At 56.6% G+C, this 57671-nt stretch carries 53 protein-coding genes (2 of these 53 running past the window's edge); 34 read left to right on the top strand and 19 right to left on the bottom strand.

Going from position 1 to position 57671, the window contains the following annotated elements; all coding sequences use genetic code 11:
* Together ACP0GE_RS02620 and ACP0GE_RS02625 are read left to right on the top strand one after the other, a co-directional pair.
* A protein-coding gene (locus tag ACP0GE_RS02620) for an ABC transporter ATP-binding protein (RefSeq protein WP_424830443.1) crosses the window boundary here: on the top strand, nt 1-706 show its 3' portion. Its footprint begins 161 nt before the window's first position; 706 of the gene's 867 nt are visible here — the last part of the coding sequence; the start codon falls outside the window, past its left edge; it ends in the stop codon at nt 704-706.
* On the top strand, nt 703-1446 hold the full coding sequence (locus ACP0GE_RS02625; protein WP_424830444.1) for an ABC transporter ATP-binding protein: 744 nt from the start codon (nt 703-705) through the stop codon (nt 1444-1446). Before ACP0GE_RS02620 ends, ACP0GE_RS02625 begins: the two co-directional genes overlap by 4 nt.
* 127 nt (nt 1447-1573) lie before the next feature.
* On the opposite strand, the gene ACP0GE_RS02630 is transcribed toward ACP0GE_RS02625, so the two are convergent.
* The 4 genes from ACP0GE_RS02630 to ACP0GE_RS02645 are packed head-to-tail and all read right to left on the bottom strand — an operon-like array spanning nt 1574 to nt 5339.
* On the bottom strand, nt 1574-2362 hold the full coding sequence (locus tag ACP0GE_RS02630) for a heme ABC transporter ATP-binding protein (RefSeq protein ID WP_424830445.1): 789 nt from the start codon (nt 2360-2362) through the stop codon (nt 1574-1576).
* Nucleotides 2363-2365: 3 nt separating this feature from the next.
* On the bottom strand, nt 2366-3442 hold the full coding sequence (locus tag ACP0GE_RS02635; protein ID WP_424830446.1) for a FecCD family ABC transporter permease: 1077 nt from the start codon (nt 3440-3442) through the stop codon (nt 2366-2368).
* Nucleotides 3439-4290: a heme/hemin ABC transporter substrate-binding protein gene (locus ACP0GE_RS02640; RefSeq protein ID WP_424830447.1), complete on the bottom strand. Its 852-nt coding sequence runs from the start codon at nt 4288-4290 to the stop codon at nt 3439-3441. Before ACP0GE_RS02640 ends, ACP0GE_RS02635 begins: the two co-directional genes overlap by 4 nt.
* Nucleotides 4290-5339 (bottom strand): hemin-degrading factor, encoded by a 1050-nt coding sequence (locus tag ACP0GE_RS02645; RefSeq protein ID WP_424830448.1) that lies wholly within the window; start codon nt 5337-5339, stop codon nt 4290-4292. Before ACP0GE_RS02645 ends, ACP0GE_RS02640 begins: the two co-directional genes overlap by 1 nt.
* Nucleotides 5340-5578: 239 nt before the next feature.
* On the opposite strand from ACP0GE_RS02645, the gene ACP0GE_RS02650 reads away from it, so the two are divergent.
* The 6 genes from ACP0GE_RS02650 to ACP0GE_RS02675 are packed head-to-tail and all read left to right on the top strand — an operon-like array spanning nt 5579 to nt 10293.
* Complete coding sequence (locus ACP0GE_RS02650) at nt 5579-7618, top strand: TonB-dependent receptor domain-containing protein (RefSeq protein ID WP_424830449.1); 2040 nt, start codon at nt 5579-5581, stop codon at nt 7616-7618.
* A 23-nt stretch (nt 7619-7641) separates the two neighbouring features.
* The gene (locus ACP0GE_RS02655; RefSeq protein ID WP_424830450.1) at nt 7642-8088 is read left to right on the top strand and encodes a hypothetical protein; all 447 of its coding nucleotides are present in this window, start codon (nt 7642-7644) and stop codon (nt 8086-8088) included.
* A gap of 4 nt (nt 8089-8092) precedes the next feature.
* Nucleotides 8093-8758, top strand: coding sequence for a MotA/TolQ/ExbB proton channel family protein (locus ACP0GE_RS02660; protein WP_424830451.1), 666 nt, complete (start codon nt 8093-8095; stop codon nt 8756-8758).
* Complete coding sequence (locus tag ACP0GE_RS02665) at nt 8748-9119, top strand: ExbD/TolR family protein (protein ID WP_424830452.1); 372 nt, start codon at nt 8748-8750, stop codon at nt 9117-9119. Before ACP0GE_RS02660 ends, ACP0GE_RS02665 begins: the two co-directional genes overlap by 11 nt.
* On the top strand, nt 9119-9508 hold the full coding sequence (locus ACP0GE_RS02670) for an ExbD/TolR family protein (RefSeq protein WP_424830453.1): 390 nt from the start codon (nt 9119-9121) through the stop codon (nt 9506-9508). The genes ACP0GE_RS02665 and ACP0GE_RS02670 overlap by 1 nt, the downstream gene beginning before the upstream one ends.
* The gene (locus ACP0GE_RS02675; protein ID WP_424830454.1) at nt 9508-10293 is read left to right on the top strand and encodes a TonB family protein; all 786 of its coding nucleotides are present in this window, start codon (nt 9508-9510) and stop codon (nt 10291-10293) included. Before ACP0GE_RS02670 ends, ACP0GE_RS02675 begins: the two co-directional genes overlap by 1 nt.
* A gap of 144 nt (nt 10294-10437) precedes the next feature.
* On the opposite strand, the gene ACP0GE_RS02680 is transcribed toward ACP0GE_RS02675, so the two are convergent.
* The gene (locus tag ACP0GE_RS02680; protein WP_424830455.1) at nt 10438-11622 is read right to left on the bottom strand and encodes a M24 family metallopeptidase; all 1185 of its coding nucleotides are present in this window, start codon (nt 11620-11622) and stop codon (nt 10438-10440) included.
* A gap of 84 nt (nt 11623-11706) precedes the next feature.
* On the opposite strand from ACP0GE_RS02680, the gene ACP0GE_RS02685 reads away from it, so the two are divergent.
* The 8 genes from ACP0GE_RS02685 to ACP0GE_RS02720 all read left to right on the top strand — a co-directional run bounded on the left by ACP0GE_RS02685 (nt 11707) and on the right by ACP0GE_RS02720 (nt 20976).
* Entirely contained in the window at nt 11707-12750 is a 1044-nt protein-coding gene (locus tag ACP0GE_RS02685; RefSeq protein WP_424830456.1) for a pyridoxal-phosphate dependent enzyme, read from the top strand.
* Nucleotides 12747-13892, top strand: coding sequence for a M24 family metallopeptidase (locus ACP0GE_RS02690; RefSeq protein WP_424830457.1), 1146 nt, complete (start codon nt 12747-12749; stop codon nt 13890-13892). Before ACP0GE_RS02685 ends, ACP0GE_RS02690 begins: the two co-directional genes overlap by 4 nt.
* The gene (locus tag ACP0GE_RS02695; RefSeq protein WP_424830458.1) at nt 13889-14599 is read left to right on the top strand and encodes a maleate cis-trans isomerase family protein; all 711 of its coding nucleotides are present in this window, start codon (nt 13889-13891) and stop codon (nt 14597-14599) included. Before ACP0GE_RS02690 ends, ACP0GE_RS02695 begins: the two co-directional genes overlap by 4 nt.
* Nucleotides 14600-14735: 136 nt before the next feature.
* The gene (locus ACP0GE_RS02700; protein WP_424830459.1) at nt 14736-15836 is read left to right on the top strand and encodes an ABC transporter ATP-binding protein; all 1101 of its coding nucleotides are present in this window, start codon (nt 14736-14738) and stop codon (nt 15834-15836) included.
* Nucleotides 15837-15939: 103 nt separating this feature from the next.
* Nucleotides 15940-17031: an extracellular solute-binding protein gene (locus tag ACP0GE_RS02705; protein WP_424830460.1), complete on the top strand. Its 1092-nt coding sequence runs from the start codon at nt 15940-15942 to the stop codon at nt 17029-17031.
* A gap of 72 nt (nt 17032-17103) precedes the next feature.
* A complete protein-coding gene (locus ACP0GE_RS02710; RefSeq protein ID WP_424830461.1) occupies nt 17104-18378 on the top strand; it encodes an ABC transporter permease in 1275 nt (424 codons plus the stop codon).
* A gap of 5 nt (nt 18379-18383) precedes the next feature.
* Nucleotides 18384-19595 carry an ABC transporter permease gene (locus ACP0GE_RS02715; RefSeq protein WP_424830462.1) on the top strand — a complete coding sequence of 404 codons (1212 nt, stop codon included), beginning with the start codon at nt 18384-18386 and terminating at the stop codon, nt 19593-19595.
* A gap of 160 nt (nt 19596-19755) precedes the next feature.
* Nucleotides 19756-20976, top strand: a complete 1221-nt coding sequence (locus ACP0GE_RS02720) for an aminopeptidase P family protein (RefSeq protein WP_424830463.1) — start codon at nt 19756-19758, stop codon at nt 20974-20976.
* Between the two features lie 30 nt (nt 20977-21006).
* On the opposite strand, the gene speB is transcribed toward ACP0GE_RS02720, so the two are convergent.
* Complete coding sequence (gene speB / locus ACP0GE_RS02725; RefSeq protein ID WP_424830464.1) at nt 21007-21981, bottom strand: agmatinase; 975 nt, start codon at nt 21979-21981, stop codon at nt 21007-21009.
* A gap of 119 nt (nt 21982-22100) precedes the next feature.
* On the bottom strand, nt 22101-22874 hold the full coding sequence (locus tag ACP0GE_RS02730; RefSeq protein WP_424830465.1) for a pyrroline-5-carboxylate reductase family protein: 774 nt from the start codon (nt 22872-22874) through the stop codon (nt 22101-22103).
* A 128-nt stretch (nt 22875-23002) separates the two neighbouring features.
* Between ACP0GE_RS02730 and ACP0GE_RS02735 the strand changes: the two genes are divergently transcribed.
* On the top strand, nt 23003-24757 hold the full coding sequence (locus ACP0GE_RS02735) for a cobalamin B12-binding domain-containing protein (RefSeq protein ID WP_424830466.1): 1755 nt from the start codon (nt 23003-23005) through the stop codon (nt 24755-24757).
* A 21-nt stretch (nt 24758-24778) separates the two neighbouring features.
* Here the strand turns inward: ACP0GE_RS02735 and ACP0GE_RS02740 are convergent, their stop codons facing one another.
* Entirely contained in the window at nt 24779-25876 is a 1098-nt protein-coding gene (locus tag ACP0GE_RS02740; protein WP_424830467.1) for a M24 family metallopeptidase, read from the bottom strand.
* Between the two features lie 256 nt (nt 25877-26132).
* On the opposite strand from ACP0GE_RS02740, the gene ACP0GE_RS02745 reads away from it, so the two are divergent.
* Together ACP0GE_RS02745 and ACP0GE_RS02750 are read left to right on the top strand one after the other, a co-directional pair.
* A complete protein-coding gene (locus ACP0GE_RS02745; protein ID WP_424830468.1) occupies nt 26133-27734 on the top strand; it encodes a FumA C-terminus/TtdB family hydratase beta subunit in 1602 nt (533 codons plus the stop codon).
* Between the two features lie 8 nt (nt 27735-27742).
* Nucleotides 27743-28687 carry a LysR family transcriptional regulator gene (locus ACP0GE_RS02750; RefSeq protein ID WP_424830469.1) on the top strand — a complete coding sequence of 315 codons (945 nt, stop codon included), beginning with the start codon at nt 27743-27745 and terminating at the stop codon, nt 28685-28687.
* Here the strand turns inward: ACP0GE_RS02750 and ACP0GE_RS02755 are convergent.
* The 8 genes from ACP0GE_RS02755 to ACP0GE_RS02790 form a co-directional block, all read right to left on the bottom strand.
* Nucleotides 28662-29513, bottom strand: coding sequence for an HpcH/HpaI aldolase/citrate lyase family protein (locus ACP0GE_RS02755; RefSeq protein ID WP_424830470.1), 852 nt, complete (start codon nt 29511-29513; stop codon nt 28662-28664). The genes ACP0GE_RS02750 and ACP0GE_RS02755 overlap by 26 nt on opposite strands.
* Nucleotides 29510-30667 (bottom strand): CaiB/BaiF CoA transferase family protein, encoded by a 1158-nt coding sequence (locus ACP0GE_RS02760; protein WP_424830471.1) that lies wholly within the window; start codon nt 30665-30667, stop codon nt 29510-29512. The genes ACP0GE_RS02755 and ACP0GE_RS02760 overlap by 4 nt, the downstream gene beginning before the upstream one ends.
* Entirely contained in the window at nt 30664-31911 is a 1248-nt protein-coding gene (locus ACP0GE_RS02765; RefSeq protein ID WP_424830472.1) for a methylaspartate ammonia-lyase, read from the bottom strand. The genes ACP0GE_RS02760 and ACP0GE_RS02765 overlap by 4 nt, the downstream gene beginning before the upstream one ends.
* Before the next feature lie 15 nt (nt 31912-31926).
* Nucleotides 31927-33393: a methylaspartate mutase subunit E gene (locus tag ACP0GE_RS02770; RefSeq protein WP_424830473.1), complete on the bottom strand. Its 1467-nt coding sequence runs from the start codon at nt 33391-33393 to the stop codon at nt 31927-31929.
* Nucleotides 33394-33408: 15 nt separating this feature from the next.
* On the bottom strand, nt 33409-33900 hold the full coding sequence (glmS, locus tag ACP0GE_RS02775) for a methylaspartate mutase subunit S (RefSeq protein WP_424830474.1): 492 nt from the start codon (nt 33898-33900) through the stop codon (nt 33409-33411).
* A 258-nt stretch (nt 33901-34158) separates the two neighbouring features.
* A complete protein-coding gene (locus ACP0GE_RS02780; protein WP_424830475.1) occupies nt 34159-34905 on the bottom strand; it encodes an enoyl-CoA hydratase/isomerase family protein in 747 nt (248 codons plus the stop codon).
* Between the two features lie 2 nt (nt 34906-34907).
* Nucleotides 34908-36008, bottom strand: coding sequence for a CaiB/BaiF CoA transferase family protein (locus ACP0GE_RS02785; protein ID WP_424830476.1), 1101 nt, complete (start codon nt 36006-36008; stop codon nt 34908-34910).
* Nucleotides 36005-37525, bottom strand: coding sequence for a class I adenylate-forming enzyme family protein (locus tag ACP0GE_RS02790; RefSeq protein ID WP_424830477.1), 1521 nt, complete (start codon nt 37523-37525; stop codon nt 36005-36007). The genes ACP0GE_RS02785 and ACP0GE_RS02790 overlap by 4 nt, the downstream gene beginning before the upstream one ends.
* A gap of 298 nt (nt 37526-37823) precedes the next feature.
* Between ACP0GE_RS02790 and ACP0GE_RS02795 the strand changes: the two genes are divergently transcribed.
* From ACP0GE_RS02795 to ACP0GE_RS02830, 8 genes are all read left to right on the top strand, one after another.
* Nucleotides 37824-39512, top strand: a complete 1689-nt coding sequence (locus ACP0GE_RS02795; protein WP_424830478.1) for an alkaline phosphatase family protein — start codon at nt 37824-37826, stop codon at nt 39510-39512.
* Nucleotides 39509-41041: an AMP-binding protein gene (locus ACP0GE_RS02800; RefSeq protein WP_424830479.1), complete on the top strand. Its 1533-nt coding sequence runs from the start codon at nt 39509-39511 to the stop codon at nt 41039-41041. The genes ACP0GE_RS02795 and ACP0GE_RS02800 overlap by 4 nt, the downstream gene beginning before the upstream one ends.
* Complete coding sequence (locus ACP0GE_RS02805; RefSeq protein WP_424830480.1) at nt 41034-42167, top strand: acyl-CoA dehydrogenase family protein; 1134 nt, start codon at nt 41034-41036, stop codon at nt 42165-42167. Before ACP0GE_RS02800 ends, ACP0GE_RS02805 begins: the two co-directional genes overlap by 8 nt.
* A 30-nt stretch (nt 42168-42197) precedes the next feature.
* Nucleotides 42198-44297, top strand: a complete 2100-nt coding sequence (locus ACP0GE_RS02810) for a 3-hydroxyacyl-CoA dehydrogenase NAD-binding domain-containing protein (RefSeq protein WP_424830481.1) — start codon at nt 42198-42200, stop codon at nt 44295-44297.
* A gap of 284 nt (nt 44298-44581) precedes the next feature.
* Complete coding sequence (dctP, locus tag ACP0GE_RS02815; protein ID WP_424830482.1) at nt 44582-45607, top strand: TRAP transporter substrate-binding protein DctP; 1026 nt, start codon at nt 44582-44584, stop codon at nt 45605-45607.
* A gap of 88 nt (nt 45608-45695) precedes the next feature.
* On the top strand, nt 45696-46124 hold the full coding sequence (locus ACP0GE_RS02820) for a TRAP transporter small permease (RefSeq protein WP_424830483.1): 429 nt from the start codon (nt 45696-45698) through the stop codon (nt 46122-46124).
* An 18-nt stretch (nt 46125-46142) separates the two neighbouring features.
* A complete protein-coding gene (locus ACP0GE_RS02825) occupies nt 46143-47450 on the top strand; it encodes a TRAP transporter large permease (RefSeq protein WP_424830484.1) in 1308 nt (435 codons plus the stop codon).
* 55 nt (nt 47451-47505) lie between these two features.
* Complete coding sequence (locus ACP0GE_RS02830; RefSeq protein ID WP_424830485.1) at nt 47506-48462, top strand: NAD(P)H-dependent flavin oxidoreductase; 957 nt, start codon at nt 47506-47508, stop codon at nt 48460-48462.
* A gap of 119 nt (nt 48463-48581) precedes the next feature.
* On the opposite strand, the gene ACP0GE_RS02835 is transcribed toward ACP0GE_RS02830, so the two are convergent.
* Together ACP0GE_RS02835 and ACP0GE_RS02840 are read right to left on the bottom strand one after the other, a co-directional pair.
* The gene (locus ACP0GE_RS02835) at nt 48582-49382 is read right to left on the bottom strand and encodes an enoyl-CoA hydratase/isomerase family protein (protein ID WP_424830486.1); all 801 of its coding nucleotides are present in this window, start codon (nt 49380-49382) and stop codon (nt 48582-48584) included.
* 39 nt (nt 49383-49421) lie between these two features.
* Entirely contained in the window at nt 49422-50612 is a 1191-nt protein-coding gene (locus ACP0GE_RS02840; protein WP_424830487.1) for an FAD-dependent monooxygenase, read from the bottom strand.
* A 239-nt stretch (nt 50613-50851) separates the two neighbouring features.
* Here ACP0GE_RS02840 and ACP0GE_RS02845 point away from each other — a divergent pair, with 239 nt between their 5' ends.
* Nucleotides 50852-51178, top strand: a complete 327-nt coding sequence (locus tag ACP0GE_RS02845) for a Zn-ribbon domain-containing OB-fold protein (protein WP_424830488.1) — start codon at nt 50852-50854, stop codon at nt 51176-51178.
* Nucleotides 51171-52301: a thiolase family protein gene (locus ACP0GE_RS02850; RefSeq protein ID WP_424830489.1), complete on the top strand. Its 1131-nt coding sequence runs from the start codon at nt 51171-51173 to the stop codon at nt 52299-52301. Before ACP0GE_RS02845 ends, ACP0GE_RS02850 begins: the two co-directional genes overlap by 8 nt.
* A 62-nt stretch (nt 52302-52363) precedes the next feature.
* On the opposite strand, the gene ACP0GE_RS02855 is transcribed toward ACP0GE_RS02850, so the two are convergent.
* A complete protein-coding gene (locus ACP0GE_RS02855) occupies nt 52364-52948 on the bottom strand; it encodes a TetR/AcrR family transcriptional regulator (protein WP_424830490.1) in 585 nt (194 codons plus the stop codon).
* Nucleotides 52949-53390: 442 nt separating this feature from the next.
* Here ACP0GE_RS02855 and ACP0GE_RS02860 point away from each other — a divergent pair, with 442 nt between their 5' ends.
* From ACP0GE_RS02860 to ACP0GE_RS02880, 5 genes are all read left to right on the top strand, one after another.
* Nucleotides 53391-54584 carry a lipid-transfer protein gene (locus tag ACP0GE_RS02860; protein WP_424830491.1) on the top strand — a complete coding sequence of 398 codons (1194 nt, stop codon included), beginning with the start codon at nt 53391-53393 and terminating at the stop codon, nt 54582-54584.
* The gene (locus ACP0GE_RS02865; protein ID WP_424830492.1) at nt 54574-54978 is read left to right on the top strand and encodes an FAS1-like dehydratase domain-containing protein; all 405 of its coding nucleotides are present in this window, start codon (nt 54574-54576) and stop codon (nt 54976-54978) included. The genes ACP0GE_RS02860 and ACP0GE_RS02865 overlap by 11 nt, the downstream gene beginning before the upstream one ends.
* Entirely contained in the window at nt 54975-55337 is a 363-nt protein-coding gene (locus tag ACP0GE_RS02870) for a MaoC family dehydratase (protein WP_424830493.1), read from the top strand. Before ACP0GE_RS02865 ends, ACP0GE_RS02870 begins: the two co-directional genes overlap by 4 nt.
* 3 nt (nt 55338-55340) lie before the next feature.
* Nucleotides 55341-56171, top strand: a complete 831-nt coding sequence (locus ACP0GE_RS02875) for an SDR family NAD(P)-dependent oxidoreductase (RefSeq protein WP_424830494.1) — start codon at nt 55341-55343, stop codon at nt 56169-56171.
* 347 nt (nt 56172-56518) lie between these two features.
* Nucleotides 56519-57671: the 5' portion of a 4-hydroxyphenylacetate 3-hydroxylase N-terminal domain-containing protein gene (locus ACP0GE_RS02880; RefSeq protein ID WP_424830495.1), read on the top strand. It continues 260 nt past the right edge of the window; 1153 of the gene's 1413 nt are visible here — the first part of the coding sequence; it begins with the start codon at nt 56519-56521; its stop codon lies beyond the right edge, outside the window.

Here is a 57671-nt window from a genome sequence, read left to right on the forward strand (position 1 = left end):
CCTGCGCTTGGTGCGCGAACCGGGAATCGTTGAGGCAGATCATATCAACCTGCACGACGTTAACTTGCTTGATTTACCGGAACAGCAGATGCGCTCGGTCCGGGGGCGCAAAATCTCAATGGTCATGCAGGATCCGAAATTCAGTCTGAACCCGGTGATGACCATTGGTGCGCAGATGATCGAAGCTCACCGCCAATCCACCGGGGCAGGGCAATCAACCGCCCGTGCCCGCAGTTTAGAGATGTTGGATGCGGTGGCGATCCGAAACCCGCACAGGGTCCTTCGGGCCTATCCGCATGAGATGTCGGGGGGAATGGGTCAAAGGATCATGATTGCCATGATGCTGGCGGCGAACCCCGAAATCCTGATTGCCGACGAACCCACAAGCGCGCTGGATGTCTCGGTGCAGCGTCAGGTCCTGAATATCATGGACGATCTTGTGCGCGAGCGGGGGATGGGGTTGATATTCATCAGTCACGACCTGAATCTCGTATCCGAATTTTGCGACCGGGTTCTGATCATGTTTGCAGGACGGATTGTCGAGGTTTGCGACGCCGACAAACTGGCTGAGGCGAAACACCCCTATACTCAGGGCCTTCTGAATTCTTTGCCTCGTCTGGATGTTCCGCGCGACCGGCTTGCGGTTTTAAAACGGGACGATGCCTGGGCAGAGGCCCCGTCCGTCAGCGGGCAGATCAAGTCATGAGTATGGTTGAGATAACTGACCTGAACGTCTGGTTTGGAACCGGAAGAGACCGGGTGGATGCTGTGCGTGGTGCAACCCTGTCTGTGGATCAGGGGCAGAGCCTGGGTCTTGTGGGCGAAAGCGGTTCGGGAAAATCAACAATCCTGAGGGCGCTGTCAGGTCTGGTCTCTGACTGGTCCGGGCGCATGTCTGTCAACGGGGCTGAACTTGGTCGACATCGATCGCGGGAGTTTTATCAGACCGTACAGATGGTTTTCCAGGACCCTTACGCTTCGCTTCATCCCCGTCAGACGGTGGATCAGGTTTTGTCAGAGACTCTGCAATTGCACGGTATGCCGGATGTTGACCGCCGGATCGAGGACCTGTTGGCAAACGTCGATCTTGGTCACAGGTTCCGCTTTCGCTATCCGCATCAGCTGTCCGGAGGGCAGCGTCAGCGGGTTGCAATCGCCAGGGCACTGGCGACCGAGCCGGACGTGTTGTTGCTGGACGAACCGACCAGTGCTCTGGATGTTTCCATTCAGGCAGAGATACTCAATTTGCTGAAGGACATTCGGACCGAACGTTCATTGACTTACTTGATGGTAAGCCATGATCTCGCGGTAGTTGGACATTTGTGTGACCAGATCGCCGTTATGAATTCCGGAGAGATTGTGGAACGGTTGAATGTCGATCAGTTGCGCAGCAGGACAGCAGAACATGAGTACACCAGGCAGCTGATTTCCAATTCTCATGTTTAGTCCTGCGGCGTTAGAAGGCAGAGAGCTTGTTTCCGCTGGTCTGCAAGCCATTGAGAGAATTATTCAAGTGGACATATCTCACTAGTCAAATTGCCCGGATTGCGCAGTTAACCCGGAACCACGCACTCTATGAGTTCGGCGCTTGGACCATCGCTTGCGGTAGAACAAACGGGATTTCGGTTCCGGGTAATGTACTGATTGGCAGATCAATGCCGTAGACCTGTTTCATCGTATTATTATTCAACACGTCCGAGACAGTGCCCGACGCCCAGATATGACCTTCCGACATGACATGAACAGAGTCGGCAAACATCGCCGTCAGGTTAAGATCGTGCATGACGACAACAACGCCACCACCCTGGTTCGCAAAATCCCGTGCGATGTTCAGAACCGTGAACTGATGAGCGATATCCAGACTGGCGACGGGTTCGTCCAGCAGCAGCCAGCGGGGTTGATCCTGCTCTCGTGCTTCCCAGACCTGAGTCAGAACCCGGGCCAGTTGAACGCGTTGCTGCTCCCCTCCTGAAAGATTTTGATAGGATCGGTTTTCGAACCCGGCAAGATCGACATGGGCCAAGGCATGCGCGGGCAGGCTGTCATTGGCTGCCGCCAAGCCGCTTGCAAGTCCCAGTCTGACGATCTCAAGCACGGTAAACGGAAAGGCAACGGTCGATTGCTGTGGCAGCACACCCCGCATCGCTGCCAGTTCCCATGGCTTGAGCGTCGCGATGTCGTGGCCGTTCAGCGTTATGCTCCCAGAGGCTTGGATTTCTCCGGACAGTGCCTTTAGCAGGGTGGATTTGCCCGAACCGTTGGGGCCGATGATGGCTGTGACCTCTCCGGGCGTTGCCCTAAAACTCACACCATGCAGGATTTCTTTGCGCCCCATGTGAACGTGGATGTTCTCAGCTTTCATAAGTTACATTCCCATTGATCCGTGACGTCGCAGCAGTATCCAGAAAAACACCGGCGCGCCGAGGATTGCGGTGACAATCCCGATGGGCAGTTCAGCCGGGGCTACGATGATGCGGCTGATCATGTCAGAGCAAAGCAGCAGGGTTGCGCCCAGCAGCGCCGAGTTCATCAACAACCGATGATGATCCGGCCCTGTGCTGAGCCGCAGAAGATGGGGCACGACGATGCCGATGAAACCGATCCCCCCGGAAACGGCCACAGCGGCGCCGGTTGCCCCGGCTACTGTCATGATCGCGATGTTTTTACTGCGTTGCACAGGGATACCCATGTGATGAGCAATGGCCTCTCCCATCGCTAGGCCGTTCAGTGATCGGGCCAGGAACTGCGTACAGATGATCGAAACCAGAATGATCGGCGCTGCGGTGGTCACCTTGGTCCAGGTCGCACCAGCCAGCGACCCCATGCCCCAGAAGGTGAGATCCCTCAATTGCTGGTCATCGGCCATGTAGACCATGATGCCAGACACAGCTCCGGACAGAGCCCCCAACGCGATACCAGCCAGCAGCATGGTCGCTACGGATGTCTGCCCCTGGCGTGTTGAGACGCGGTAAAGGATCATGACCGAGGCCCAGCCCCCCAGAAAGGCGGCAATCGCAATCAGACCGTCACCGACCCAAGCCATTACTGCGGCAGGCAGAGAACCCCCGAAGACGATGGCAGTGATTGCGCCCAGCCCGGCACCGGCACTGACGCCCACAATACCGGGATCGGCCAGCGGATTACGAAACAGCCCTTGCATGACGACTCCTGAAACCGCCAATGCTGCGCCGACCAGAATCCCCATCGCCAGCCGAGGCAGTCTAATGTCGATAAGAACGATCCGATTAAGGTCCGAAATATTCCGACCCTGGATCAAATCCGTAACGGCTGCTGTCAGCGACGCTTCGGATGCGCCGATGGAAACACTTGCTATGCTGGTTACGACAAGCGCAACCAGCAGGGCCAGAGTCGCACGTCGTGCTGTCACCCTGCGGTCCTGCACTGCCGTCCGAGCTTCGCCATGATCAAGTATCAGCGTCATGACTCGTTGATGTCCTGCAGCGCCACAGACAGGTCCAGGATCGCATCGGCCGTGCGTGGGCCAAAGCCCAGAAGGTATGCGCCCGGCATCCGGATAAGCGCCTTGTTGCGCCCTGCCGGCGTCAGTTGAATAGCGGGCAGCGCAAACAGGTCTTCGTCCGACGTCGCCTGATTTCCCCGCCGATTCATCATCAGAATGACGTCGGGCGCATTGACGGCCAGCGCCTCGGAGGTCATCGTTTTGAAACCCGGCACATTGGCCGCCGCGTTTACCCCACCCGCCATTTGGATGATACGATCCGCCTGCGTATCGGCACCGCCAACGGTGATTTCACCGTCTCGGGCTGACAGAACGAACAGAACGCGCAGTGGTTCCGCACCGGCCAATTTCAGGGCGCTTTCCTGCGCATGATCCATTTTTCGCGCGACCTGTTTCGCCAAGTCTTCCGCCTCAGCCTCGATGCCAAGAGCCGCACCAACGGCTCGGATTTTGGCGACAACCCCATCGCGTGAGAATTCGTCCGGGACGGACACATATTCCACCCCGGCTTCTTTCAGCACCGCAACGGTTTCTGGCGGACCCGAGCCATCGAGCGCCAGAATCATGTCAGGTGCAACCGACAGAACACCTTCGGGCGAAAGCGCCCGCAAGTAGCCGACATCAGGCAGGTCCAATGCCTCAGCCGGATAACTCGATGTGCGGTCGCGGCCAACAAGACGGTCTTGTTCGCCCAAGGCATAGATGATTTCGGTTACTGAACTACCAAGGGCAACGATGCGCTTTGCTTCGGCATCTGCCGTGACTGCCGAGGTCAAAAGAACGGCGCAAAACGCTAAGATATTGCGCATCAGGCCACCTCGTTTTCTGCGGATGCCAAGCCAGCCACTATTGCATCCCACGCCGGACGGTGATCAACCTCACCGGCGCGACGGCCAAACACTTGGAAGATCAGTCCGCCTTCGGCGTCAAACGCCTCGACCGACACTGCCGGTCCCCGCTGCGTGGGTTTGGTGACGGCCCAGACCTCGGCGATTTGGTCGGTGCGCAGGTGCAGATTGAACCGCGAATCCAGTACGTTGAACCAAGGTCCCATCTGTTTCAGTACCTGCACCGGACCGCCATGGATTTCGATACAGCCGCGATTGCCGACAAACACCATAACCTCAAGCCTCTGGTCACGCACCTGTTCGAACAATCCCGGTACGACTTCAGGCTGCAGCAAGCGCGCCAAAGGTTCTCCGGCAATACGATAAGCCCCAAGGCGATTCATCTTGAGCTTCGAGGTCAGGCGCATGAACTGATGCGTATCGGTCATCTTAGCCCACTCGCTGCGCAGGGTTTCGACCCGTTCGATATTGGCCTTGGGCGCCTCGGTGGGTTTGCGTGATGTGGTGGCGATGGTCTGGGACTGATCATCCGACGCCAACATCTGAATCAGATGGTTCCAATGATCCAGATCAGACGCGTCGCGCAGAAAAACCTTGTGAACCGCATCACCCGCCGCATCAAACACCTGAATCGAGCGGCGCACGCCGGTTTCGATCTTACGTTCGACGGCGAAGGCATGAACCCAGTGACTGGGGAACATACGCAGATCAATCTCTTCGGTCAGGACCATCGCGGCATGGGCTCCGGGATGGTAATTGTCGTATTGCCCAACTTTTTCGATCACGCAGGCTGGGTTGCGTGTCAGCGCCATGACCTCACCCAAGCCATTCAACTGACCAAAAAGATCATCCAAATTTGATGTCAGCCGTGTCACGCCGTGCCCGGTGAACGCTGCGACAAGCTGACCTTCTGTCAGCCCAAGCGATTCCGCCAGTTCGCGATCCCGTTTACCCGCCTTGTTTGCAAAGGCATCACGAATCTCCTGAGGGGCCAAAAGCACCTGTTCCATAGTGGGTTTCCCATATTCATGTTGTTCTGAGAGATGCTGGCCCGGACGCCGATGGTATCGGTGACCCGCTGGCAAAGACTGATGATACAGCCAAGAAATTTTGTTGACTGTTTTAGTAAGCTTTATTAACGAGCACAAGTCGCCGTTAAAAGGCGATTCCAAAAAACAACAAAAAGACTGACCCAAGCCAGCGCTCCGCAAGCATATCCGGTCCTCACAAATGTTTAGAAGGGACAGAAATGCGTGCGCGAATTCAAAAGGCGTGCCTGCTTGGCACCGCCTCTTGCCTCAGTTTGATTACGGCCACTGCCATGGCGCAGGAACAGGAAGATGGCTTTCTGGGCACACTGGAACTGGGCGAAAGCAAACGGGAAATCCAGACCGATACCGCGGTGCCAATCACGAATATCGACCAGGAAGAGATCGATGACCGTCAGGCAAACACGGTTGCAGAACTAATCGACTCGGTGCCGGGGGTGACGTTGGTGAACGGGTCCACACCACAAGGTTCAGGGATCAATATTCGGGGTTTCGGGGCCAACGGTACCTTTGGAACCGACCAGAAGGTTCTGATACTGATTGATGGTGCAACCACCGGTGCGGAAGAATTATATCGGATCGGCAATCAACTTTTCACAGATCCGCAACTTTACAAAAGCGTTTCGGTGATCCGCGGCACCGTCGGGTCATTTGAGTATGGCTCGGGCGTTGTGGGCGGTGTGGTTCAACTGGAAACCAAGGACGCATCCGACTTTACAGGAGGGGAGCCGGGCTTCCGTTTCCGTCAAACGCTGGAAGGTTATTCGAATGGTAGCGGTTTCGCGTCGTCGTCGATTTTGGCATGGCAGCCTAATCAGCAGACTGAGTTCCTGTTCAATTACACCTATCGCGATCAGGATGATCAAGAAGACGGGGACGGCGAAACAATCGGTAACAGCGCCTTCAGCCTTCCGTCGCTGTTGGCAAAGGGTAAGTACAGCTTTGGTGACAACCTTGAACACTCGATAACTGCGTCTTGGAACCAGTCCACCTCGGAAGAACGTGATGTACCATACGATTCCTTTGGCACTTCTGCAGATGCGTTCGGAAATGTGGACCGCGACATCGAAACGCGCATCGGTATTCTGCGGTATCAATACCAGCCAGTCGGCAACGACCTGATCGATCTGGACGTCAACCTGAGCTATTCAGAGCAGTCCATCGACAGCAGCTACGTCCCTGGATCGTCAAGCCTTGAGGGCACACCGTTTTTCCCTGGCATTCAGGCGCTGGCTGATGCATCGCATAACTACGAAACAACCAAGCTGACTATCAAAAATGCGGCCTATTTTCAAACCGGTCTTGCCTCGCACGACTTGCGGGCCGGTATCGAATTCATCGACCGCAAACGCCTCGATGCTCCATCGGCGCCGGGTGGTACTGATCGCCGGATCGCTGTTTTTGCGGTGGACGACATACAGATCGGCGACCAGCTGACGATCACGCCAGCCCTGCGCTATGAGACGCAGGATGTCGAAGGCGATGGCAGTTCTGCTCCGTTCAACGCCAGCTACGACAATGACGCGCTGATGGGCGGCTTGTCGGCCCGTTATGAATTTGCCAACGGTTTTGCCATCTTTGGCGGCGGGGCGTACACCGAAAGCCTGCCGATCATCGACGACTTGGGTAATCCTTTATTCATGACACGGCCCGAGAAGTCGCGTACGTGGGAGACGGGTTTCTCATTTAATCGCGGAGATATCTTCGCCGAGGGCGACGTCATCCGTGCCAAGGTGAACTTCTACGACACCAATTTGCGTGATGTGACTTCGTACAGCCAGTCCAACCGGCTCACCGGAACCACTATTCTTCTGGACGAAGTTGAAACCCGTGGCGCGGAAATCGAAGCATCCTATGCAAATGCAAATGGTTTCTACGTCGACTTCAACGCCAATTTCGTCAGCGGCACAGAAACGAATGAGGCAGGTGTTGAAACGCGCTGGCGCAACGAGCCGTCTGACTCTGCACGCATCACCCTCGGCAAGCGCTTCGGCGAAACGCTTGACATCAGTTGGGAGCTTTTCGGGGCCAAATCCGGATTTAATTCTTCGGGCGACAGAGTTGCTGGCTACGGCGTGAACACTCTGCGTGCGACCTATCTGCCGCAAGAGGGTGCATTGGAAGGTTTCGAAATCCGGGCCGGTGTCGAGAATATTCTCGACAAAAACTACCTGACCAGTCTCTCCACCCGAAACGCCCCGGGTCGGAATTTCAAACTGACAATCGCCAAAACCTTCTGATCTGAAACGCGAAAGGACCAGTCATGCGAATAGCATCAACAAGAAATGCTCTGGCGGTCCTGCTGGCCCTGCTCCCAATTCTGGGGGCAGGGATGGCCAGTGCGGATGACGAGAAGGCCGCCGGTGGTGTGTCGATCGAGCTCAGCTCGGCGGAAATCAGGGGAAAAAGCTGTCTGCTCAGCTTTCTGGTTGAAAACACCCATAGCGAAGATATCGATGGCGCCGTCTATGAGACTGTTCTGTTCGGGGCTGAAGGTCAGGTTGCCCTGCTTACCTTGCTGGATTTCGAGGACCTGCCAGCAAAACGCCCTCGGGTCCGCCAGTTTCAATTCCAGGACATGGTTTGCAACCAGATCACCCGCATCCTGATTAACGGCGCGCAGGTCTGTGAACACAAGGGTGGGATCGAGGACGCCTGCACGTCCGGCCTGAAACTCAGAAGCCGTCTTGAAACAGAGATGATTGGGTAACCCGATGGATGCGATGCTTCATAAACTAGTGGGAATTCTGGAACTCGGCGGGCCGGTTGTAGCGATTCTGATCGTGACTTCAATCGCCACGTTGTCGCTGATCTTCTACAAGCTTTGGCAGTACAAAGCAGCCGGGGTTGGTCGCCACATCGAACTATCCCTGGCGGTTGACGCCTGGGATCGGCGGGATCGAGCCACCGCGCTGGCGCATCTGGGCAAAAGCCGTAGCTATCTGGCACCGGTGATCGCCATGTCCCTAGGCGGCGAAGGGCTCGCCTTGTCAGAACGGGTCGATGCCGAAGCTGAGGCGCGATTTGCCGGTCTTGAACGGGGCCTCAACGTTCTGGATATGGTGGCGCAGCTTGCGCCGCTGTTGGGATTGTTCGGAACCGTGCTGGGCATGATCGAGGCTTTCCAGACTTTGCAAGGTGCAGGCAACGCGGTGGATCCTTCACTGCTTGCTGGCGGGATCTGGGTCGCTTTGATGACAACGGCGGCCGGGTTGGCCGTCGCCATGCCGACCTCGCTTGTACTGACCTGGTTCGAAGCTCGCATGACCCGCGAACGCATCTTTGCCAACCGTGCTTTGCGGACCGTCTTTGCACCGGGCCATGCTGCCGAAGAGACGCGTGCTGAACCTCAATCCACGGCTTTGGCGCATGGCGCTTGAGACCCGCAAGAAACGGCGCAGACGCCTGTCGATGACGTCGCTGATTGATGTCATCTTTTTGCTGCTGCTGTTTTTCATGCTCACTTCGACCTTTTCGAAATTTGGTGAGGTTGAGTTTGCGACGGCCACCGAAGGCGGTTCTGAAACAGATGTCCCGCTACGTTTCGTAAAGCTTGAACAGGATCGCATTCTTGTTGACGGGACAGAGGTAACTTTGGATGCGATCACAACCCTGTTTGACGGCAATACCGCGCAATTGGCGCTGATCAGTCTCGACCAAAATGCTACGTCACAACAACTCATTGACCTGCTGACCACCCTTCGACCCGTGGCCAGCTTACGCGTACAGGTCATCGGGTGATGCAGGTGCACCTCAAAGAAAAACAGGCCCGCGAGCCGACCATCGCATTGATCAACGTCGTTTTCCTGATGCTGGTTTTTTTCATGATTGCAGGAACCTTGGCACCGCCCTTGAGCAATTCGGTGAAACTTGTCGAGACGCAGGATCTGGAAGGGCGCGAGCCGCCGGACGCTTTGGTCATCCGGGCCGACGGAGTACTGGAGTATCGCGGGACCGAGCTGATCAATGCCGAAGCCTATGTGGAACGGGCCTCAATCGACCTTCCTTTAGATGCCGTTCGCGTGGTTCCTGACAGGTCGTTGCCCGCGATCCACTTGAAGGAGGTCAGCGATGCCCTTCGGGCTCTTGGGGCAAGTAAGATTTATGTCGTGACAGAAAGGGGTTTGTAATGATCCCGAATTCTCGTGCCGTCGCCGTATCCGTCATCATTCTGGCCGCCGCGACGCATTCTCTGGCCTTGCATGAGTTGGAACCGGAGAAAACGGCGCAGATCGAAGGTAGTGGTGTGGTTCGCGCTGCCGCGCTTGGATCGTCTTTCAAGGACTTCTCGGCCGGGACAACGGCATCTGCCCCTGAACGAGAGCCACAAAATGCGGTTCAACCCGACCAGATCACTCGGAAGGTCGATCCGCAAAGGCACAAACCAATGGTCGCAAAGCCCATGCTGACGCAAACCACGGCTGCTGCGCAAATACTGCGCCCGCCGGAAGCGGCCTCGTCTTCAACGGCCGTTACTGAGCCGGTAACGCCACCTGTTCGGCAGCCGGAGCCGGAGGAGAAGAAGGCCGCGCAGACTTCGGCAAAAGCTGGCAACTCAAACCGCAATCAGAAAAAGGGCAGTGTGACCGGAGAAGACGCAAAAGGTGCTGAAACCGCAAAAGAGGCAAACCGAACAGCTGCCTCTCAGGGTAATGCCGATGCCGACAATTATGCAGGGAAGATCAAGCGCAAGATTCTTCGGGCACGCCGCAAGAGTGTGAATATCAAAGGATCGGTGATTGTCTCATTTCGTATTGCGGATAGCGGAGCTTTGCTTTCTGCCAGCATTGCACGCAGTTCAGGTTCACAGCGCCTGGATCAGGTTGCCCTGGCACAGGTGCGCGCAGCGGCACCGTTTCCTGCCCCTCCGGCATCGGTCAGGCGAGAGTATTCTATGGAAATTGTAAGCAAGTGAGGCCAGTCGATTTATCCACGCGACCCATCTCACAAGACGCAGTGGATGAACTGGCCCTACTTTAGCGCTTCTATCCGGAATATCAGACAGCAACCTTAGATGATGGTTGCGTAGAAGCCTCAACCATCAACACAACCGCCGCTCTTAAGATTTCACATACATTTCGCGTGGTCGCTTACAAAGGCACTCCGCCGGACCGCTGTCCTTGATGAGAATGGATTCAGTAATCGCAAGGCCCCAATCATCCATCCACAGGCCAGGCATAAAGTGAAAGGTCATCCCCGGTTCCAGGATCGTTTCGTCTTCATCCCTCAGAGAAATCGTGCGCTCACCCCAATCGGGAGGGTAGCTGAGGCCGATGGGATATCCGCACCGCGCGCCGCGTTCGATCCCCGCGCGCTCTAATGGTGCGGCCAGGGCAGCGGCAATATCCCTTGCGCGGTTTCCGGCTTTCGCCGCCTCCAAACCGGCCTCCAAACCTTCTACCAATGCGGCTTCGGCCCGTTTGACGCGGTCGGGCGGCTGACCCAGAAAGACTGACCGGCAGAAAGGGGCATGGTAACGACGATAGCAGCCAGACAATTCAAAGAATGTGCATTCGCCGGATTTGAACACATCACCGTTCCAGGTCAAATGCGGCGCAGCCGCGTCTGATCCCGAGGGCAAAAGCGGTACGATAGCCGCGTAATCTCCCCAGTCGTCACCAACACCGGCAATGGCATCGTGATAGATCTGCGCGACTAGCTCGTTCTTGCGCAACCCGGGGTGTACGCGTTCAAGAACACCATCGACGACATGTTCGGATATACGCGCTGCCTTGCGCATAAGGGCGATCTCTTCGTTGGATTTTACGGCCCGCTGCCAGTTCACAAGGGCGGTCGCATCGATCAGGGTTGCGTTGGGCAGCTCGGCTAACAGCGTCTGATGGGCTTTGGCCGAATAGTAATAATTGTCCAGTTCAACACCAACCCGGCTTTTCTCATGTCCAGATTCAGAAATCAGTCGGGCCAGATCCTGCATCGGATGGTGTATTGTCGACTGTACGAAATGATCCGCATAGCCGACGATGCGATCATCGCTCATCCACACGGTCCGCAGCGCACCATTCACATCCTGCCGCCGCCCCCACCATATAGGGTCCGCGTCAAGAAAGATCAGAGCGCCCTGATGAACATAAAATGACCAGCCTTCATAGCCGGTCAGCCACCCGATATTCGATGGATCTTCGACGAAAAGACAATCGATCCCCTTTGCAGACATCGCCTTGCGCGTCTTGGCAAGGCGGTGATCGTATTCCGCCTGACTAAAGGCTGGATCAGAATGCGCCATGGGTGCCTCCGTTCGACAACATACTTTGGTTGACAGAACTCTACCGATGGGCTCACGTCAATGAGCCAAAAATAAGGAGGGGGCATGCAGATCGTCATCAATCCGCATAGAGGAGGGCAAAAGCTTGCGCCAGCAGCCCCTTATCCGTCAACGGATGCGGCCCGCGTCGCAGCTCTGCTCTCCCAGTGTCCAGCCGCGGATGAGACTCGGCTTGTTGATGCCGGGCAGTTGGCCCCGTTGGCTCAACTCTGGGTCAAAGACGAACGCACGCGTATGAACCTTGGTTCGTTCAAGGCACTGGGGGCCGCATATGTTATTGCGCGCCACGCAGCCGAAACATCCGATAAGCCGAACCCGCAAACACTCGCAGGCTCAACATACGTGACCGCCAGCGCAGGGAATCATGGGATGAGCGTCGCGGCTGGGGCCAGGATGTTTGGTGCGAAGGCTGTTGTGTACATCGCCGAAACGGTTCCTGAAAGCTTTGCTGACCGCCTGCGAGGCCAGGATGCGGAAGTCGTGCGCAGCGGTGCCGACTACGCGGCCAGCATGGAGGCCGCAAGCAAAGCAGCCAGCGATAACGGATGGGTATTGCTGTCGGACAGCTCGTGGGAAGGATACTTTGAACTGCCGCGTACGCTGATGGAGGGGTACCTGCAAATGGCTGCCGAAATGGTTCAGCAATGCCCCGAAGTGCCGACCCATATTCTGTTGCAGGCCGGTGTTGGTGGCTTGGCCGGAGCGGTCGCTGCCTATGCGCGAAAGGCGTGGGGTGACGCACCGAGTATCATAGTGGTCGAACCCGAGGCAGCGCCCGCGCTGCAGGCCAGTATCAAGGCCGGAAAATGCGTTTTTGCAGACGGACCGGACAGCATTATGGGACGTTTGGACTGCAAAGAACCGTCTTTGATTGCGCTCAACGGGTTGGCCAGAGACGCAGATTTGTTTCTGACTTTGACCGACGAGGAAGCCTCTTCAAAGCTTGACGCGATGGCCAGGGCCGGGCTGGAAACCACGCCCTCGGGCGGCGCAGGTCTTGCAGCGGTGATGCATGACGGAGCGAGAGAAGCCATGGAGATCAACGAACACGCGCGCGTGTTGTGCGTCCTCTCTGAGATTGCGGAATGAGAGGTTTTCAGCCGTCTGAGTTCAGTGCGCGCACCCGGCGCGCGCAAGAGCTGATGGACGCTGCAGGTCTGTCCGCGCTGCTACTGACAACAGAAACGGATGTGCGTTACTTTACCGGATATCTCACCCGGTTCTGGGAAAGCCCGACGCGTCCCTGGTATCTGATTGTCCCCGCCACCGGAAAACCGGTGGCGGTGATCCCATCTATTGGGCAGGCGCTTATGGCGAAGACCTGGCTTGATGATATTCGAACCTGGACCTCGCCGGATTTGCAGGATGATGGCGTATCGCTGTTGGCAGATGCATTGATGGAATTGACCCCGGCTGACGGGCGGATTGCCGTGCCGGATGGTCACGAGACACATGTGCGGATGCCTTTGGCGGATATCGAGCGTTTGCGAGGCAAGCTTGGTGCGCGCGAGATAGCTAGTGATTTTGGAATTTTGCGCCAGTTGCGCATGGTCAAGTCCGAAGCTGAAATCGCCAAGATAGAAACCGCATGCCACATCGCGGGCAAAGCTTTTGCGCGCGTGCCCGAGATTGTTGGCGCTGGGATTCCTCTGGATGAAGTATTTCGCAAGTTCCAGATGCTCTGCCTGGAAGAGGGCGCAGATTGGGTCCCGTATCTTGCCGGCGGGGCAGAGCAGGGCGGTTACTCCGATGTGATTTCGCCTGCCTCTTCTGAACCCCTGGCAGTCGGGGATGTTCTGATGTTGGACACCGGATTGGTCTGGGACGGCTACTTTTCGGACTTTGATCGCAACTGGGCAATCGGTCCGGCGCGGTCTGATGTGAAATCCTCGTACGCCCGACTTATCGAAGCATCGGATGCCGCGTTTGAAATTGCGCGACCGGGCGCGACCGCAGCCGATCTGTTTTACGCCATGAACGCGGTGCTGACCAAAGACGCCGGCAGCACTGATGCAGGGCGGTTAGGGCATGGGTTGGGCATGTCCCTGACGGAATGGCCGTCACTCATCCCCACGGATGACACCGTTTTGCAACCCGGTATGGTTTTGACATTGGAACCCGGGATTGCGGTTGGAAATAAAATTCTGGTGCACGAAGAGAATATTGTAATCACAGAGGGTACCCCGCGCTTTATCAGCCCGCGCATTGGGCCGGAGATTATCGAGATATGACGCTTATCCCTTACACCCTTGACGAAGACGATCCACGGGTGTCTCCGATGGGTCTGATTGTACTGCAAACGGATGAAACGCTTGAGCCGGAATTCAGCTCTTATTTTGCGGATCGGAAATACCCGATTCACGTCACACGTATCCCAAGCGGGATCGAAGTGACGACTGATACGTTGGCTGAGATGGAGAAAGCCCTGCCTGCTGCCGCAGATCTGCTGCCCAAGGCGCGGCCCTACAGGGTGGTCGGCTATGGGTGCACTTCAGCCAGTTCGGTAATCGGGTCAGATCGCGTGGCCCAGATGGTCAAGCGGACCTGCAACGCGGCCGAGGTTACAAACCCTTTGCGCGCCGCTGTGGCATGTGCAGCGAATCAAGGCGTTTCGAAATTCGCACTCATTTCACCATATATTGAAGATGTTAATACGCCACTGCGGCAGGCTTTTGCTGAAAACGGAATATCGACTGAGGTCTTTGGCACATTCGGAGAATCAGAGGAAGCCAAGGTTGTGCGAATCTCTAAAGCGTCGGTTGTCGATGCAGCTATTCATCTTGGCTTAAATCCTTCCGTAGACGCAGTTTTTCTGAGCTGTACAAACCTGCGCACGCTTGAGGCGATACCCGAGATTCAAGCACGTATTAACAAGCCAGTATTGTCCAGCAACCAAAGTCTCGCTTGGCACATGCGATCCCTTAATGAAGCCCATTAAATTGTCAATTCGAGACCTCGGGCACAAAAAAACACATTCGTTGTTGCAATACCTGCGCGCCTTGGTCTTAACTCGGGCTTACAGATCAATGAAATCCGGTAAGATCGGATAATCATTTGACGCAACAGGGGGTCTTGTGGCCGATACAAAAAACGACGCCGCGTTTGTCGAATTTCAACGCGTTCAAAAGTCTTATGATGGCGAAAATCTCGTTGTTAAAGACCTCAATCTGGCAATGCCCAAGGGTGAATTCCTGACGATGCTTGGGCCGTCAGGGTCGGGTAAAACAACCTGTCTGATGATGCTTGCCGGGTTTGAAACCGCAACTCATGGTGAAATCCTGCTTGATGGGAAGCCCATCAACAATATTCCTCCACATAAACGCGGAATTGGCATGGTCTTTCAGAACTATGCCCTTTTCCCGCATATGACGGTGGCCGAAAACCTCTCGTTCCCATTGGAAGTCCGTAAATTGGGCAAGTCGGAACGGGAAGAAAAGGTCAAGCGTGCGCTGGATATGGTCCAGATGGGTGCCTTCGGCGGACGTCGACCCGCTCAGCTGTCCGGTGGACAGCAACAGCGGATCGCGCTGGCCCGTGCGCTGGTATTCGAACCTGAACTGGTTCTGATGGACGAACCGTTAGGCGCGTTGGACAAGCAGCTGCGCGAGCATATGCAGTTCGAAATCACCCGCCTTGCACACGAGCTTGGTATCACAACGGTTTATGTGACCCACGACCAGACCGAAGCGCTGACCATGTCGGATCGCGTTGCCGTATTCGACGATGGTCGCATTCAACAGCTTGCACCCCCTGATCAGCTCTACGAAGAGCCGGAAAACAGCTTCGTTGCGCAATTCATTGGCGAAAACAACACGCTGGAAGGAGTCGTTAAGTCGATTGACGGAGATACATGCCTGATCCAGTTGGATGACGGTTCTGAAATCGATGCGGTTCCGATCAATGTGCATAACCCGGGCGAAAGAACCAAAGTGTCGATTCGACCTGAACGGGTGGAATTCAACAAAGACCGCCTTCATGCTGACGCACACACCCTGAAAGCAACTGTAAAAGAGTTCATTTACATGGGTGATGTGTTCCGGTTCCGCATGTCGGTGGCAGGCAATGACGAGTTCATTGTCAAAACCCGGAATGCGCCAGATGCCGTTCGACTGACCCCCGGTCAGGAAATCGAAATCGGCTGGCTGGCCCAGGATTGTCGTGCGCTTGACGCATAGATCAGACGGCGCGGAACAAGCGCGGCTGAACTGAGGGACTGGCTGATGAGTGCCCGTGCATCAGCCAACCACACACACAAACGGGATGAACTGGGAGCAACACATGAAAACAACCAAAACCTTACTGACGGCAGCGGCACTCGCCACGGCTGCGGGTGGCGTTTCTGCCGAGGAAATGACTATCGTTTCCTGGGGTGGCGCTTATTCGAAGTCACAACTGAAAGCGTATCACGAGCCCTATTCCGAAAAGACCGGCGTCACCATTCTGAACGACGACAGCTCGGCCGAGGCCGTCGCCAAGCTGCGCGCCATGAACGAAGCTGGCAATATCACATGGGACGTTGTTGACGTTGTAGCGGCTGACGCGATCCGTCTGTGCGACGAAGGTCTGGCGCTGGAAATCGATCCGGACACAATGCTGGCCCCGGCACCGGATGGCACATCCGCGGCTGATGACTTTGGCGACCTTCTGGTAAGCGACTGTTTTATCCCGCAGATCGTTTACTCCACCACAGTCGGCTACCGCACTGACCTGGTAGGGGACAACCCACCAACAGAGATCTGTGCGATCTTCGATCTGGAAACCTATCCCGGCAAGCGTTCGCTTGAAAAACGCCCGATCAACAATATGGAATGGGCGCTGCTGTGTGACGGTGTTGCCAAGGACGACGTCTATGACGTTCTTGCAACCGAAGAAGGGCAAAACCAGGCTCTGGCCAAGCTGGGTACCATCAAAGACAATGTTGTCTGGTGGTCCGCTGGCGCTGACACGCCGCAGCTTCTGGCAGATGGAGAAGTCGTCATGGGCTCGACCTATAACGGCCGCCTGTTCAGCGTGATCGAAGAACAGAACCAGCCCGTCGGGATGCTTTGGGACGCGCAGGTGTTTGACCTTGACGGCTGGATCATTCCCGCGGGCCTGAGCGAAGAGCGCCAGAAGCGTGCGTTGGATTACATCTACTTCGCCACTGACACCCAGCGTCTGGCGGATCAGGCCAAGTGGATCTCTTATGGTCCGGCGCGTGCGTCTTCGGCTCCGCTGGTCGGTCAGCACGCTGACCTGGGCATCGATATGGCACCCCACATGCCGACAGATCCGGAAAACGCCAAGAATACGTTCCTGTATAACTACGAGTTCTGGGCCGATTACCGTGACGACATCGACGCCAAATTCCAGGCGTGGCTGGCGCAGTAAGCTGCTTCTGAATTGATAACACTGTCAGGGGCGGTGCGCCGCCCCTGATCCAAGACAAGCCAAGGGGCAACAATGACTGACGCAAGCCAAAACGCGGGGCCGATGCTGGCGGCGGACGGAACACCGCTCAAGCAATCACTGGCTCGTTCTCTACGACGGCAAAAACTACGCGCGCTGTTGTTGGTAGCCCCACTTCTTTTGTTTGTCCTGTTTTCATTCATCATTCCGATTGCATCGATGTTGTTCCGGTCGGTTGAGAACAGCATTGTCGCTGACACGTTGCCTATGACGGTGGAAGCGCTGAACAATTGGGACGAACAATCTGACGAGCTACCGGGCGAGGACGTGTATGACGCCTTTGTCCGCGATATGATCGTTGCGATTGACAATAAAGAGCATACAAGGCTCGGATCGCGTTTGAACTACGAAGAAACCGGCATGTCTTCGATGTTCCGCAGGTCTGGACGGCAGATCAACAAACTGGATCCCGAAACGGACGGGCCGTTCAAGGATCAACTGATCGAAATTCATGACGGCTGGGGGGATCCGCAAACCTGGCGAGTCATCAAAACTCATTCGCCCGCCATTACCAACGGCTATTTCCTGAACGCTGTGGACATGCGGCGTACGCCGGAAGGTGCGCAGGCCCAGCCTGAAGACAAGCAAATCCTAATCAAGCTGTTTGGCCGCACGCTGTTCATGTCTCTTGTGATCACTGGGGCCTGCATTCTGTTGGCCTATCCGGTCAGTTACCTATTGGCGACACTGCCAATGCGGGTCTCGAACTTGCTGATGATCCTTGTGCTTTTGCCCTTCTGGACATCATTGCTGGTGCGAACATCCGCCTGGAAGGTTATGCTGCAACAACAGGGGGTGATCAACGATACGCTGGTCTGGCTGGGGCTGGTGGCGGATGATGCCCGATTGATCATCATCAACAATCAGATCGGCACGATTGTGGCGATGACGCATATCCTGCTGCCGTTTATGATCTTGCCGATGTATTCGGTGATGCAGACCATCCCGCATTCTTATACCCGCGCGGCAAAGTCTATGGGTGCAACCAACTGGACGACCTTCTGGCGCATCTATTTCCCGCAGTCCATTCCGGGTATCGGTGCGGGCTCGATCCTCGTCTTCATTCTGGCAATCGGCTACTACATCACGCCCGAGATTGTGGGCGGCACCAAAGGTGTGTTCATCTCAAACCGGATTGCCTATCACATCTCGTCCTCTCTGAACTGGGGGCTGGCCGCGGCATTGGGGACGATCCTTCTGGGCGTCGTGCTGCTGCTCTACTGGGTCTACGACAAGATCGTAGGCATCGATAACGTGAAGCTGGGATAATCGACATGGCCGCACTAACTCCGATATCCCGCAAACCTCTGTCCATGGTCCTGCCCAGCGTAGCGCTGGCAGGGGCCTTTGCCGGTATCTTTGTCGGCGCAGGCAACGGGTCGATCTTTCTTGGCATCATTGCCGGGGCTGCTCTGATCGTTGCCCTTGCCTGGGCCTACATCACGCTCGTCAAGAACGAGAAATTGGCCCGCTGGATCAACATCCTGGGCTTCGGTATTGTCGGCTTTCTGGTCGCTGGCCCTATGGGGGGCGTTCTCGGCCTGTTAGGCGGATGGTTCTTCGTTTGGTTCATCTACTGGCTTTACGAGGGACGATATCGCCAGAGACTGCTGCCGTATCTGACCCCGAAACAGGTGTTCTATCACTATCTGTTTCGGGTGATCTGCGGTGCAATCTTTGTGTTTCTGATCACGCCGATCTTGGTGGTTCTGCCACTGTCCTTCAACGCGCAGGACTTCTTTACCTTCACACCCGAAATGCTGCGGCTTGATCCTGAAGGCTACTCACTGAAGCATTACCGCGACTTTTTCACCAACAATGAATGGCAGCGAAGCTTCAAGAACTCGCTGATCATTGCGCCGATTGCGACGGTCATCTCGGTCTCGCTGGGAACGCTCGCCGCCATCGGTCTTAGCCAGTCACACGTGCCGGGGCGCCGGGCGATTATGGGTATCCTGATTTCCCCGATGATCGTGCCGCTGATCATTTCGGCGACAGGTATGTTCTTTTTCTACAGCGATATTGGCCGATTCCTTGAGGGCACGCTGGGCATGAACAAAAACTTTGTGGGGTATTTGAAGGTTGTTCTGGCGCATGCAGTTCTGGGTATTCCCTTTGTTATCATCACTGTGACTGCGACTCTGGTCGGTTTCGACCGATCCCTGACGCGCGCTGCTGCGAACATGGGTGCAGGGCCGGTTCGTACGTTCTTCAAGATCCAGATGCCGCTGATTCTGCCGGGCGTAATCTCGGGCGGCTTGTTCGCGTTCATTACTTCTTTCGACGAAGTCGTCGTAGTGTTGTTTGTCGGCTCTGCCAGCCAGAAAACGCTGCCATGGCAGATGTTCACCGGTCTGCGCGAGCAGATCAGCCCGACCATTCTGGCGGTTGCCACGATCCTTGTGGTTCTGTCGATTGCGCTGCTTACGACGGTCGAACTGTTGCGCCGCCGGTCCGAGCGTTTGCGGGGTCTTTCCCCCGCTTGACGCAGGCCCGGCTCTGATCTAACGATCTACCCGATCATCCCAGCCGCGATGGCGTCGCGGACGCACTGGGATATCGGCTCTCGGACCCCGAGACCGCCTGTCCTGAACGCCGGGACATGTGGCCGGGGATTGCTTGCCCGGCAAAGATGAGAGACCAAAGATGACAGATATATCGAACCGCCCCGAATTCTTTACCTGCCACAACGGCGACAAAGCGCCATTGCCGTTCAGCAAATCCGAATATGATCGCCGCCTTGCCACTTTGCGCGCAATCATGGCCAAGCATGACATCCCTGCGGTGCTGCTGACCTCGATGCAAAACATCGCCTATTACTCGGGCTTTCTGTATTGCTCCTTCGGTCGGCCCTATGGCTGCGTTGTGACGCAAGATGCCTGCACCACCGTTTCGGCCAACATCGATGCCGGTCAACCGTGGCGACGCTCGGTCGAGGATAACGTCATCTACACCGACTGGAAGCGGGACAACTACTGGCGCGCCGTGGCCAGCCTGATTGGTGGGGCCAAACGTATCGGTATCGAAGGCGACCATATGACCTTGGCTGCACGCAATACCGCGCTGGACATGCTGGGTGGGCCAGAGCTGGTCGATATCGCCCCTGACACGATGTTCGCCCGCATGGTGAAATCCGCCGAGGAGATCGAACTGATCAAAGGCGGTGCCCGCACAGCAGATGTTGGTGGTGCAGCCATCCACGCCGCTATCCGCGAAGGTGCAACCGAGATCGAGATCGCAATGGCCGGTCGCGACGCAATGGAAGTGGAAATCGCGCGCGCCTATCCGGACTCCGAAATTCGCGACACATGGGTCTGGTTCCAGTCAGCGCTCAACACCGATGGCGCGCACAACCCGGTCACCAAACGCGCGCTGAAAAAGGGCGATATCCTGTCGCTGAACACCTTCCCGATGATCTCGGGCTATTACACGGCTCTGGAACGCACCCTGTTCCTCGGCGAGCCCGACGCCGACAGTCTGCGCCTGTGGAAGGCCAACGTTGCGGCGCATGAGCTGGGCCTGAGCCTGATCAAACCCGGCGCGACCTGCTCGGGCATCACGGCTGAGATCAACCGGTTCTTCGCGGATGAGGGCCTGCTGCAATACCGCTCGTTCGGTTATGGCCACTCCTTCGGTATCCTCAGCCACTACTATGGGCGCGAGGCTGGTCTGGAACTGCGCGAGGATATCGATACGGTTCTGGAGCCCGGCATGGTCGTTTCGATCGAGCCGATGCTGTGGATCCCCGAAGGTCAGCCCGGCGCGGGCGGTTATCGCGAGCACGATATCCTTGTGGTTGGCGAAGACGGGGCCGAGAACATCACCGGCTTCCCATACGGGCCGGGTCACAACATTATCGACGCGTGAGTGGAGGGGGAGCGTTTGCTCCCCTTTTCATTATTTGCGGCCGGCGCGGGCGTGAAAAATGAACCCGAGGAAATTCAGCAAAAGCTGCGCTGCCAGAATCTGCGTACTTTCCGTCGGGTCATAGGCTGGTGCTACTTCGACCAGATCGATTCCGACGACATTGCCCCGATTGGCAAGGCCCTGCAGGATTTCCAGAACATCATAGTAAAGGAACCCTCCATGGCTTGGGGTCCCGGTACCCGCCGCGATGGAAGGGCAGAACGCATCGATATCAATCGTCACGTAGTAACGGGCACCTTCTGGAATACGGTCCAGCACCCCCTCGGTTCCGAGTTTCCGAACCTGACGAACTGACAGGATGTCGGATCCTCTTGCCCGGGCATCTTCGTATCCCTCTTTCGCTGTCGAAGACACGTTTCGAATACCCAGTTGCGTCATCCCCGAGACATAGTCTTTCTCGATTGCGCGCCGCATGGGGTTGCCATGCCCATTGGTGACCCCATGCCGCTCATCTACAAAATCCAGATGCGCATCAATCTGGATGACATGGATAGGGCCGTTCTTTGCGCAATCATCCTCGAAGGCCGAAATGCAGGGAATATTGATCGAGTGATCGCCGCCGATGACCAGCGGCAAGGCGCCCGCTTTCAATATCTTGCGGACGCCGAGCGCAATATTGTCGTGGCTGGCCTCGGTCTTTGTATGGATGATGTCCGCATCGCCCAAATCCGCGATGCGGACGGAACTATCAAGATAGGTTGCGTCGTCTTCGTGGTCATAGGCACCCGCGTGCCCAAAGCTGAACAATGTCGACGCCTCGCGCACGGCACGGGGGCCGAACCTGGCCCCGGCGCGCCACTGCGTACCGAAATCAAACGGTGCGCCAAGGACACAAACATCCGCATCGATATTATCCCAATTCTCGACATACGGAGATTTCCCAAAGGTCGAGATTCCGACGAACGGCAGGTTCAATCTGCCTGATGCGTATCCATGGTCCTGCACTTTTGATCCTTTCGCTGACACTTTCGCCTTAGGGGCATGTGAACATCAGAAAGCGCCGCATTGGAACAGGATTCTTCGTTTTTTCGTGCTACGTGTTCCGAGGCCAAGAGGAGTTCCGCTTAATCCTCTTTTGAACCCAACCCGCCCCGAAGCCTGTCGATCACCACGTCGCACGCCTCAACCCATGCCGTTTGAAAGTGTTTTTGGGTCAGGTGATTGAGGCCAGCCTCTGTAATGCCGTTCGGGGTCAACAAAGCGTCAAGTATTTCGGACATTGAGCCGTCAATTTCACTTTGCATCCGCCCAGAGGCGACAAAGGTCTGGGCCACCAGCTGACGCGCCGCAGTCGGGTCAAGGCCCTGGTTTGCGCTCCATTCGACACCAACCCGGATGAGTTCTTGCGCCCAACCATAAATGGCGGCGCTAACTGTCGCGGCTTCAAACTGATCTTCGCCGCTGAGAGGGATAGCTTGCCCGATGGCATTAAGAAAATCACTTACTTCCGGTCGGGCGGGATAAACAACCGTTGGGCTTGCTCCAAGTTCTGAAGCCGTGATTGGCATGATACGAACAACCTTTGCCGGAGCAACCAGACCTGCCAACTGATCAATGCCGACACCCGCACAGGCGGACATAACAACCTGCCCATCACGCCAGGGGAGGCCTGTAGCAACAGCAACCGCATCTGCAGGGCGGACAGAAAGCAGGATCAGATCATTGTTCTGGACAAGTTCTTCGTTCCCGCTGGCCAGTTCGAACCCATGCGTTTGGGCCAGCTCCGGGCCGTGTCCACGCGGCGAAAGACAGATTTCGGATGGTTCAACCCCTGCTCGAAGAAGCCCCTTCAGGATTGATCCGGCGAGATGCCCAACCCCGATGATACCAAGTTTCATGATCGCACCTCCGGCAAAGTCGGATGTTATCGCATCAGACCTTGCCGGATATCACCACATTGTTAGGGTTTGGGACAGAATAATCTAGCAGATGTCGGGCTGTACGGGACCGGGACAGGAGTTGTGGATTGCGAACACTAAAACCGGGTGTGCCCCTCATTGCATCCGAAATGCGTCCGGGGACTGATCTTCTGGCGGAAGGACGCAGTTTGGCGCGTATCTGGACTTTGGGGTCCAACCTTTTTCTGACCGAGAAAAACGTTGGCAGCGAAGCCGAATACAAACGGCGCCAAGCCGCCAAGGGGCGCGTCATGCAACACGCCCATATCGGTTTCCGTAGTATACACAAAACCGTAGACACGATGGGCTACCTGTTTGACACAGCACAAAGCCAGGGTGTCCTGATCGATCGCTTCGGTATCACACTCGACTGGTCCATGGGCTATCCGCCCGACCGGCGCGGCGATGCAGGGCGCGGGACGGGGATCGTTTTGGAAGGGCCGGATGACTTCCACCGCCTCACGAATGCCAGCCCTGCAGCGACCCATTTTGGTGACTTCATGCTCGGCCTGCCGGGCGCCTTGCACAATGTGCAATCAGCGTTGGCCGCTGGTGCGACGACCATCGGTAATCTTGGGCAGTATTTTACATTCCGATTGCCTTATTGGGAGGATGACGTCGCCACAACCGAGGCGACCGTTACGGCACTGGGCCTGATTGCGACACAAGATGACGAGGTTCTGGTTCATTCCAATTTGGACGATGGGTTTGCGGGCTTGTTCCTTGATATGACAAGTGCATTTGGCATGATGCTGATCGAGAGGCATATTATCGAAGACCTGATTGGTGCCCGGGCTTCGTTCTGTTTTGGGCATCATTTCTCATCACCCCTCAGGCGCGCAGCCTTCCATGCAGCCCTGGCGCGCGAGGTGGACACACCCGGGACCATGCTTTTTGGCAATACGGTCGCCTATCGCGGTCTGCCAGCGGCAAACTATGCCAGCCTTGCAAGCTATCTTTTGACGGATATCTGTTCGCTGAAGACACGGCACACAGGCCACGCAATCAATCCGGTCCCTGTGACGGAAAATCAACGCACACCTGACACGGATGAAATCCTTGATGCGCAATGCTTTGCGGCCCGGCTTGTGGAACATGCAGACGAGCATCAGGGGGTGATTGACCGCACCGCCATTGAGGCCATCGCGGACAGGTTGGTCAGCGGTGGGCGCAGATTTGCACGTGCTGCGCTTGACGGGCTGCAGGACTCTGGTGTGGACATCTCGGACCCTGCGGCCTTGATGCTTGCAATTCGCAGGCTTGGGGCGCGGCAAATCGAGATCCTTTGGGGTGTGCAGCCATCAGATGATCCGGCTCGCGCCGCTCAGGTTCCTGCAGACTGGGCGGAAGAGCTGGAGGAGATGGCGCAGGCATGGCTTGATGGCCTGCCGCCGCCAGATCAGAACTTCGGTGGTCTGAAGGTCGCGATTGGCACAACCGATGTCCACGAGCATGGCGCCTTGCTGGTGAACCGGGTACTCGAAGGCATGAACATCGAGGTCGTGAATGCGGGTGTTTCCATCGACGCCGAGGACATGGTTGCGTTCAGCCAACAGGAACAGGCCGATGTAATTGCCATCAGCACTTATAACGGGATCGCCCTGAGTTACGCCGAGACTATCCTGGCACGGTTGAGGCAGGAAGATTTGAAGATTCCTGTTCTGATCGGGGGCAAATTGAATCAGATCCGCGAGAATTCTAACGCGCAACTGCCGACGGATGTCAGCAAGGAACTTGAAAGCATCGGAGTGCATCCATGTGCCGATCTCGATGCCATGCTCGACGTGTTAAGGGCTTATAGAAGCCGCAATCTGCCTGGTTGAGGGTTGTCATCTGTCACAGTTTCACCCCCGAACAATCATCTCTCTGGATAGGGAAGAAAGAATCTCTGGCCCGTCTTCCCTAAGAATAACAATTTCCTCCAGCCGGATTCCGAACTGGCCCAGCAGATAAATTCCGGGCTCGATGGAGAACACATTGCCCGGCTGAAGAACAACATCTGATCCGGATACGATGTCGGGTTTTTCATGCAGGTCCAACCCCAACCCGTGCCCGGTGCGTGCAAGAAAGGTTTCCCCATAACCGGCGGCGTTGATGATATCACGGGCCGCTGCATCGACGGCACCGGAGGTCGCGCCCGGCTTTGCCGCCGCCAGTGCAGCCGAAATGGCTTGCTCGACGATGTCGAATATTTCGATGTAGTGCTCTGACGGAGTGCCGAACCAACCGCAGCGCGTATTGTCAGCCGGATAGCTCATATAGCGGCACCCGCAATCGATCTGAACTGCCATGTCTCGGGTCAGCTGCGTCTGGCCTGTGTGGTGATGCGCAAAGGCTCCATTGGCGCCGAACGCCACATTAATAAATTCGATCTGCGCATCATGTTCAGCGTAAGTGGCTGCGATCCCGTCAGCAACATCCTGTTCGGTCATACCCTCTTGCAGGCCGTCAAATGCGCGGGTTAGTGCGATGTCGTTGATCCGGTGGGTTTCCTTTAACGCTGTGTACTCCGAGGTATCTTTTACCTTTCGCAAGGCACCAATCGTTTCCTGCATGAAGCTATGGGTCGGGTCTGAGAGTTTACTGAGCAGCAAAAAAGAAAAATCCGAACGCATCATTTCATCCAGCGCGACATGCGGCGATGAGGGAAGAGATAGCCGTTCCAGGATCGTTTCCAAGGCGCCATGCGGACCCTGCGCATCAGTCCAGGTGGTGAAGGGTAGGTCGGTGTGCTGCCGATTGCTGTCAGCGTTCAGCGCCGGCATCAGAAATTCGGCGTGTTTCGGTGTAACAAGCAACATCACCGGTCTTTCATCCCCATGAGGATTAAGCCCGGTCAGCCACATCAAATGACTGGTAGGGCCCACGGCAACCAGGTCCGTATTGCTGTCTTTCATCTTTTTACGCAAATCTGAAAGTCGTGTGCTGTATAGGCTCGTCATTTGAAGGCGGTCTCCGCAAAAGGGGTTGATGCGGGGCCACCAAACAGAGGCCAGACGTCCCACGCAAGTGGTTTTGTATTTTGTATCCAATTTTTCATGCTACCGCTTTGATCCCCAGCAAGAGCACTGTCCATCAGCAGACAGGCTCTCAAGGGATTACCGCCGCATCCACATAACGAATAAGGTAAAGTTTATTAATGCCGGCAAAAGATAAGTGCCATTGATTATACGCCGATTTCAAGCTACAGGGTCAAACATGGCCCAAATCACAATAACACACGGCAACACCAATTACCGACTTCTGAGCAAGGACGGCATTGAGTCGGTCTCGTACGACGGTGAAACGTTCCTGCGGGTTTCTTCGGACGCCGTACGCTCCCTGACGACCACGGCATTCTCGGACGTTTCGCATTTGTTGCGCCCCGGCCATCTTGGTCAGCTCCGCGACATTCTCGATGATGACGAGGCTTCGGCAAATGATCGGTATGTCGCGCTGGAGTTGCTTAAGAACGCGGTCATTTCGGCCGAGCGCAAGTTTCCCAGTTGTCAGGATACAGGCACTGCCATCATTCACGGGAAAAAGGGGCAAAACGTGCTGGTGCAAGGGGATCTGCACGACGCCGTCAGCGCAGGAGTTCTGGACACCTGGCAATCCTGCAATCTGCGGTTCTCACAAATGGCCCCTTTGACGATGTTCGAGGAAAAGAACACCGGAACCAATCTGCCCGCGCAGATCGACATCGAAGCGCGCAGCGGTGACGTGCTGGAATTTCTTTTCATGGCAAAGGGCGGTGGGTCAGCAAACAAAACGTTTCTGTTCCAGGAAACACGCCGCTTGCTGGAGCCTGAGAGGATTCTGGCGTTTTTCGACGAAAAGATCAGAACGCTGGGAACCACGGCGTGCCCTCCGTACCATTTGGCAATTGTGGTCGGCGGCTTATCGGCAGAGCAATGTCTGAAAACGGTCAAGCAGGCATCGGCCCGTGAACTGGATCATTTACCCACCACTGGCAGCACCGATGGTCGCGCCTTCCGGGACGTTGAGCTTGAAGCGCAGATATTGGAGCTGACTCGCAACATGTCGCTTGGGGCCCAGTTCGGCGGCAAATATTTCTGTCACGACGTGCGCGTGATCCGTCTGCCGCGCCACGGCGGCAGTTTGCCGGTTGGAATGGGGGTCAGCTGTTCAGCGGACCGTCAGATCAAGGGGCGTATCGATCACGATGGTATCTGGTTGGAAAATCTGGAACACGATCCCGCGAAGTTCCTGCCGAAAGTTGAGTTCGACGAACAGACCGCGACACGGATCAATCTGGATCAGCCGATGGATGACATCTGCGCGGCCCTGTCTGAACTGCCCGTATCCAGCCCCGTTTTGCTGTCCGGCACGATGATCGTCGCGCGCGATTTGGTGCATGCCGAACTTGGTCGCAGGGTCAGTGAGGGCAAGGAATTGCCGGACTACATTCGGGACCATCCGATTTACTATGCAGGCCCGGCTAAGACACCTGACGGGCATGCCTCTGGTTCGTTTGGTCCGACGACTGCGGCGCGGATGGACCCTTATGTGCCGGAACTCCAGGCGCTTGGGGCGTCACGTGTGATGATCGCCAAGGGCAATCGCGCCGCCTCGGTGGTGCAAAGCTGCCAGAAACACAAAGGATTCTTCCTTGGTTCGGTTGGCGGTGCCGCGGCCGTGCTTGGGCGGGATGTCATCAAGAGCATCGAGACACTGGATTTCCCGGAATTCGGGATGGAGGCGGTGTTTCGCATAAAAGTCGTGGATTTTCCGGCGTTTGTGATTATTGACGACAAAGGGGGCGATTTCTTTACGCGCAAACCTGCATTCCAACCTTAGGAACCACGATGTCTCTGTCATCAGATAAAATCACCTTGCGCCAGTTGCAGATTTTTCTGGTGGCTATCGAGACCCGCAGCTTTGTGCGTGCTGCCGAACGGTTGGAACTGACCCCACCCGCCGTATCGATGCAAATGAGCCGTCTGAGCGAAGCGCTTGGCGCGCCCCTGTTTGAAAAGTCCGGTCGTTCCGTCATCCCCAGCCAGATTGCAACTGCGCTGGTGCCATATGCGGAACGCATGACGGAAACTCTGGCCGAGGCCGTGGATGTGGTTCAGATCATGCAGGGCAAACTGGATCACAGGGTTCGGGTGGCCATGGTGTCCACGGCGCGCAATTTCGGGCCGCATTTGCTGGCTCAGTTCCAGCAGGAACATCCCGATTGCGATCTTCAATTCAAGATTGCGAACCGGCGTGCCGTTATCGAGATGCTGGAAACCGACCAGATTGACCTGGCGCTGATGGGCCGCCCGCCGCGGCGGCTTGAGACGATTTCGCATCAGTTTGCCAAGCACCCTTATGTCCTGATCGGCCATCCGGACCACCCGCTGGTCCGTTCAAAGCGTATTCGAAGGTCAGATTTGCCCAATCATCGTTTTCTGGTGCGTGAAGCGGGGTCCGGAACTCGCATGGTTCATGAGCATTTCTTCTCTGAATCCGATCTGCCGCAGCCCAAGGCGCAAGAGATGGACAGCAATGCGAATATCAAACAGGCCGTGATGGCCAATATGGGACTGGCCTTCATCTCGGCCCATACGATCGCGTTGGAGCTTATGGCGGGCAAGCTGAAAATCCTGAGTGTCGAAGGGATGCCAGAGTTCCGCGATTGGTTTGTTCTTCACAAGCGCGAAAAACGGCTGCGGCCTGCAGCGCGGACATTCCGCGACTTCGTCGATCAGAAAGGGCTCGAACTGATGCAGGATTTCTTCAAAGACGCCGGGATTGCAACATAGCCTGCGCACGCGCCACGATTGGTGGGTCAATCATCTTGCCATCCAGCATGACAGCGCCAAGACCTTGTCTCACAGCCATATCGAATGTTTCCACGACACGAGCGGCGTGCTCAAACTCGGCATCGCTGGGGGTGAAAACACGGTTCACGACATCCACCTGCCGGGGGTGGATGCACATCACGCCGTCAAAACCGATGCTGCGCCCAAGTTCGATACAGCCCAGATACGCGTTCATGTCGTCGATTTCAGCGATGCTGCCCGGTAACCCGATTGCCTGCAGACCCGCCGCCTTGGCCGCGAAGATCAGGGACTGAGCCGGCCCCTGCAAAGCAGTAACAGACGGCGGGAATCCGCAATCGGTCGAGAAATCCTCGGTTCCGAAGGCCAGCGCGGTCAGGCGGGACGAGGCCGTGGCAATGGCAGGCACATCCAGCAGAGCTTCGGCTGTTTCGATCAGGGCAATCAGACGGGTTTTGCCCTCAGGCAACTTAGCCTGTCGTTCCAGAATCGACAGATAGTCACCGATCAGACGCAGGTGATCTGCGCCCATGACTTTGGGCAGCATGACCGTGTGAATGCCTGACAGGATCGCGGCCTCAAGATCACGAACGCATTCGCCAAGATCGGCATTCACCCGAGCGATGACTGGCATCTTGTGCGAAGCCAAAAGCGCTACAGCTTTGGCCAAACCATCGCGCGCCATCTGCTTCTGGTCACACGGCACGCTGTCTTCAAGGTCCAGCAGAATGGTATCCGCGCCCCGTTGGTGGGCACGGGCGACAAGGGACTCGCGATGGGCCGGGGTGAACAGGTAAGAGCGGATCATGCGGGGACGGCTTCTGCAAACTCCGTGCGGATTGTTTCTGTGTGCTCACCCAGCGCGGGCACGCGGCCAAAGCGCGGGGCTTCCGGGTCAAAACTGTGTCGCACGGGCGCGGCAACGAGATGCGCCTCTTCCCCGGTTTCCAGCGTGACTGGCGTGCGGCGCAATTGGGGATGATCGGCAAATGTGCTGACCGAATTCACGGCACCATACGCTATGGCTGCGTCGAACAATTTGGACTCCAGCTCGGCGCGAAGATGAGATGCAAAAAATTCCGCCACGATGCCGTCCAGTTCTGCCCTATTGGCCACCCGCTGCGCGGCATCACAGAAACGCGGATCTGTGGCCAGTTCGGGTTGCCCGATCACGTCAACGCAAAGCCGTTTCCATTCGCGTTCATTCTGGATCGAGATTGCCAGAACCTCATTGTCCGCAGTTGTAAAACCACCATAAGGCGCGATGGAAGGGTGATGCAGCCCCACCGGCTGCGGCGCTTTGCCTGCGTAAACCGTGTGCATCAATGGAACCGTCATCCAGTCTGCGGCCGTGTCGAACAGCGACAGCTTCACTGCGCTGCCTTTGCCGCTGATACCGCGCGCAATCAGCGCCTTCTGGATACCGATAATGGCGTTCATACTGGCCCCGATATCGCAGACCGAAACGCCAATACGCCCCGGGTGACCGGGTGCGCCGTTCACAGCTACCAACCCGCTTTCGCATTGCACCAGAAAATCATAAGCCTTCATGTCGCTATAACGACCGTCCTCGCCATAACCGCTGATATCGCAGGTAATCAGGCGTGGGTTGCGTTTGCGCAGAACGTCCTCGCCAAAACCCGCGCGGGCGATGGCGCCGGGCGCGAGGTTCTGGATGAACACATCCGCCTTGTCGAGAATCCGGTGCAGCAACGCGGCATCGTCGGGGTTTTTGATGTCCAGACACAGGCTTTCCTTGCCGTGGTTTGCCCAGACGAAATATGAAGCCGATCCTTTCACCGCGCCGTCATATTTGCGGGCGAAATCGCCGGTATCACGCTCGATCTTGATGACGCGCGCGCCGCCCTGCGCGAAATGGCAGGACGCCAAAGGGGCGGCAACCGCCTGTTCCAGTGAGACTACCAGAAGGCCTTCATAGGGTTTCAACGGAGTATCGGTCATGCGGCAGCTCGTGTTTGCAAAAGGGCCAAGGTGCGGTGCATTTCGTTGGCCACAATGGTCATGCCCTCGTCAAAGCCCATACCGGGTTTGACCAGCACGCGGTCGGGTCGCGTGGCCATCGCGGCATGCAGGCAAGCTCGGGCCGAGATATCGGTCTCGTTGCAGGTACCGCCCTGATAAGCGGCAACGCCATTGGCCTTGCAATACAGCACCGCATCAATTGTGTTGTGTAACGATCCCAGATCGGGGGTCTTGATCTGAACCATGTCGCAACACCCGGCATCGACAAATTGGATCACGTCCTCGACCGTGTTGCACCATTCGTCAGCGACAATTTTGACAGTGCTGCCCATTGCCTTCAGCGCAGCGCGAATGTCACCCAACAGCGCGACCTGCGCGTCTTGCGCCCCGGCATCCGCAGGACCTTCGATATATAGGTCAAACGGAGCGGCACGACTTTCCAGCGATGCCAAGTATTCGGCAATCCGGTTCGCGTCGTTGTTGAAAATCATCCCAACGGTTCCGTAGACATCGATATGCAGGGCAGGGTGGTAACTGGGGTCGGTGCGCAAATCCTGAATACGGCGGGATAGCCAGGTGACGTATTCAGCCAGTTTGCCACCATGTTCGCCCAGCTTTTGCGGGATGTTGTTGATCAGACCGTGGGGCAGGGCGTCGACTTGTTTCAGCACCATTTTGTCGACAGCTTCATAGCGGTTGTCCCCGCTTTGACCAAACAGGCGCAGGGGGGCGTGGACAGGTTCCAAACCCCATTCCTCGCAGATGACCTCGAACTTCATCTTACCGGCAGAGATAGCCGCCGCAGACAACAGGGCCTGCGACAGACCATAGCGGACGGCCGTATGAAGGGGCTTGCCGTTCACCTCCACAGCATCGAAGAACGCAGCGCTTTCGCGGAAACTGCGAATGTCGTAGCCGGCCAGCAGCGGGGTTAGGTTCTCTTGCAGAAAGGGGATGATCTGGTGTGCCAGAAACAAAGGGTCACGCCCGGCAGCGCCGGAATACTGGACTGCGGCGCAATCGCCTTCGGCGATTTGTCCGTTCTCAAGCTCCAGCAGGATCGAGACGCTTTCACCATATTGGCGAACCTGCGCGAAGCCTTCGGTTGTTGCCGGGCCGCAATAGACAAACCCGTCCTGCTTGGCGCCCTGTTTGATCGCCGCCTGGTCGTCAAAGTAGTATGAGGCGAGCCCGGGTGCAAAAACGACATTCTTGATTTTCATGATACAGTTTGAACCTTAGGCAGCGGCCGAGGGGCGACCGATCAGTTTGCTGGCGGAAATGGCACGTACGTCGTCGACCACCATGTCAAAGGAGACCTCTCGCCCTTCCGAACGTGCCCGTTCGGCAATCCGATCCCGGTGAAAGGCCATCACGTCCTTGGGCAGCGGTACATTGCCGGTTTCGAAAATGCGCAATGCACCATGGTTGTCGCGTACAGGGGTCAGCTTGCCCGCATTGCTAATGGCCGGAGCGAACGGAACATCCATAACGCCGGATTCAAAGGCCAGCACGGCCCCGCGCGCGATATCCCCTTTGCCAAGCTTCAGAACTGCGCGCATGACGGCGTGAACCTCAGCCTCGATGATCTCGACCTCTGTCAGGATCTCGTTGCCGTCGTTGCGGTTCTGGTCGGCGATCATGTTCACCATCTGACGAGTCGCCTTCAGCCCGGCCTGGTTGGCCTCAAGCGATGGGATGCCGCTGGCCTCGTGCGGGGTTTTGACGATGATTTTGGTGGCGCGCGCCTGTTTGGCCGCAAGCGCCCCTAGACAGATGACTGCGGTCGCTTTGGCCTCGTCTTCGGGGAAACCCCCCATCCACTGATGGAACACCGTGGTCAGGCTGTAATCTTCATAACCTGCGTTCTGGAAATAGTGATGCCCAAGACGCCGCAGCGAGCGCAGTGCAGCAACATCCTGAACCAGATTACCTGCCTGCCCGTAGCCCAGCGTGATGCAGCGCACGCCCTGTTCCAGCGCCAGCAGCCCTTCGATGATGGCAACAACATGGGATACAAAAGGCGGAACCAAGGTTCCGGTCAGCGGGCCGAACGGCTCGCGGTTGATGCGCACGCCATGTTCTTCAAATCGACCTACAAGCCGGTCGCAATATTGCCAGTGCCGGATCGACTGTTCCAGCGGGATATTTTTGGCATAGGGGATGTTATAGGAAATCCCGCCACCTTCATATGAGGAGAACCCGGCGCTGAGTGTCACTTCAGCCAGCAGGCGGGCGTCGGGTGTGCCATGACGTACCTGAATCGGTTTTGCGGCTATATCCACCAGTTGCTGGCAACCGCTTACGCCGTGATTAACAGCCGGAAACCCGTTCAGCAGAGATGTACCAGCCTTGCGCGACCGGTCGATACCCTCCTGCGCCTCGTCATAGCGGTTGTGGCGAGTGTAGGCATCGATTGTGGTGGGCAGGACATCGCAAAAGGGGGCCAGGCCCTCCATCAGTGCTGTGTGTTCACGCAACAGCGCCACACCCGCGCGCGGTTGCAACAAGGTCTTTCCCGTCTCATCGGCGTCGGCCAACGCCGCCGAAAACTGTTTCTCAACCTGCAGGGCCGATTGGCGCGCGACGCCCGCGTCGAAGTCCACTTCGGCACCGGTGTGCCAGGATTGCAATACAGTTACGCGTTCAGCGTCAAAAACGGCATCGGGCAGTTGGCTGTTGGTTATTTCTGGCGCGCCGCTCATATCTTAAACTGCCTTTTACAGAGCGGCCCAATCGGCGAATTTCACCGAAACAGCGCCCGAGTTATGGCCCAGCTTTGGAAGGCGGTTCAGCTCGATATCGTCTTTCAGCAACCTGACAACGTCATCGATGTTGACCGATGCGGGGAACACTCGGTCATACCCCATATCTTCAAAGCGCGCTTTCACGGTTTCAAAGTCCTGCTTGCCGATCACCAGATTGCCGCCGACATACAGAAGGATATTGCCGATCCCGGCTTGGTCGCAGCGATCGCGCAGGCCCTGACAATCAATCTCACCATGGCCATAGATTGATGAAACCAGAATGGCATCGGCATTCTCGGCAATCGCCGCCGTCACGAATTCTGTCTGGCTGACCATCACCCCAAGGTTGACAACTTCGATACCGGCCCGGGTCAACAGGCTGGTCAGAATCTTGTTTCCTACAGCGTGGCAATCAGCTCCGATTACACCCAGAACCACTTTGTATGTCGTATTGGCGTCAAACATCTTGGACTCTCTCTCTGTCGCGCTGTTCATTGTGGTAGCGAGCGAGAATCGTATCGTAAAGAAAAATGACTTGGTTTTTTCTTTAGATAAATATTCCTTATTTGTTGAGCAGTGCGTGATGGAGACAATGAATGGACTGCCACTGCAAGCGGCAGCTTGCCGGACCCCCGAGAGAAACCGGGCACCGTTCTATTGATGGACGGTGAAAAGGCTAGACAAGATCAGCCACACAGAACGCATATCCCCGGGGGCAACCGACTAACTCGTGCGCCCCAACTTTGCACACTCAATGAATGTTCGGATTTCGCGATCTTTGTGGTCTTCAACACTGAGATCCGTTCTCATGAGGTACTTGAGACCAGAAGACAGCTCGTTGGGAAGGTCAGCCACTTTATGCGCCAGTTCCAGGCCCCGCGTATAGGTCGCTTCTGCCCCTTCGGTCAGATAGTTCGCCAAGCCCCATGCGCGCGCGGTTTCAGCGTCTAGTTCCCCGTCCAGCAGGGCCAATTGCAATGCGCGCGCCTGCCCAAGCCGTGCAGGCAATAGGCGTGTTATTGCAGCATCTCCGGGCAACCCGATCTGGGTATAGGCATATATGAAGCGGGCATCGGACGCGGCGACCACAATGTCACTCGCAAGAGCTATCGCAAGTCCGACACCTGCGGCGGCGCCTGTGACAGCGGTAATCACGGGTTTGCTGCAGGTCTCGATCGACCGGATCAACACGTGAGACGGTTCCTGTATCGCGCGTGCAGCGGCAAATCCTTTTTGTGCCGCCAAAAGATTGTCGTTAACGAGGTCAAAGTCACCGCCCGCACAAAAGTGGGGTCCGTCCCCTGATAAAAGAACAGCCCCAATATGATCGTTGCGCGATGCGTCCGAAAAAACCGAGGTCAGCTTGTCCGACATCGGCAGACTTATGGCATTTGCTTGTTTAGGGCGCTTCAGTTTTACGGCCAGAACCCGGTGGTTTTCGATGACTTCGATTTCGGGCACCAAGCTCATGGTCAGGAGATCGTTTCTTCGGAATACAGGCTTGCAGTTGAGTATTCCGGGATACGACCGGACGGATGGCGAAAGACCTGAGAGATCGGCAGAGGCAGGGCGTCCAGCTGGATTCCGTCCGGGCCTTCGACTTTGCGGGTATAAAGGCTGCGGTGTTTCGCATGATTGGATTCCATGGCCTCACTCAGCGTACTGACGAGGCTGACGCAAGCATCGACACCCTCAAATCGCTTTTCCCAGGTCTCTGAAGTCTCTTGCAATACTATAGCGCGCACCTGATCGCTTGTGGCGGTAAGGGGCAGTCCGACTGTGGCACAGAAGGCTTCCCAGAATTTTTCCTCGATCGCGCCAACAGCCAGGAACCTGCCATCCTTTGTCGCGTACAGGTCATAGCGCGGCGATCCTCCGGTCAGCATCTCGCCGCGTGGACAGGGGTCAGCCCCTGTCGCTTGTCGACGGGCCTGAGCCTGTATCAGCAGGGTCGTCGCCCCGTCCGCCATCGCAATATCCAGATGAGAGCCCTGTCCTGTTTTTTCCCGCTTCAGCAGCGCGAGCAGAATATTGATGACCGAGGCAAAGGATCCACCAGCGATATCGGCGACCAATGCCGGCGGCACACTGGGTGTCTCAACGGTTCCGGGCGACATTGCCAGCAGACCCGATTCCGCCTGATAATTGATGTCATGCCCGGCCTTGCTGCGGTTTGGGCCGTTTTGCCCGTAACCAGTGATCGAGCAATAAATCAGCTTTGGATGGGTCGTTTTCAGATCTTCGTAGCCCAAACCATATTTGCCCATGACGCCGGGCCGGAATCCTTCCACCAGAACATCCGCTGTTGCAATGATCTTTCGAACCTGTTCAAGGTCAGATGCATTTCTCAGGTCGGCAGCAAAACAATCCTTACCAGCGGTCAATACGATATGTTCCGCGTTCACCCCGCCGACATACGGCGGCAACTTGGCCATCGGGTCCCCATCCGGTCGGGTTATGCGGATCACATCTGCCCCGGCTTCCTGCAGCATCAGGGTCGCAAGCGGGCCAGGTATCAGTGACGAAAAGTCGACAACGCGGATTCCTGATAGGGGTTGATCGGCGGTACTCATGATATGCGCGTCTCCTTATCGGCCCAATATTTTTCCCGCAGCGGCTTTTTGTCGATTTTTCCAGCCGGAGTCAGGGGCATGGCGGTGATGGTTTCGATGCTTTTGGGGCATTTGTAGCCCGCCAGAAATTCCCGGCAGAACGCGATCAGTTCGGTATCTGCACGGGGTGTCTTCAACTCGACAATTGCGTGAACGCGTTCGCCCCATTTTTGATCGGGCACCGCGATAACCGCTGCATGCGTCACGTCGGAATGGGCGTTGAGAACATTTTCAACTTCGGTGGAATAGACGTTCTCGCCCCCGGTAACGATCATGTCCTTCGACCGGTCGACAAGCGTCAGATAGCCATCGTCGTCGAATTTCCCGATGTCGCCAGTATTGACGTATCCGTCTTTGACAGCGGCGTTGGTCTGGTCGGGCAAGTTATAATAACTGTTCATGATCGCCGCGCCCAAGGCATGGATTTCTCCCGGAGTTCCAATCGGTACGTCACGGCCATCGGAGTCTGTCAGCCGGATCTTCACCCCGTCAACCGGTTTGCCAGCGGCGCGTAGGATTTCTGGTCTTTCGTTCAAGGCGCGCAGATGATCTTCGTGCTGCAATAAGGTCAGTGGGCAAATCTCGGTCTGACCATAAGCTTGCGTCAGCCTGACATCCGGCAATACATCAAGAACCCGCTTCAGCAGGGTTTCCGAAATTGGCGACGCGCCATACATCAGATTGCGGACACTGGCGAAAAATCCTGCGTCAAAGCCTGGATCGTCCAGCAACATCTGAATCATGGTTGGCGCCAGAAACAGGGTCGATGCCCGGTAACCGATCAGTGTCTCAAAGACATCCTTCGGTGAAAAGCCGGGCAGGGGCGCACAGCTGGCACCAACGATCGCTGTCGACCAAACCATCCCTGACCCGCTGATGTGGAACATCGGCGCGGTCAGCAGGCTGGTATCGTCTTTTTTCAGGTCCAGGACCTGCGAAACAACCTGACCATTTGCGATCATCGATCGCGACGACAGTTCAACGCCCTTGGCTCGGCCGGTTGTTCCGCCAGTGTACAGAATCGTTTGAGTCCGATCTGCGTCCGTCTGCACACGCGGCGCTGGCTTGGCGGAGGGGGCATCGATGGCCCCGTCCAACGCAATTGAGACGATGCGGTTTTTCCACTTTTCGGGCCAGTTCGCCGTGGCGTCAGCATAAGTGGGGCTCACAAGAACGATGCGTGCATCGCAGTCTTCCAACTGATCGATCAGCTCCTTGCCAGCAAGGCGGGTGTTGAGGGGTACAAGAATATTCCCGCCCCAGGCCGTCCCGTGAATCGCCACGATATAGCCGGGGCTGCTTTCCGATAGCAGGGCGACCCGGTCCCCCGGCTTTATGCCCAAAGCCAACATCGCGCCGGAAAACCGCTGTGCTGCCTGAAGCAGATCGGCCCATGTCATCGCGCCCTGCCTGTGCTTGATCGCGATTCCATCCGAAATGCGCGATGCGTTTCGGGTGATCAGGTCTGCAAAAGTCATACGCCCTCCTCATCGTCGCAGATGCGACCGGGTATGCTGGTCTGTGGCACGGTAGATGCTTTTAATCAATCAATCAATAGAATTTTAATTCAAGACATTCCCGATGAGGGCCTGCCCTTGGCGTATGGCTATGTAAAAATTACTATTTTTAATAATCTCCTCATGCCAATCTCGCGCCCATCTGGTAAGGGTCGCTCGCCATTCGATGATTCACGGTACCACTTTTCGGGAAATTCTTCTTTGACAGCAGCACATAAATAAATTAGCCTATTAATAACTGAGGATGGGAGGCTCCGGAATGCAGAACGTTTTGTGGATCATGGCTGACCAGCTACGCTGGGACTATCTGTCCTGCTATGGTCACCCGCACCTGCATACTCCGCATATTGATTCATTGGCTGAACGCGGCGTCCTGTTTCGCAACGCTTATGTGCAATCTCCTGTCTGTGGGCCGTCACGCATGTCCTATTACACAGGGCGATATTGCCGGTCTCACGGCTCTACCTGGAACGGATTTCCACTGCGGGTGGGGGAGCCGACCCTGGGCGACCATCTGCGCGATGTCGGGGTACGGTCGGCGCTGGTTGGCAAGACTCATATGAAGGTGGATGTCGAAGGCATGCGCCGCCTCGGCTTGAGTCCCGAATCAAACGCCGGGGTTCTTGCGTCTCAATGTGGTTTCGAGCCGTTCGAAAGGGATGACGGGGTTCATCCCTATACACTGCCCGGAGCAGGCAAAACCGCCTATGACGATTATCTGAGGTCCAAAGGATATGAGTCTGAAAACCCCTGGAACGACTTTGCGAATTCCACGGTGGATGACAAAGGCGACATCCTGTCAGGCTGGCTGCTGAAAAGCTCTCCCGGGCAGGCAAACATCGCTGAAGAAGACAGCGAAACACCCTATATGACCCGCCGCGCAATGGATTTCATGGCCGACGCGGGTGATCAGCCGTGGTGCTTGCACCTAAGTTACATCAAGCCGCATTGGCCTTACATCGTGCCAGCGCCTTACCACAACATGTATGGGCCCGAGCATGTCCTGCCGGTCATTCGCAATGAGGCCGAGCGCGAGGCAGCACACCCGATTTACGACGCCTTTATGGAACAAGGCCTGTCCAAGGTCTTTTGGAAAGAGGAAACGCGCCAGGCCGTCATCCCCGCCTATATGGGCCTGATTAAACAGATCGACGACCAGCTGGGCCTGCTGTTTGCCTTCATGGAAGAGCGGGGTTTGATGGACAACACGATGATCGTAGTGACATCGGATCACGGCGACTATCTGGGTGACCACTGGCTAGGCGAAAAAGACCTGTTCCATGATGCTTCCTCAAAGACACCTCTGATTATTTACGACCCGCGCAAAGAGGCGGACGAGACACGGGGGCAGGTTCGAGATGAGTTGGTCGAAGGCATTGATTTGGCTCCAACCTTCCTGTCCTATTTTGGTGGTGAGGAGCGCCCCCACATACTGGAAGGGCGGGACCTGACGCCATTGCTGCACCAGCCGGAAGCACCCGAAAACTGGCGCCGTTACGCCGTGTCGGAATACGACTATTGCGGTCGCCTTGTGCCCGAGCAGTTGGGTATCCGTCAGGAAGACGCCCGGCTTGTCATGCTGCGCGACGATCGGTGGAAGTTCATTCATGCCGAGGGATTCCGCCCCATGCTCTACGATCTGGAAAGTGACCCTGATGAGTTGGTTGATCTGGGGGCAAGTACCGATCCTGAGCATGTAGAAGTCATCGCCCGGATGGAAGCAGCGATGAACGCCTGGGCACGCCAGCATCACAATCGGATCACAGTCGATGCGGCGTTTATCTCTCGTATTTCAGGCACGGAACCACCGGGTTGCTATATCGGTTTCTGGGATGAGCAGGATTTCGAAGACCGGCTGGGCTTCCCGTTCTCGGATACGGCCGAGGCTAGCGTAGAGAAAAAACTCGCTGAACCGCTAGAGAGCGCAGTTTCGGAGGGCAAGAAATGAGTGTGCATCTTGCAATCGCCCGGGCGGCACAGCAATCCGGGCACGTTGCCGCCGTTCGCGGATACGGGTTTGAACGCAATTGGGCGGAAACCGGCGACCGGGTCGCGCGTCTGGCCTCTGGGTTGTTGTCTGCAGGATTGTCTCGCGGAGACCGTCTGGCGCTGCTGGCTGGTAACAGTGCTGAGCATATGGAACTGACCTACGCGGCCATCTGGGCGGGTATCATTGTCGTTCCAATCAATACTCGTCTTTCGACACCGGAAATGTGCCAGATACTGGGCGACTGTCAGGCGCGCGGTATTGCATTTGACAATCTCCACTCCGGGGCGGGGCAGGCGGTCGCGGCAGAACTGGGCCTGCCAGTTGTGATGGGGCTGGATCAGGTTGAGGCGTCGGTAAAATTCGACGAGCTTCTGACAAGGGAAGCCCGACCGCCTGTCGACGCCGGAGGGAAAGACCTGCTGGGTCTGTACTATACAGGCGGCACTACCGGTCGCCCGAAGGGGGTTGAACTCTCGCACGCCGCGTTTGAGCTGACTGCGATGGATCAGGCTTACGCCTTGGAATGCACAGGCAGGTCCGCCTATCTGCATGCCGCGCCGTATTTCCACTTGGCCGATTGTTCGGTCGGAAACTCGATCACATATGTGCAGGGTACGCATGTTTTCAGTGATGACACATCCTCGGCCGGAATACTGGATGCCATCCGCAACCTCGGCGTCAATTTTCTGAGTATCGTACCGACCATGTATCAGGATCTGATCCAGTTAGCTGCTGGTGACCCGATACTAGAGCAGATCGAGAACGCTGTTTACGGCGCGGCCCCCATATCCGAAGGGCTCCTGAAACAGGTTCTGGCTGCGTTCCCCAACGCGCGTTTCAAGCAATGCTACGGGCAGACCGAAGTTGCCGGAGCCTGCGTTGTTCTGCCGCCCGAGGCTCATGTCCCCGGTGGCTCAAAACTGGCCACAGCGGGCAAACCCACGCTCAGCGCGCATGTCAGGATTGTCGATGCCGATGGTCATGAGGCTCCGCGCGGGGTTGCGGGTGAAATCATGGTGGCAGGTGATCGGGTAATGAACGGCTATTGGGGCCAGCCCGAAAAGACGGCGGAGACCGTTGTGGATGGCTGGCTGCATACAGGCGATGTTGGGGTCATGGATGAAGACGGCTATGTGGCCGTGGTTGACCGCTTGAAGGACATGATCGTCACCGGTGGCGAAAACGTTTTTTGTGCCGAGGTTGAAAACACATTGTCAGTGCATCCGGATGTAGCTGCGGTTTCCGTTGTTGGCGTGCCGGATGACAGGTGGGGCGAGGCGGTGCATGCCTTCGTGGTCGTCGCCGAGGGTCGGGTGCCCGAACCCGCCGATCTGATCGCCCACACAAAGGCGCAAATCGCCGGGTACAAATGCCCCAAAGGCATAAGCTTTATCACAGAATTGCCACTCAGCGGCGTTGGAAAGGTACGCAAGGACGCCTTGCGCGCGCAGTGGATCTCAATGAACAAGGATAGCAGCGATGTTTGATGACAGCAGGCGTCCGGTCTTTAACGAAGACCACAACATGTTCCGTGACCAGGTTCGTACCTTTCTCTCACGCGAAGTGGAACCGTATCACGAGCAGTGGGAAAGGGACGGAATGGTCAGTCGCGAGGTCTGGGACAAGGCCGCCGAGGCCGGTATCCTGTGCCCAACCGTGGCCGAGGAAGATGGTGGGCTTGGTCTTGATACCCTGTTCAGCGTCGTGATCATCGAAGAGTTGGGGCGCATTGGTGCCAGCGGTCCGGGATTCTGGATTCACTCCGAAATGGTGGCGCCGTATATTCAGAACTTTGGGTCAAAAGAACAGCGAACGCAATGGCTGCCCAAGATGATCTCGGGCGAGGCCATTGGCGCAGTGGCGATGACTGAACCCGGGGCTGGATCGGACCTGAAGGGTATCCGCAGCTCGGCGCGGCGCGAAGGCAACGGTTGGCTTTTGAACGGTCAAAAGGTGTTCATCTCGAACGGTCAGATGGCAGATGTGGTTGTCACCGCCGCCAAAACAGAAGATGGCCGAATTTCGCTGTTTTTGGTTGATGCCAAAATCGATGGTTTCCGACGCGGCAAAAATCTGGACAAACTGGGCGCTCATGCGCAGGACACGTCCGAGCTGTTTTTCGACAACATGCACCTGCCAGCCGATGCCCTGCTGGGTGAAGAGGGCAAAGGGTTCTCGTATCTGATGCGGGGGCTTGCGCGCGAGCGGATGTCGATTGCCGCATCCTGTGTGGCCAAAGCGGAAGGAGCTTTTGCCAAGACCGTCGATTACGTGAAGGATCGCCGCCTGTTCAATCAAGGCCTGCTGGAATTTCAGAACACACGTTTTGCCCTTGCGGACGTCAAAACTGAACTGACCGTAGGCCGGGCTTACGTGGATGACCTTCTACGCAGGTATATCGAGGGCGATTTGGACGGCGATACCGCTGCCATGGCCAAGCTGTGGACGACCGAGATGCTGGGCCGCACGGTCGACGCCTGCCTGCAACTGCATGGCGGCTGGGGCTACATGAATGAATACGCCATTTGCAAGGCCTATGCCGATGCAAGGGTCGAGAGGATCGCGGGCGGCGCGTCCGAGGTGATGCGCGAAATCATTGGCCGCACGATCTGAGTTGAAATTATCCGGAACATGAGCAGACAGATGACGATTATCAAACGCGAAGACCGGGACGGTATTGCCGTTCTGACATGGGATCAGCCGGGCTCGCCCGTCAATACAAAATCGCAAGAGGCTCTGGATGCCCTTGCCGCTGCTCTGTCAGGCGTTTTGGCAGATGACACTGTCACGGGCGTTGTGCTGGCTTCGGCCAAGAAGGGGTTTGTTGCAGGCGGTGATCTGCGCGAGCTTCGCGCGGTAACCGACCCGGATGTGGCGCGTGGCATGGTCGCCGGGGTTCGCCTGACATTGCACGCCATGGAAACCGGCGGCAAACCTGTCGTTGCCGCGCTGAACGGCGCGACATTGGGCGGAGGGTTGGAGTTGGCGCTTGCCTGCCATGCCCGGGTGGCCGATCACACGGCGCTTTTGGGTTTGCCCGAAGTCACGCTTGGTCTGATGCCAGGTGCAGGCGGAACTCAGCGTCTGCCCCGGCTGGTTGGTCTGGCCGAAGCGCTGCCGATACTGACCAGCGGTCGTCCGATCAAAGCAGACAAAGCGCTTGAAATCGGGCTGGTGTCCCAGGTCGTAGATCATGCCGATCTGGTCGATGCCGCCGTTTCGCTGGCCAGGACAGTGGCACCGTCGCAGCCTTGGGACGGCCAGGGATCCACGGAACTGTCTGATGAGGATCAATCGCTGCTGGAAAAAGCGCGGGCGCGGGCGCAGAAACGCACTGCTGCGCCGGATCTTGCGGAACCTGCAATTGTTGATGCCGTGGCGCGTGGCCTCGTTGCCGATTTTGAGACGTCGCTGGATATCGAGGCCGAGGCTTTCGCCGGGTTGGTCGTCTCGGATGCCGCGAAGAATCGAATTCGCACGATGTTCTTTGCTATGAATGACGCCAAGGCGATCCGGATGCGCCCGCAGGATGAGCCGACCTACAAGATCGATACGATTGCAGTCGTCGGCGGCGGCACCATGGGCAGCGGAATTGCCTTTACCGCAGCTTCCATGGGCGTGAACGTTCGTCTGATCGAGGTTGATCAGGCCGCACTGGACCGCGGGCTTGGATTTATCGCCAAAACGGCGGGCCGGCAGGTCAAAGCAGGGCGCATGCCGCAAGACAAAGCCGATGCCATCGTTGCACGCGTGACCGGTCAGGTGGGCTATGACAACCTGTCCGATATCGATGCCGCGATCGAAGCCGTTGTCGAGATCGAGGCGGTCAAGGCCGACGTCTTCACCAAGCTCAGCGCGGCAATGCGGCCCGGGGCGCCGATCGCGTCGAACACATCGACCCTGCCTATCACAACACTTGCCAGCTATTGCGCCCGACCCGAGGACTTTTTGGGCACCCATTTCTTTGGTCCCGTTGAGCGGATGCCGCTGGTCGAAGTCATCCGGGGCGAGAAAACAACCGACGCCACGCTGGCGCGGGCGCTGGATCTGCTTAAGATCATGCGCAAGACACCTGTTGTGGTAAATGACGGGCTGGGCTTTTACACCAGCCGGGTCGTTGCCGCCTATACAGGCGAGGCGATGACTTTGATCGCCGAAGGGGTCGATCCGCAGGCAATCGACCAGGCCGCGACGGACTTTGGCATGATCATCGGCCCCTGCACGATGAACGATATGACCGGTCTGCCTTTGCTGACCGACATCTTCCGTAGCGCCTTCAGCGATGCGTCACGTCCCATCGTAAACGGGAACCGGGCTATCGAGGCGCTGGAACGGCTGACAGAAGCAGGGCGAACCGGACGCCGAGACGGGGCCGGGATCTATGACTATGCCGAGGATAAACCGCAGCCCTGGAATGGAATCGCCGAGCTGTTCCCTGCAAACGGTGCACCGCTGAGCCAGCAAACCATCACTCAAAGACTGATGCACGCGCAGGCCTTGGAAACAGTCCGCGCCATGGAAGACGGAATCGTGACTAATGCCTCGGATGCGGATGTTGGGTCGGTCATTGGCTGGATGTTCCCGAAGGGTATGGGTGGCGTTCTATCCTATGTCGATACTTTGGGCGCAGAACGGTTTGTGGCCGAATGTGATGCCTTGGCTGACACTTACGGAGGCCGGTTCGCAGTGCCGCAAACGCTGCGCAAGATGGCTGAAAGCGGCGACCGGTTTCATGCGGTATGAAGTGGTTGCTATAGATTAAATATATTGACTTATAGATTGTTTTCATCCATCCTTAGAAAAGAGGATGAGGGCAGATAACCTATAAGTCAGTAGTGGGTTTTGAGGGTCGCAACAATGTAATCTGAAAAACTGTCAGGGTCGGAGGTCAGAGGGTAGGCATTCAGACTGCAGGTAGAGGGAAAAAATAAATCGCTCTATTTGACCGAAAGAAAGCTAAACCGGCACTCTGTAGAAAAACCAGCCCGGTCAGGAGTTCTTAATCTGCAAATGGGAGGAGTTACCAAATGCAAGTACTGAAAATGGGTGCGTCCGCGCTCGGACTGGCCATTGCGGTGGCTTTGTCAACCGCGACAAGCGTGGCGGCCGAGAAGGTCACGCTTAAATTCGCGTCATTCACGCCGGCAAAAGGCTTCAACTATGATGAGGTCATGATCGCGTTTCTTGACAAGGTTGTTGCCGACAGTGAAGGCACGCTGGACTACAAGGCGTTCCCCGGCGGAACTTTGGGCAGAAACCCAAGCGAGCAGCTTAAGCTGGTTCAGGACGGGATTGCCGACATCGCCTTTGTTGTGCCGTCCTACACCGCGGGCGCATTTCCAAACTGGGGCGTTACCGAAATCCCCGGACTGGTTCTGAACGTCGAAGAAAGTGCCATCGCATTGCAGCGTGCGGTCGAGGATGGGATCATCGAGACACCTGAAGGCGTTGAGATGGTGGGCGTCTTCTCATCCGAGGTTAATTCGCTCCATGGCACGTCGGAGTTCACCAGCCTTGACGACCTGAAAGGATTGCGCATCCGCGCCATCGGTAAGCCTCAGATCGAAGCGATCAACCGGCTGGGTGGTACGGCGGTATCGAACCTGCGGGCGACGGAAGTGGCCGAAGGGATCAGCCGCGGTACAGCCGACGCCACAGTGATGGGACACATCGCGCTTGAATCTTTCCGTGTCAAAGACGCCACCAACAGCCATATCCGCGTTCCGATGGGCGCTGTTGGCCTGTTGCTGCCGCTGAACAAGGACACCTGGGACAGTCTTCCTGAACCGGCCAAAGCGGCCTTCCGTAAGCATGGTTATGCCAATTTTGCCAAATTCGCCGGCGAAGGCTTTGCCCGCGGAAACGCAGAGGCAGCGGAGCGGATCTACAGCCGCGAAGGCGAGACCGAGCTTGTGGTGACCGACGAAGTGATGGCCGATTTCCTTGGTCGCATCGGAGACGTTGAAAACGTCTGGATCGACGGTGATCCGGAACGCCAGAAGGTGTACGACTACTTTGTCGAGACACTGGAAGAAATCCGTGCCGGAAGCTGATAACAGAACACAGGAGGGGCTCACGCCCCTTCTGCCGCGGGAACATCCCTGGCGGGATCGCCTGGCAAACACCATTGCGGTTTTGTCCATGGCAACCTTGATGGTCTATGTGGCCTTCATTACCGTCAATGTGATCGCCCGCTATATCTTCAACTCACCTCTGCATTGGATTCCTGATCTGGGTGAGTTGCTGGTCCCCTTTGCACTCAGCCTTTCATTTCCGGCTGCGGCGATGCAGGGCGCGCATCTGTCCATTCAGTTTCTTGGGAATTGGCTGGGCTCTGCGGTTTTCCGGGCTCTTGAACTTCTTGCCCGCGTGATCACAGCGGCCTTGCTTGCGGTGATTACCTGGAAAGTGACCGAATACACCTTCGAGCTTTATGAAACAGGCCGCACAACCGTGCAATTCGGGATCAGTATATGGCCGATTTGGGCCGGGGTCTCTTTGGGGTTCGCACTGTCCGTGCCGGGCATGTTCTTCTCTCCATTAACGACGCCGTCCGGAACGGTTGAATAGAAGACAGGGAATGGATTGATGGTAGATCAACCAATTCTATGGCTGGCCTGCGGTATGCTGGCGATGTTCAGCATGATCGCCTTGCATGTGCCAATCGGGGTCTCCATGGCCATTGTAGGGGTCGTGGGCTCAAGCATGATCCTGGGTGTGGGGCCCGCGTTGTCCTTGCTGGCGGTTGAACCCGCAAGTGCGATATCCAGCCTGGATCTGGCATCGATACCCCTTTTCCTTCTGATGGGCAGCCTTGCCGCATCTGCCGGGATCTCCTCGGACATCTATAACGCTGCCAGCAGCTTTATCGGCCATCGTCGCGGGGGGCTGTCTATGGCGACCGTCGCCGGATGTGCCGGGTTTGGTGCAATCTGCGGCTCGTCAGTTGCGACCACAGCATCAATGGCCAAGATCGCGCTGCCTGAGATGGAAAAACGGGGCTATTCATCCAGCCTTGCGGCGGGTTCGATTGCGGGCGGTGGCTCGTTGGGTATCCTGATCCCGCCGTCCATCATCATGGTGTTATATGCCGTTCTGACCGAGCAATTCGTGTTGGATCTGTTTGCAGCGGGGGTGATCCCGGGCATCATCTCGGTCATACTGTACTTCATCGCGATCAGAATTGTGGCCTACCGCAACCCCGAGGCGGCCCCGGCGGGCGACCGTGTGGGCTGGTCCGGTCGCTGGGCGTCCATCCGCGCGGCTTGGCGCGCGGCAACGATCATCGTTCTTGTGACTTTCGGGATCTACGCGGGCGTCTTTACGGTGATCGAGGCGGCCTCGGTCGGTGTATTCGTCACCTCGGTTTTCTGGGTGTTTTCGTCAGCCCGAAGCTGGAAGACACTGGCCGGAATCCTCAAAGAGACAGCGGCCACCACCGGCATGATCTTTGTCATGGTTGTGGGCGCTCATACGCTCAGCTACTTTGTGACGCTGACAGACGCGCCGAACATTCTGGTCGATACGATCTCGAATGCAGGGCTGCCACCGTTGGGCATCATCTTCTCGCTGCTGTTGATCTATCTGGTATTAGGTGCGGTCTTCGAAGCGGTTGCAGCCATGGTTCTGACGCTGCCGTTTGTGTTCCCGCTGATCCTGAACCTGGGGTATGACCCGATCTGGTGGGGCATTATCAACGTGATGATTATCGAGATCGCAGCCGTTACGCCGCCGATCGGAATCAACCTGTTCGTCATGCGGGCGGTTGCGCCGCATCTTGCGCTGAAGACGATTATCCGTGGGGTAACGCCGTTTATCATGGCGGATGTCGTCAGGATTACACTGCTGATCCTGTTTCCCGCAGCAGCAACCTTCCTGCCGCAGCTTCTGAGGTAGAATGCATGCAGCTCAGATCGGCACAGGACCTTTCCGATACGTAAGAGGATCAAAAATGACCGCATCACTTGAATCCCTTGGGCTGTCCAGGTCCGATCTGCCCCTGATCGTTTCGCCTATGTTTCTGGTGTCGAACCCGGATCTAGTGACGGCCTGTTGCCGGAACGGCGTTGTGGGTAGCTTTCCAACCCTCAATCAGAGGACGACCGAAGGCTTTGATGCCTGGTTGAAGGAGATCAGTGCAAATCTGGATGCGTCGGAAGGTGCCAATCCGACCTACGGCGTGAATCTTGTCGTGCATAGCTCGAACCCCAGACAAGAGGCGGACCTTGAGGTCTGCATCGAAAACAAAGTGCCAGTGATCATCACATCGCTGGGCGCGGTGCCCGAAGTCATCGATCGCGTGCACGCTTATGGTGGCATCGTGCTGCATGATGTCGTGAACATTCGACATGCAAGAAAGGCAGTTGAGGCAGGAGTTGACGGGCTGGTTCTGGTCTGCGCTGGCGCTGGCGGGCATGGTGGCCTGGCCAACCCCTTTGCGTTTCTGGAAGAGGTACGCGGCTTCTTTGACGGGCTGGTCGGTTTGGCAGGCGGAATCACGAGCGGGCAAGGGGTGGCGGCGGCTGTCGCTGCCGGTGCGGATTTCGCCTATGTGGGGACCCGCTTTATTCCCACGGTGGAAAGCATGGCACCAGGCAAGCATAAGCAAATGATGCTTGAAGCTGAACTTGCAGACATCATCTATACCGATGCAATCTCGGGTATTCCCGGCAACTTCCTGCGCCAAAGCATTGAGGCGGCAGGCGTGGATCCCGAGCTTCTTATTAGCCCGGGCAGGGTGGATCTGGGGTCCGAGCTGAAGCCCGGCAGCAAGGCCTGGAAAGATATCTGGGCCGCAGGGCAGGGCGTTGGCGCGGCGACCACTGTCGAATCTGCAGCAGATGTCATCCAGCGTCTTAGAGCAGAATATCAGGATACGATCCGGCGATTTCAAACCTACGCCGCTTGATGGCGCAGGCATGAAAGGAAATGGAGCGGTCACTGCTCTCTACCGCTCCATTTCCTCAAGTTTCACTGAATTTTAGGGTGCGATTCCTGATTTAGCTGGCTGAGTTTAGCCCCAACCGGTTACCGCCCCTTGAACTGAGGCTTTCGCTTTTCCAGAAACGCCGCGACGCTTTCCTGAAAATCCTCGCTTTGCCCCAGAAGGTCCTGCTCGATACGCTCCTGTTCAAGTTGTTCGGCAAATGGGGTGTCAGCAGCAGCCCAAAGCAACCGTTTCGTGCCCGCAACAGCCAGCGGCGGGAATTTTGCAATCTTTCTGGCATAAGACAGGACGGTATCGTGCAGCGCCTCAGGGGCGGTTACCTCCTGCACCAGGCCTAAGTCCAGGGCCTCTGTTGCGCTGACTTTATCACGGGTCAGTGCGAACTTCATTGCGCCGGAACGGCCCAACTTCTCGGCCAGCATCGCCGTGGCACCCAAATCCGGCACAAGACCACGCGCGACGAAGGCAAGCGAGATACTGGCGGTATCGCTGGCAACAGCAAAGTCGCAGGCCATCACTATGCTCGTCCCCGCACCGGCTACGCCGCCCTCGACAGCCGCCACAACCGGCACCCGGCAATTGCGAAGCTTGTGCGCTAGCCCGAAGGTAAGCTCAGCAGGCACGTTGTCGTCCAGCGAAAAGTCAGGGTCGGAAAATAGTCGGGGGTCCAGATAGACCCCGGAACAAAACGCGCCATTGGCACCGGTCAGTATGACGCAGCGCACATGGGCAAGACTGTCATCATTCTCGATCCGGTCGAACGCGGCATGCAGGTCTTCGCAGATCGGGCGGTCCAACGCATTCCGTGTATCCGGGTTGTTGAGGGTCAGCGTGACAATGCCTGTATCATCAACATCAAATTCGGTGCGGGATTGTCCCATGGCTTGCTCCTGCTCGAAGGGTTCTCGGGTGTGTCGGTTTCATCCTGCCGCGCGCAACGGGTCATAGCGGTAGATCCAGTCGAAGACCTGAAACAACATGTCTTCGTCCGCTTGGCTTTCGCGGTACGAGGCATTTCGGTGTGCGATCTTGGCCTGATCCGTTTCGTGCATCTCATTGCCCCGCGCCAATGCGCCCAGCTGCACACGGGCTGTCCGGTCCCGGCGCAAGTCTTCATACCGGCGCATCGCCTGTATGGGATCCGCCAGGTTGGCAGAAAGACATCGGGCCAGAATGGCCGCATCCTCCAACGCCATCCCAGCACCCTGCGCCAAAAAGGGAACCATCGGATGCGCGGCATCGCCCAGTAATGTGATACGCCCCTGACCCCAGACCGACTGCGGCGCACGTCCATAAAGGCCCCACTGGAACGGCTGGTCGATAGCGCTAAGAAGGTTCAGGACGGTGTCATGCCAACCATCAAAGATCTGCATCAGTTCATCACGAGGAATTTCGGCCGACCAGCTTTCCGTTGTGGGTTCGGCAATCTCCATGATACCGACTACGTTGATCAGGGCCTGACCGCGCAGGTAATAGGACACGACATGCCCGTTCGGCCCCATCCAGTTATTGGACGCCGTGGGGAGCATCCCCTCCGGAATTTTAGTTGCCGGAAAGGTTCCGCGAAAGGCGGTCATGCCTGTGTAAACCGGTGAATCGGCGGCGTTGTTCACCGCCTTGCGCACTACAGACTTCAGGCCATCCGCACCAATCAACAGATCGCCGGACACCTCACGCCCATCCACAGATTGAAGATAGACGGAATTTTCGTCCTGCCGTGCGGCAGCAATCGTGAAACCAAGCGTTATGTTTTCTGAACCCAGAGCCTCGGTCAGGGTGCTGTGCAGATCGGCGCGGTGCACCTGATAATAGTTTGCACCATACCGGGACATCACCTTGTCCTTCATCGGCCGCGCATACAGGCGCTCACCGCTTTGCCAATCATATGCGATCTGTGCTTCCGGGATTACCGCGCGCTGCGCAAACTTTTCTTCAAGCCCCAGCCAGTTCAGAACACGGCTGGCGTTTGGGCTGATCTGTATTCCAGCACCAACCTCTGCCAGTCGCCGCGACTGTTCGACGACCACAACCTCGAACCCTTCTTTACGCAATGCAAGTGCTGCAGCCAGGCCGCCAATCCCTGCACCGGCAACTAGTACTTTCGGTTTCATGCGCTGCCTTCCCGTTGCCACGCCGATCACAGTGTTTTTCACAAAATTCTATAGATCAATATAATATATTGAGAACTTTTGGCAACTTTGTTTTGTGATCGCAGTGCGTGGACGACTATTGTTATAAATAATGTATTGCGGTGGCATAGTTGAAGGCAATCGCATCAATAAATATATTAGTCTATTGATTTAATGTGCACGCGAGGTTACGATTTGCCCGATTCCAGATCGGAGGCAGCATGCCCAATCACGAAGATGTCCTTTTGAACCCCGAGCGTCTGGTGGGGTCGCGTGACCCGCAGACCGGTGCCGTTTTCTTTCCGTTTCGAGACCTGTCCGCTGATGGTCAACTGCGGCGGTGCGAACGAGTTGAGCTGACCGGCAAAGGTACGCTGTATAGCTGGACCCGGTTCGCACGGAAATCTTTTGGCCAGATCGACCTGCCCGAAGGGGTTCGCATTCAGGCGCTATTGAAAGGCGAAGATCACGAGATCGGCGCGACATACCATCTGGTTGTCGATGTCACCGAGGATGGCGAGAAGAAGTGGAGTTTTGCCCGTGTCTGAGATTTTTGTGGCGGGAACGGGCTGCGTCCCGGTTGGCAAACACGCCTTTGGTACCGGCCGAGAACTGGCCAGCCGCGCGGCGGTTGCGGCACTTGAGGATGTCGGTGCCACGTTCGCGGATGTGGATGCGACCTATGCAGGCGTTGCGTTGCCGTCTTCGCCCTGGGCTGTGCATGTGGCCAAGGATTTGGGCCTGACCGGCAAGCCGGTTTTCCAGCTGTTCAATGCGTCGGCCAGCGGATTGGCGGCCGTGCATGAAGCAATGAACGCGATTCAAGCGGGTCGAGCCGACGTGGTGCTGGTGCTGGGATATGACGTGCCGAGCAATGGCGAGGATCCCCTGGCCGCACAAGGTTTCCTGCCGCCGCCAGCCTTGTTTGCCATGTGGGCGCAGCGGCGCATGCATGAAATCGGCACGAAGCCCGAGCATTTCGCGATGGTTGCTGCGAAAAACTGGAACTATGCGCGTAACGTCCCACACGCCGCACGCCGGGCCGATCATGAGGTCACGGTAGACGAGGTTCTGGCCTCAAAAATGGTCGCTGAACCTATGACTGCAATGATGTGCACCCCTTGGGTTTTTGGGGCCGCAGCAATTGTTCTGGCATCGCGTGAGGGCCTTAAGCGGTTGCCGGGCGCAAAATGGCCAATGTCGCGCATCGACGCAAGCGAAGCGCAGAGTGAAGTCTATTCAGGCCCGGATCACGTCATCGAGGGTCAGGTCGTTGGCCCGCCTGCCATCAGCCAAACCACCGCGTCGCAAGCGCTCAATAGCGCGGGTTATGAGCCCAAGGACGTCGATATCGTTCAAGTTCATGACGGGTTTGCGATCGAAGAGCTTGTGTATTGTGAGTTGTTCGGATTTTCGAAGGTCGGCGAAACCGAAAAACTGCTTGAGCAGGGCGCATTTGGCCCCGGGTCGCGTGAAAAATTCGGCTTGCCTGAGTTTTCAACCGATGGAGGGCTGATCGGGCGCGGCCACCCCGCTGGTCCCTCGGGCATTTTCCAGCATATCGAGTCCCTGCGACGGTTCCGCGATCACGGCGACAAGGTTGGCATCTGCCATCTGCTGGGGGCGGGGTCGACCTGCATTACTCAGATCGTCACGCGGGTCGACGCATGATTTCAGATGTCTAGTCTTGGGCAGTGCTGTCTACGGAACCCGACTTTTCGGGTTCCGAATTGTCAGGCTTCGTTGTTCAACAGGCCGTTGAAGAGAATCTCCATGATCCCGTCGGCCATTTCCTGAATGCGCTCTTCCTTGCTGATATCGACCTCGTAAGACAGCTTCACCAGCGCCTTGAAGCAGAAGGTGAAGGACGACGCAGATACAATCGCGTTGGTGACAACGTAGGTCGGAATACCCTTGACTTGCCCCGAAGACTTGCCTTCAGCAATGGCCTGATCGAAATCGATAAAACCTTGCTTTACAAAGCTTTGTGCCAGCCAGCGCAGGCGCTCACCATCTGCCAGGCTTTCATGTACGATGATTTTCGACAGCGTGGAATCATGCGCGCTCATCAGGATAAATCGCCGCGTTATGACCTTCAGCCGACTGACCGCATCAAGATCCTTAAGGTCCGCCGAGTCATTGGGGAATCGCCGACCCAGGTCGCGCATCAGGAAGGTCATCGCCGCCTTCCACAACTGCTCTTTCGATCCGAAGTGATAATGCACCATGGGCTGGGACAAATCTGCGGCCCGCGCCACATCACCGGTGGAAACCGCATCATAGCCGTACTGGGAAAATATCTGGACTGCGACCTTCAAGAGCCGCGTACGCGGATCGTCGATTTGTGGATTCCCGGTCAGTTTCGGTCGCCCAGGTTTGCGCTTGTTCGTTTTATTTGTTTTGGCTGAAGAAACGCTTGCGGGCACGGTCAACTGACCTCCGGGTTGTTTTGTTTCGCATCCTTATTGCCTTCAATTTTAGGGCGAAGTGAAGGAATTGACAAGAAACTAAAATAAGACAGATAGGTATGTTAATATATTTCAAGGTTTTGTGGCGGATTCGCCGCAGCCGGATCACCTTAAGGCGTACAGTATCACGCCCACGAAGAGCTATATGAAATGACGCAGCGTTACAAATTCTCTTTAATATAATGGCGAAAGACTAAACGGGTTTTTCGTGAGGGTTGAGGTTGACAGAGCAGGGCGTGATGCGTATCAAAATTAATAGATCGATAAATTAAATATCCGCGGAGAAAGCCTGATGTCGAATAAAGTGGTTGTTGCCGGTGTCGCCATGACACCCTTTGTGAAACCCAGCGTCAGCGAACCTTATGACATTCTCGGTGCGCGTGCGGCCCAGGCTGCACTGTTGGATGCAGACATCGATTATACGGCTATTCAACAAGTTTACGCGGGATACGTCTATGGCGACAGCTGCAGCGGCCAGCGCGTGATTTACAATCTGGGCATGAGCGGCGTGCCGGTCTTTAACCAGAATAACAACTGCGCAACCGGTTCTTGTGCGCTGTTTCTGGCCCGGCAGGCGATTGAGGCAGGTATCATCGACGTAGCTTTGGTCATCGGGTTCGAACAGATGCGCCCGGGGTCTCTGGACGCTCAATGGGGCGACCGACCCGATCCGCTGAGCAACTTTGTAGACCTCACGCGCGAATGGCAGCCGCAGGATCAGGTGCCCCCGGCACCGCATATGTTCGGAGGCGCCGGTGTAGAATACGCCGAAAAATACGGCATCCCCGCGGAAATCTTCGCACACATCTCGGTCAAGGCGCGGCGTCATGCCAAACACAATGACAAGGCAATATTCCGGGACGAGGTGAGCGTGGCCGAGGTTATGGAATCGCCGCATATCTATGGGGTACTGACGCGCTTGCAGTGTTGCCCGCCCACATGCGGAGGCGCGGCGGCGGTGCTGTGTTCCGAAGCTTATGCCAAAAAGCATGGGCTGGACACATCCGTTTCAATCCGGGCCCAATCCATGCACACGGATTTTGCCTCGACTTTCGATGATCACTCATTGATGAAAATTGTCGGGTACGACATGACCAAGGCTGCTTCGAACGAAGTTTACGAAACAGCCGGGATCGGGGCGGATGATGTTGATGTCGTGGAACTGCACGACTGCTTCACCGCAAATGAGCTGATCACCTACGAAGGGCTTGGCCTGACACCCGAGGGAACTGCCGAGAAATTCATTCTGGACGGCGACAACACTTATGGCGGAAAAGTTGTCACAAACCCCTCTGGTGGATTGCTGTCCAAGGGGCACCCGCTGGGAGCCACCGGGGTCGCCCAATGTGTCGAGCTGACCGAGCAGTTGCGCGGTCGGTCCGGTCCGCGTCAGGTCGAAGGCGCTCGGGTTGCAGTGCAGCACAATGTTGGCATCGGCGGCGCCTGCGTGGTGACGATGTATGAGGGCACCAACAATGCCGCTTGATACGTCCGGATGGTTGGAGCGGGAGTTTCCGTCCCACAGAATTCAGGTCACCCAGGATCAGATCAATGCATTTGCGGCGGCAGTTGGCGAAAGCGACCTGTCCGAAGGACCACCTACTTTTCCGGTGTTCCTGGACTTCGCTTCGCCCGAGGCTGCCCGGCGTTTGCAAACACTGGGCATCCCCTTGCCAAGCGTGCTGCATGCCGAGCAGGGATTTACTTCGCATCGCCCCGTGGTTGCTGGGATGGACCTGACGTGTTCGACCAAGCTTAGCGGCTTGGTTGAAAAAAAAGGCGGAGCGCTGTTGCTGGTCACGTTTGATACCCAGTTCGAGGATGAGGCCGGCTTGGTCGCAGAAATGGTTTTCACGCTCGCAGTGAGGAACACGCAATGACCGCGACGCTGACCAAATTACCGATGCCGGTGCCGGATCACGAACGGATCCGCACCTATGCTGAGGCATCGGGCGATATGAATCCGCTGCATCTGGACCCCGAGGCCGCCCGGAAAGTGGGATTCCCCGATGTGATCTCGCACGGGATGTTGGTCATGGGTCTGGCGCTGTCCACGTTGAAAACGGGGCTGGGGGCAGACCGCATCACCACCTCGCATGTTCGGTTTTCGGCACCGGTTCTGGCTGGGACTGAGTTGTTTCTGAGTGCCGAAGTGGATGGAACCTCAGCAGAATTCAAGGTTCAGACGTGCGACGAGACCACAGTTCTGATGGGTCGAGCCACATTTTCGAAAGGATAAAAGATGTCAGGAAAGCTGGACGGAAAGTCGGCGATTGTCACCGGATCGGGTCAGGGAATCGGCAAGGCGATTGCCTTGAAATTCGCATCCGAAGGTGCGCGCGTGGTGGTAAACGACCTTGACCCGGAAATTGCAGAAGCAACGGCGGCCGAAATCAACGCAACTGGTGCGCAAGCTGTGGTTTGCGCCGGGGACGTCACCGACAAGGATTTTGGTGAGCGTATTGTTGCGACAGCAATGAATCAATTTGGTGCGCTGGACCTGATTGTCAACAACGCCGGTTACACCTGGGACAATGTCATCCAGAAAATGAGCGACGATCAGTTCGAAGCGATGATGGCAGTGCATGTGACCGCGCCGTTCCGCATTCTCCGCGCGGCGCAACCTCATTTCAAGGCGCAGGCATTGGCGGATAAAGAGGCGGGCTGCGAAGTATTCCGCAAAGTGGTCAATATCTCATCCATGGCGGGGCTATATGGCAATGCTGGGCAGGCTGGCTATTCCTCGGCCAAAGCTGCCGTAGTTGGATTGACGCGAACGCTGTGTAAAGAGTGGGGCCGCTACAAGGTCTGCGTTAATGCTATCTCCTTTGGCTTGGTTGAAACGCGTCTGACCCAGCCCTTGCAGGGGGAATCCGCAACCATCGAAGTCAAAGGTCAGACCATCAACGTAGGTGTTCAGGAAGAATTTCTTGCGCAGGCCCGCAGGATGACACCCCTGGGGCGCGGCGCCCGTCCGGACGAAGCGGCGGGGGCTGTGGCGATGATGTGTTATCCGGAAAGCGACCATATCAGCGGGCAGATCCTGACCGTTGGTGGGGGTCTGTTGATATAAACAGTCAGAGCATCCGTTCTTTTTTGATTACAAAGGGATTGGTACCGAACTTCTGACGTACAGTCTTTTGGGGCAGCCGGTCTTCGGCTGCCCTTATTCCTTTTTTATTGCATGCTCATGAGCAGCAGATTCCACACCCGCGACAACGATACATTAATAGGTAGATGTAACGATTAATCTTGAGCCTGTGCTTTCTGGGCTTGCGCTGGGTTGTGGGAGCATCCGTGGGCATCGCTACCAATTCCCAATTTGGTCCATTCGAATCGGCATTTTGGCAAAATACTTGTTGAAGCATTCAATTTATTTGGTAGACTTACCAATAAATGGATTTAGATGAGGAATGCCAGATGAACAGCGCTGAATACCTGAAGTCTCTGAATGACGGGCGGGTGACATTTTTCGAAGGGGAAAAGGTCGACAATATAGTCGAGCATCCGATTCTGGGAAAAGCCGCTCAGTATCTGGCGCAGTCTTACGATCAGATACAGCAGATCGTGGCGGAAGAGGGCGAAAGCCCGTTTGGTTTTGTCCCCCATTCCCCGGACGAACTGCGGGCCTTCACCAAGCGCCAGGTCGAATTGGGAATGATCTTCAATGTCACCTATACCTCACTGCAGACATTGAAAACGGCCGCATCGCGGCTACAGCAATTGGATCCCGTCTACCGTGAGCGGATCGAGGCCTATTCAAAATACGTGGTCGACAACGATCTGCGGGTCACGCAGTGCATTACGGATGGCAAGGGTGATCGGGCCAAATCACCCAAGGACCAGCGCGATCCGGATGCCTATCTGCGGGTGGTCGAGCGTCGCCCTGACGGAGTGGTGATCCGGGGGGCCAAGCTGCATATTTCGCTGGCGTCATTCGGGCATGAGTTGCTGGTCATTCCAACCAAGGCGATGAAACCGGGGGAAGAGGATTATTCGATTGCTTGCGCCGTTCCCGTGAACGCGCCCGGCGTCAAGATCATGAATGTCAGCTTCAGCCCCCGCGTCAGCGACGACCGGTCATTCCCGCACAGCTCGCGCGTGCATCAATATGTCGAGGGCTTTGTGGTCTTTGACGATGTGTTCGTGCCCAATGACCGTATTTTCCTGAATGGTGAGCAACAGTTTGCCGGCGTCTTCGCGCATTCTCTTGGACTGTGGGAGCGGCTGGCAGGCCTTACGGAAATGGCTGAGGAAGCCGAGGAATTGCTGGGGCTGGCCCAACTGATCTCAGAAGCGAACGGGATCGACAAGATCGCACATGTGCGGATCAAGATTTCGGATCTGATCACCTATGCGACCCTGATCCGCTGTACAGTCGAAGCTGCCATCGCCCAATGCGAGGTCAACGAAAAGGGCGAGGTGTTCCCGAACGAGCTTTATACTAACGCGGGCAAGTTTTACGCAGCGGATAATTTTCACGCGATGACAAAGCATCTGCACGACCTAGGTGGCGGCTCGATCCTGACTGCCCCGACCCCGGCGGATTTCGAGAACAGCGAATTCGGGCCTT

Origin of the sequence: Ruegeria sp. (assembly GCF_965243365.1) — a bacterium.
Classification (GTDB): domain Bacteria; phylum Pseudomonadota; class Alphaproteobacteria; order Rhodobacterales; family Rhodobacteraceae; genus Ruegeria.

Excerpts from the sequence above, each read along its gene's own strand:
- ACP0GE_RS02625 (WP_424830444.1), top strand. The coding sequence starts at position 703 with ATGAGTATGGTTGAGATAACTGACCTGAACGTCTGGTTTGGAACCGGA.
- ACP0GE_RS02630 (WP_424830445.1), bottom strand. The coding sequence starts at position 2,362 with ATGAAAGCTGAGAACATCCACGTTCACATGGGGCGCAAAGAAATCCTG.
- ACP0GE_RS02635 (WP_424830446.1), bottom strand. The coding sequence starts at position 3,442 with ATGACGCTGATACTTGATCATGGCGAAGCTCGGACGGCAGTGCAGGAC.
- ACP0GE_RS02640 (WP_424830447.1), bottom strand. The coding sequence starts at position 4,290 with ATGCGCAATATCTTAGCGTTTTGCGCCGTTCTTTTGACCTCGGCAGTC.
- ACP0GE_RS02645 (WP_424830448.1), bottom strand. The coding sequence starts at position 5,339 with ATGGAACAGGTGCTTTTGGCCCCTCAGGAGATTCGTGATGCCTTTGCA.
- ACP0GE_RS02650 (WP_424830449.1), top strand. The coding sequence starts at position 5,579 with ATGCGTGCGCGAATTCAAAAGGCGTGCCTGCTTGGCACCGCCTCTTGC.
- ACP0GE_RS02655 (WP_424830450.1), top strand. The coding sequence starts at position 7,642 with ATGCGAATAGCATCAACAAGAAATGCTCTGGCGGTCCTGCTGGCCCTG.
- ACP0GE_RS02660 (WP_424830451.1), top strand. The coding sequence starts at position 8,093 with ATGGATGCGATGCTTCATAAACTAGTGGGAATTCTGGAACTCGGCGGG.
- ACP0GE_RS02665 (WP_424830452.1), top strand. The coding sequence starts at position 8,748 with ATGGCGCTTGAGACCCGCAAGAAACGGCGCAGACGCCTGTCGATGACG.
- ACP0GE_RS02670 (WP_424830453.1), top strand. The coding sequence starts at position 9,119 with ATGCAGGTGCACCTCAAAGAAAAACAGGCCCGCGAGCCGACCATCGCA.
- ACP0GE_RS02675 (WP_424830454.1), top strand. The coding sequence starts at position 9,508 with ATGATCCCGAATTCTCGTGCCGTCGCCGTATCCGTCATCATTCTGGCC.
- ACP0GE_RS02680 (WP_424830455.1), bottom strand. The coding sequence starts at position 11,622 with ATGGCGCATTCTGATCCAGCCTTTAGTCAGGCGGAATACGATCACCGC.
- ACP0GE_RS02685 (WP_424830456.1), top strand. The coding sequence starts at position 11,707 with ATGCAGATCGTCATCAATCCGCATAGAGGAGGGCAAAAGCTTGCGCCA.
- ACP0GE_RS02690 (WP_424830457.1), top strand. The coding sequence starts at position 12,747 with ATGAGAGGTTTTCAGCCGTCTGAGTTCAGTGCGCGCACCCGGCGCGCG.
- ACP0GE_RS02695 (WP_424830458.1), top strand. The coding sequence starts at position 13,889 with ATGACGCTTATCCCTTACACCCTTGACGAAGACGATCCACGGGTGTCT.
- ACP0GE_RS02705 (WP_424830460.1), top strand. The coding sequence starts at position 15,940 with ATGAAAACAACCAAAACCTTACTGACGGCAGCGGCACTCGCCACGGCT.
- ACP0GE_RS02710 (WP_424830461.1), top strand. The coding sequence starts at position 17,104 with ATGACTGACGCAAGCCAAAACGCGGGGCCGATGCTGGCGGCGGACGGA.
- ACP0GE_RS02715 (WP_424830462.1), top strand. The coding sequence starts at position 18,384 with ATGGCCGCACTAACTCCGATATCCCGCAAACCTCTGTCCATGGTCCTG.
- ACP0GE_RS02720 (WP_424830463.1), top strand. The coding sequence starts at position 19,756 with ATGACAGATATATCGAACCGCCCCGAATTCTTTACCTGCCACAACGGC.
- ACP0GE_RS02730 (WP_424830465.1), bottom strand. The coding sequence starts at position 22,874 with ATGAAACTTGGTATCATCGGGGTTGGGCATCTCGCCGGATCAATCCTG.
- ACP0GE_RS02740 (WP_424830467.1), bottom strand. The coding sequence starts at position 25,876 with ATGACGAGCCTATACAGCACACGACTTTCAGATTTGCGTAAAAAGATG.
- ACP0GE_RS02745 (WP_424830468.1), top strand. The coding sequence starts at position 26,133 with ATGGCCCAAATCACAATAACACACGGCAACACCAATTACCGACTTCTG.
- ACP0GE_RS02750 (WP_424830469.1), top strand. The coding sequence starts at position 27,743 with ATGTCTCTGTCATCAGATAAAATCACCTTGCGCCAGTTGCAGATTTTT.
- ACP0GE_RS02755 (WP_424830470.1), bottom strand. The coding sequence starts at position 29,513 with ATGATCCGCTCTTACCTGTTCACCCCGGCCCATCGCGAGTCCCTTGTC.
- ACP0GE_RS02760 (WP_424830471.1), bottom strand. The coding sequence starts at position 30,667 with ATGACCGATACTCCGTTGAAACCCTATGAAGGCCTTCTGGTAGTCTCA.
- ACP0GE_RS02765 (WP_424830472.1), bottom strand. The coding sequence starts at position 31,911 with ATGAAAATCAAGAATGTCGTTTTTGCACCCGGGCTCGCCTCATACTAC.
- ACP0GE_RS02770 (WP_424830473.1), bottom strand. The coding sequence starts at position 33,393 with ATGAGCGGCGCGCCAGAAATAACCAACAGCCAACTGCCCGATGCCGTT.
- glmS (WP_424830474.1), bottom strand. The coding sequence starts at position 33,900 with ATGTTTGACGCCAATACGACATACAAAGTGGTTCTGGGTGTAATCGGA.
- ACP0GE_RS02780 (WP_424830475.1), bottom strand. The coding sequence starts at position 34,905 with ATGAGCTTGGTGCCCGAAATCGAAGTCATCGAAAACCACCGGGTTCTG.
- ACP0GE_RS02785 (WP_424830476.1), bottom strand. The coding sequence starts at position 36,008 with ATGAGTACCGCCGATCAACCCCTATCAGGAATCCGCGTTGTCGACTTT.
- ACP0GE_RS02790 (WP_424830477.1), bottom strand. The coding sequence starts at position 37,525 with ATGACTTTTGCAGACCTGATCACCCGAAACGCATCGCGCATTTCGGAT.
- ACP0GE_RS02795 (WP_424830478.1), top strand. The coding sequence starts at position 37,824 with ATGCAGAACGTTTTGTGGATCATGGCTGACCAGCTACGCTGGGACTAT.
- ACP0GE_RS02800 (WP_424830479.1), top strand. The coding sequence starts at position 39,509 with ATGAGTGTGCATCTTGCAATCGCCCGGGCGGCACAGCAATCCGGGCAC.
- ACP0GE_RS02805 (WP_424830480.1), top strand. The coding sequence starts at position 41,034 with ATGTTTGATGACAGCAGGCGTCCGGTCTTTAACGAAGACCACAACATG.
- ACP0GE_RS02810 (WP_424830481.1), top strand. The coding sequence starts at position 42,198 with ATGACGATTATCAAACGCGAAGACCGGGACGGTATTGCCGTTCTGACA.
- dctP (WP_424830482.1), top strand. The coding sequence starts at position 44,582 with ATGCAAGTACTGAAAATGGGTGCGTCCGCGCTCGGACTGGCCATTGCG.
- ACP0GE_RS02820 (WP_424830483.1), top strand. The coding sequence starts at position 45,696 with ATGGCAACCTTGATGGTCTATGTGGCCTTCATTACCGTCAATGTGATC.
- ACP0GE_RS02825 (WP_424830484.1), top strand. The coding sequence starts at position 46,143 with ATGGTAGATCAACCAATTCTATGGCTGGCCTGCGGTATGCTGGCGATG.
- ACP0GE_RS02830 (WP_424830485.1), top strand. The coding sequence starts at position 47,506 with ATGACCGCATCACTTGAATCCCTTGGGCTGTCCAGGTCCGATCTGCCC.
- ACP0GE_RS02835 (WP_424830486.1), bottom strand. The coding sequence starts at position 49,382 with ATGGGACAATCCCGCACCGAATTTGATGTTGATGATACAGGCATTGTC.
- ACP0GE_RS02840 (WP_424830487.1), bottom strand. The coding sequence starts at position 50,612 with ATGAAACCGAAAGTACTAGTTGCCGGTGCAGGGATTGGCGGCCTGGCT.
- ACP0GE_RS02845 (WP_424830488.1), top strand. The coding sequence starts at position 50,852 with ATGCCCAATCACGAAGATGTCCTTTTGAACCCCGAGCGTCTGGTGGGG.
- ACP0GE_RS02860 (WP_424830491.1), top strand. The coding sequence starts at position 53,391 with ATGTCGAATAAAGTGGTTGTTGCCGGTGTCGCCATGACACCCTTTGTG.
- ACP0GE_RS02865 (WP_424830492.1), top strand. The coding sequence starts at position 54,574 with ATGCCGCTTGATACGTCCGGATGGTTGGAGCGGGAGTTTCCGTCCCAC.
- ACP0GE_RS02870 (WP_424830493.1), top strand. The coding sequence starts at position 54,975 with ATGACCGCGACGCTGACCAAATTACCGATGCCGGTGCCGGATCACGAA.
- ACP0GE_RS02875 (WP_424830494.1), top strand. The coding sequence starts at position 55,341 with ATGTCAGGAAAGCTGGACGGAAAGTCGGCGATTGTCACCGGATCGGGT.